The organism is Dokdonella soli, assembly GCF_039523175.1.
In the GTDB taxonomy this organism is placed as follows: domain Bacteria; phylum Pseudomonadota; class Gammaproteobacteria; order Xanthomonadales; family Rhodanobacteraceae; genus Dokdonella_A; species Dokdonella_A soli.
Genome location: NZ_BAAAEU010000020.1, coordinates 1 through 45,010 on the forward strand (window position 1 = coordinate 1; position 45,010 = coordinate 45,010).

Consider the following 45,010-nt stretch of genomic DNA (forward strand, 5'->3'; position numbering starts at 1 on the left):
TGGCATCGTGATCACTCCTGAAGGGTGAGTTCAGGGTGTCCACTAAACCGTAGGAACTATCCCGTCGGCTTGAATGAATTGTTAGGCGCGCAGCTACTCGCCTGCAAACCCAAATTTCTTCTCTTCCGGGTACACGATGACGAACTTGACGTAGCCATGCGGGATTTGGATCTCTGCCTCAAACGTTGAGTCATCATTGGCCTTGCCCTCTACGACCATGCGGAAGTACTGGCCCGATGTGTCGGCAGTGGCGCAGTAAATGTACTTGCCAATTGGCCCCTCGCTCACGAACGGAGCGATTGCTCCGGCGAAGTCTATGTACGCCTGATCGTGCAGCAATACTCCATAGACGCGCTTTCCCATCAGATCTCCCCTTAGCGCCTAACGCCTGAGCTAAGCGGCCGCTGCCGCGAAGAGCATTAGGATACCGCAACCCGTCGCGGCGGTCCGCTGAGCGAATAGTTAGGCCGCGCTTTGACGCTCCCACTGTGCGAGAACGGACAAGAGGCCGGTAAGCTGCGCTTTTGCGCACCGATGATCCTTGAAGCGAATGTCAGCGTCGGACAGAAAGTGCCACACGATCTCAGGCGTGCTGTTTGCCAGCGAAGGTGATGCGCTGATATGCAGCTTTAGCGCTACGCATTCCGTTACTAGCGGATCGAGCTGCTCGACGTCAGCGGGCTCCCGCACTGCCAAGCGGCGTAGATTCGCGATGAGCTCTTGCGGTGATGTTTCGCGATCCATGCAAATGCAGCCTAACTACAAATAGACCCCGCATCCGGGGTGTTGCACGCGATCGTTCATGAACACCACGGTGAGGTCAAGCGAATTTCTGCAGACCCATCGGCACCTTGCGTCATGTGTCCGCGTCCGAGGATTCGCCGGTTAGGGGTGCAACATGGCGAAACCGACACTGTATGAGTTACCGGGGCGGAAGCGAGGGTGTAACAGTGGGCGTCTGCCACCTACGAGACCTGCACGAACGTAGACCGGCTAGGTCGGCACGTCGCGAATCTCGCCAATCCGCCGGAACGTCAGGTTGATGCGCGGCGCTTCGACGCGTGCGCGTTTTGGGAGCGCGTGTTGGTAGAGCCGCTGCGTGCCGCCGGCCATCACCAGCAGGCCGCCGTGCGCGAGTTCGATCGAGAGCACGGTCTTGCGCGTCGCGCGCGAGCGCAGACGGAACGTGCGTTCGGCGCCGAAGCTGAGCGACGCGATCACCGGTCGCGCGCCGAGTTCGGGTTCGTCGTCGCTGTGCCAGCCCATCGAGTCACGGCCGTCGCGGTACAGGTTTGCGAGCACGCTGTTGAAACGCACGCCGAGGCGCGTCGCGAGATCGTCGCGCAATGCCGCGACGGTCGGCGTCCACGGCAGCGGTTCGAAGCGCGTGCCGGAGTAGGTGTAGACCGCGTCGGGATCGCCGATCCAGCACGAGAGGCGCGGCGACTCGACCTCGCGGCCGAACAGATTCAGGCGATGCGTGCTCCACGGAATCTCGGCGCGAAACGCCGCGAACAGCGCATCCGCCTCGGCGCGCGGCCAGGCGTTCGCGACGTAGCGCACGTCGGCACCGGGCAACGCCAGAGCCTCGAATGCGAGGGCGGATCGCTGGCGGCTGGAATCGTCCTTCATGCCGCGCAGCGTAGCTGATCGCCCTTCATGCGCCGCAACGGCTCGACACCGTGCTTCAGCACAGGCACAACGCAATCGGCGTCCGATCGCGCGGTGCGCGCCTGAACGGCGCGCACCGCGTGGGGATCAGCGTCGACGCCGCGCGAGCGGCGCACCGACCAGCATCAGCAACAGACCCATCAGCACGAGCATCCAGCGCGCATCGAGCGGCACCGGCTCGACAGGCGCGCCCGGACCACCGCCGCTGACCGTGGTCGTCGCCGTGCCCGAGTTGTTGTTCGGGGTCGGGTCCGGAACCGTCGCCGAACTCACGCTCGCGTTGTTGACGATGCTGCCGCTGAAGCCTGGATTGATCGCATAGGTGACCGTGAGCGACCTGCTCGCGCCGTTCGCGAGCGCGCCGAGCGTGCACGGGAAGCCGCTTGCGCACGGTGCACTCGCCGAGACGAACGCGAGGCCCGCTGGTGTCGGATCGGTGATCACCGCGTCGGGCACCGCGTTCGGGCCATGATTGGCGACCACGAGCGCGTAGGTCACGCTTGAACCTGCGGTTGCGGTGACCGGCCCGGTCTTCACGATCGATAGATCGGCCGATACGGCCGGCGCGATCACCGGCGTTGTCGCGCTGCCGACATTGTTCGTGCCATTCGGATCCGGCGTGTCGCTGCCGACGGTCGCGGTGTTCACGATCGGGTTCGCGCCGGCATAGCCGGACGGTACCGCATACGTGCTCGTGATCGTTACGCTGGCGCCGTTCGCGAGCGTGCCCAGCGCACACGGATACGCGGTCGCGCAGGCACCCGTGTTGGCGACAAAAGTCAGTCCCGCCGGCGTCGGATCGGACACAACCACGTTCGCCGCTGCGTTCGGACCATGGTTCGCGACCACGATCGTGTATGCGACGGTCCCGCCAGCCGTCACGCTGGAGGGGCCTGTCTTTGTCAACGACAGGTCCGCCGAAGTCGGCGCGGCCACTACCGGGACCGTGACGGTGCTGCTGTTGTTGGCCAGGTTCGGATCAGTCGTTGGCGACGACACGTTCGCGGTATTGGAGATGCTGCCGCTGGCGTTCGCGGCGACCGCGAACGTCACGCTCACGATCGTGCTTGCACCGTTCGGCAGATCGCCGAGTGTGCACGGGAAGCCGCTCTGGCACGGGGTCGATGCGGAGACGAAGCTGAGGCCGGCCGGCGTCGGATCGCCCAGTTGCACCGCGAGCGCCGTGTTGGGACCGTTGTTCGTCACGGTCAGCGTAAAGGTCGCGTTCGCGCCGGCGACCAGCTGTGCAGGGCCGGTCTTGACGACCGCCAGGTCGGCCACCGCATTGACCGGCGTCGTCACTGTGCTTGCGCAATGCGTTGCTGCCGGACACGTCGGATCGCCACCGCCTGATACCGTCGCCGTGTTCGACAGCGTGCTGCCGCTCGCCGCCGCCGTCGGTGTCACCGGGATCACGAAGCTCACTGAAGCGCTCGTCGCCAAGCCCGCCACGATCGTGCAGGTGACGGCCTGACCGCTCGCCACGCAGCTCGCCGGCAAGGTGCCGATCGTCAAGCTGCTCGGTACGTTGTCGGTCACCGTACTCACGGCCGTTGTCGCAGCGGTGCCGGTGTTGGTCACCTGCAAGGTGTAGCTCGCCGGCACGCCGACCACGAAGTTCGCCGCACTCGCCGTCTTGACGATCGTCAATTGCGGCGCATTCACCGGTGTCGTCACCGTGCTTGCGCAGTGCGCAGCCGCCGGACACGTTGGATCGCCACCACCCGACACCGTGGCCGTGTTCGACAGCGTGCTGCCGCTGGCGGCCGCGGTCGGCGTCACCGGAATCACGAAGCTCACCGCGTTCGCTGCGCCCGACGCCAGACCCACCGCGATCGTGCAGGTGACGGCCTGACCGCTCGCCGTGCAGCCCGCCGGCAACGTCCCGATGCTCAACGTACTCGGCACGTTGTCGGTCACCGTGCTCACCGCGGTCGTCGCGGCCGTGCCGGTGTTGGTCACCTGCAAGGTGTAGCTCGCCGGCACGCCAACCACGAAGTTCGCGGTGCTCGCGGTCTTGATGATCGTCAGTTGCGGCGCGTTGACGGGCGTCGTCACCGTGCTCGTACAGTTCGCCGTGGTCGGACAGGTCGGATCCCCGCCGCCCGACACGGTTGCCGTGTTCGTCAGCGTGCTGCCGCTCGCGGCCGCGGTCGGCGTCACCGGGATCACGAAGCTCGCTGGACTGTTGGTCAGCAGGCCGCTCGCGATCATGCAGGTCACCTGTTGTCCGCTCGCTGCACAACCGGCTGGCAGGGTTCCGATCGCCAGATTGCCCGGGATCACGTCGGTCACCGTGCTCGCCGCGGTCGTCGTCGCCGTGCCGGTGTTGGTCACCTGCAAGGTGTAGCTCGCCGGCACGCCGACCACGAAGCTCGATGCACTCGCCGTCTTGACGATCGTCAGTTGCGGCGCGTTCACCGGCGTCGTCACGCTGCCGACGCAACGCGCGGGCAGGCTCGATACCGGCGTGCCGTCGACGCAACCGGGATCCCCACCGCCGGTCGCGCCCGCCGTGTTCACGACCGACTGGCCGTTCACGCCTGCCTGCGGTGTCACCGGGATCACGAAGCTGACCGGGCTGTTCGTCGCCAGCCCCGACGCGATCGTGCAGGTCACCGTCTGGCCGCTCGCCGTGCAACCCGCCGGCATCGTGCCAAGGGTCAGACCGGTCGGGACCGTGTCCGTGATCGTCGTCTGCGCCGTTGTCGCCGCGGTGCCGGTGTTGGTGAGCGTCAACGTGTAGGTCGCCGGCTGCCCCACAACGAACGTGGCCGGGTTTGCCGTCTTGGTCAGCTTCAACTGCGGCGCGGTCACCGTGTTCGTCGTGGTGCCGTCGCAATGGCCTGCGCCCGGACAACTCGGATCGCCGCCGCCGTTCGCGACTGCGGTGTTGCTAACGTTGCTGCCGTTCGTCGCCGCCTGCGGCGTGACCGGGATCGTGTAGGTCACCGAACCGCCCGTGGCGATGCCGGCCGGCAACGTGCACGTCACTGCCTGACCGCTGGCACTGCAGCCGATGGGCAAGGTGCCGATCGTCAGGCCGGTCGGGATCGTATCGGTGAGCGTGCCGGCCAGGGTTGCGGCCTGACCGTTGTTGGTCGCCGTGATCACATAACTTGTCGGCACGCCGACGATCAGGCTGCCCTGCAGGATCTTGGTCACGTTGATCAGCGGCGCATTGATCGGCGTCTGGATCGTGCTCTGGCAATGCGCGGCTCCCGGACACGTCGCGTCGCCCCCGCCGTTCACCGTCGCGGTGTTGGTCGCCGGCGAAGCGGTCCCCACCGCGATCGCGACCGGCGCATTGATCACCGGCGCATTCGAACCGGGCAACAACACCGTCACCGTCGTGCAGCTGATCTGCGTGCTCGTGCTGGCCGAGCAGTCCCATCCCGTGCCACTCGGTGCCGCCGTGGTCGTGATGCCTGCCGGCAACGGATCGCTCACCGTGATCGGCGCGACCGTGGCCGAGCTACCGTTGTTGCCCACGAGCAGCGAGTACGTGCCGCTCTGTCCGACCGCGAACGCATTCGGTGTCGCACTCTTGGCGATCGACAGCTGCGGCGCGCCGGTATTGGTGTTCGTCACCTGTGCCGTGCGCGCGCAGGGGGGCGTGCTGCAGGTCGCACTCGCTGGCGGTGTCGCTGTCACGCTGTTGGTGATCGAACCCGTCGCCGACAGCGCCGCGGTGCCATTCACCGCGATGCTGATGCTCGCGCCGGCCGGCAGGCTGACGTTGTTCAACGTGATCGCATTGGTGGCTCCGGTCGCGCCAGTGCCCGGACTCGTCGTGTCGCAATCCGCGCCGGCACTTGCCGTCGAACACGTCCAACCGCTTACCGTTAACGTGGCCGGCACCGTGTCGGTCACCGACACACCGCTCACGTCGCTCGGCCCGTTGTTGGTCACCGTGATCGTGTAGTTCAGCGACTGGCCCGGCAGGTACGTGCTCGCCGGATTGGCGATCTTCGTCACCGCCAGATCGGCCATCGTGTTGATCGTCGTCGGCGCACTCGCGCAACTCGTGGTCGCCGCGTTGCAGCCCGACCCGGGCGGACTCGGCGGGTTGCCGCTGCCGGCCGGATTCGTCGCCGCGTAATTGGTGATCGCGCCCGCGCTCGATGCGCTCACCGTCAGCGTGAAGCTCGCGGTCCCGCCGTTCGCGGCGATCGGCCCCACGACGCTGCATGTCAACAGCGCGCCGGCCGCGCTCGGCAGCGTTCCGCAATTCGCGCCGGTCACCGATTGGGCGATGACGTTCGCCGGCAACTGATCCTGCACGACGATGCTCGTCGCGGTTGCGACCTGGCCGCTGTTGGTTGCGGTCAGCGTGTAGCTGAAGTTCTGGCCCTGCGCTGCCGTGGCCGGACCCACCTTGGTCAGCGTCACGTTAGGCGCCGCGCTGAATACGGTCGCGCCGGAGCTGGTGTTGTTCGCCGTATTGCTTTCCGGCGTGGTCGTGCCGATCGTCGAGGAGACCGGCACCGTGCCCGAGACGGGGCCGGTGTACTGGAAGCCGATGCTGAGGGTCTGGCCCGGCGTCAGCGAAGCCGGCAGGCCCGAGAACGTGACCTGGCAACTGCTGGTGTTGTAGCTCGCGGTCACACCGGCAGGCAGCGTCGGAAAGGTCATGCCGGCGGGACAGCTCCCCGCTGTGCCAATCGTCGCGGTATAGGTGACGCCATTGGCCGTCGCTGTGGCCGCCGAGGCATTGCCATAGGTGATCGTGCCGTTAACCGTGGAGCCACCCGGCGCCGTTGCCGGAACGCTCACGCTGGTGGTGACGTCGGCAACGATGATGATCGTCGTGCCCGAGGCATTGGCGTTGCCGCCATTCGTGGAGCTGATCGTCGTCGAGACCGGCACGCTGCCGGAGTTCGGTGCCGTGTAGGAGAAATTGAAATTGAGGCTCTGGCCAGCGGTCAGTGTCGTCGGCATCCCGTTCAGAGTCACCGCGCAGGTGCTGCTGTTGTAGGTGAATGTGACCCCGGCCGGCAGCAACGGAAACACCAGATTCGTGGGACAGTTGCCCGGGGTGCCGATGACTGCCGTGTACACGACGCCGGTCGCGCTCGTACCACCGACGTTCTGGAAGTTGAAGGAGCCGTTCACAGTAGCGCCGGGGTAGGCGCTCGGCGGCACGCTGACGCTGGTTGCGACGTTCGCGGCGGGCGGCGTCGGGTTGATGACGATCGGCAGGATCTGCGGAGTCGTCTGCTGGTAGGCCCACAGATCCAGACCCTTGGCGTCGCCGAACGCGCCGGTGCAATCGACGTTCGTGTTGCTGTTACCCGGCCAATAACGGTAGTAACACGCTCCCGTGCCACCGTTGCAGTTGGGACCGGAGAATGCCTTTGCACTGGAATCCAGGCCGAGCAGCGATTGATTCGGCGCGGGTGGAACCGGCGGATTGGCCGGACACAGCAGCCCGTTCAGTGTTCCGACGGCCACGCCGTTGCGAGTCACGTAGCCGCGATCGTCGTAGTAGACCGTGTGATCCCCGGACGCGCCGTTGAGTTTGGTCAGGATCGGGCCGCCGTTGGCGTTGCCCTCGGCATCGATGATCGGGAAATGGATTTCGCCATTGCGGCCGATGATGCGGAAATTGAAGTTGCCTGTCGGAAACGCGGTGCCGCTATTGTTGAGCCCGTTCCACGTCACGCTGTTGACGCCATCGGGCGCAAGGCCCTGGAGCGTCGCGTTGGCCGGGTTGCCGGGATCGTAATCGATGCCGGCGCTGACGACGATCAGGTACGAAGTGAGGTTCTGGGTGGTGAACGTGAAGGTACCGCCGCCGCCCACATAGGTCTGGTTGCCGGTCTGCACACCGTTGAACGCGAGATTGCCCAACTGCGGCGAAGGCGGCGTCAGCGGAATGCCCAGCGCCTGCAGGACCAGCGCAGACTGTGCCGCGTTGGCTCCGCTGGGATCGATCGAATTGAAGAACACCGGCGCCTGCGGCGCCTGCGGGCTGATTTCCGCCGGGAACCCGGTAGCGACCAACTGGTTGGCGCCACGCAGATCCTTGTAGAGCGGCTGGCCGTTGTCGAGGAAACCGGACACGTTGCCCCACAGCGCGTACCCGTTCGGATCCAGACCCTGCATGTCCTGCTGGTAGCGCGAGCCGTCCGGCGTGGCGTAGTACAAGGTGTGGTAGACCGGCCTGCTGTTGCCGCCGGTGAAGGCGATCAAGCCGTAGGTGAACACGCGGCCGTCGATGTCGGTCGTAGAGGTAGCATTGGCGCGCACCGTGACGTCCCATGCGGCCACCGTGTTGTTGCCCACGTGCAAGGTCGCCACGGAACCGGTGGGACCACTGCCGCCGCTGGTAGCGACGCTGAACAGGACTCCGTAGATGCCGGAGTTGGGCGCCTTGTAGGCGCACGGCGCATAGCCATTGGTCAGCGTGACGGAGTTGTCTGCGCTGTTCGGTCCGGCGAGTTCGTTGGCGCGGGCGGCGATCCTTCCGAGCGTGCCGCCTGAAAAGCTGCCGGCGGGCGGAGTGGCCGCACCACAGGTGAAGTTCGCCGTCCCCGGAATCGTCTCGTTGCCCTTGGCGCCGAACGACTGCGGGTTGTACACGACGACGTCGCCGCCATTGGCGCGATTGCTCGAACCGAGCAGGATGTACTCGCCGGCCTGCGCATACACATAAAGGAACTGGCGCCGGGCGGCGACGCCCGCATACAGGCCGGCTCCCCCCGTCAGGTCGAGATCCGCGCGCCAGCCTGCCGCGTTGTAGGTCGACGGATAGAGCGTTCGGCTGCCCTCGGCGAAGCAAGCGGGGGCGATCACCGCAATGACGAGGCCGAGCAACAGCGCCAGGCAGCGCACCATGGAATCGCAGCCTGAGCGCGATGGCCGAGACGAAAAAGACTGCGCCACAACGACGCGGCGACGCGGGCCACCCACAGAACTCGACATGCTTCCCCCTGAAAAAATCGAAAATCCGCACCTCGGGCCCGAAGCGCGGCTCGAGCAGCAAAGCCAGGGAGATCCGAACAAACCTTGCCGTCACGCGCGAAGGCGCTCCTCCCCGCTTTCGCGGGAATGACGACGGCGCTCAGGGGTCTCCCAGCACCGATTTTAGCCGAGAACTGTGCTGTTCCTCACAGTTCCAGAAGCGATCGTCACACAAGTTTTGATTGGCGCACTCGCCGCGCGTGAAATCACGGCGAGAGGGCGCGGAACGGAATACGCGTGATGAGGAGCGACGCAGGCCGTCAGCGTCGGCGCAAGATTCACGCCCTCTGCAACACCGGATAAACCGGCACCGCGTCCAGGGTGGCCGCGCAGATCGCGGCGAGTTCGAGCAGGCGCAGATCCGCGCCGGGGCGACCGACCAGTTGCAGGCCGACCGGCAGGCCATCCGGCAGCGTGCCCATCGGCAGGCTGACCGCGGGGCAGCCGGCGAGATTCGCGAATGCGGTCAGGTCGGCGTCGTTCGCGCGTTCGCCATCGGCGAGCGGATAGGCGCCGTGCGCCACGGTCGGCAGCACCAACACGTCGATGTCCTCGAACATGCGGCGCGCCTTGAGCACGGTCGCGTCGAGCATGCGGTCTGCGGCGGCGTAGTCGACCGCGGATTTCGCCTTCGCGAAATCCAGCATCGAGCGCAGGCGCGGCGACAGCGGATGCGCGCGATCGGCGAGGTCATCGGCGAATTCCACACCGAGCTCGCTCTCCATGACCAGCAGCGCGGCGCGGCGTGTGCGGCCGAGGTCGTGGTCTGAGAAGTCGAGGTCGACGCGGTTGCCGAACACGCTGCCGATGCGCTCGACCGCAGCATCGAACACTGCGCGCACTTCGGGAACGACGCCGAACGCACCGAGATCGCGCGCGAACGCGCTGCGCAGGCGGCCCGGTTCCCAGTCCGGCGTGGCCAGCGGCACGCGGCGGCGGCGCGAACGCGGATCGTCCGGATCGTGCGCGTCGAGCACCTGCACGACGATGGCGAGGTCCTCGATCGAACGCGCGAGGATGCCGACGCAGTCGAGCCGGCGCGCCGCGCGCACCATGCCGCGCGTGGAGATCTCGCCGTGGGTCGGCTTCAGCGCGAACACGCCACAGTGGTTGGCCGGAATGCGCGCCGAGCCGAGCGTGTCGCTGCCGAGCGCGAAGCTGCACAGGCCGGCGGCGACCGCGGCAGCGGAACCGCCGGACGAACCGCCGGCGGTGTAGTCGGCGCGCAGCGGGTTCTGCACGGCGCCGTAATGCGGATTCGCGCTGAACGTGCCGAGCGCGCCCTCGTCGAGGTTGGTCTTGCCGAGGATCACCGCGCCGGCCGCGCGCAGGCGCGCGACCGCGCTGGCATCGGTGTGCGCCGTGCGATGGTGGCGACCGGGCAGACCGGCGGTGGTCGGCAGGCCGGCGACATCGAAGTTGTCCTTGATCGCGACGGTGAGGCCGTCGAGGCGGCCGATCGTGCGGCCTTCGCGGCGGCGCGCGTCGCTGGCCGCGGCCTGTGCGGCAGCGCTGTCGTCGAGCGCCAGATAGGCGTTGAGGCGCGGGTTCTGGCGCGCGATCGCGGCGAGGTACGCGGTGGTCAGGCGCACGCTGTCGATGCGTCCGCTCGCGAGCCAGTGCAGTTGCTGGAACGCAGCCGCGCCGCGCAGATCGTTGCCGTTGGCCGGATCGTTCATTGTTCTTGATTCTTTGGCCCGTGTTCGAGTGCGATTATGCCTGCCGCACGGCGAACGAGCGCGTCGTTTGCCGCATTCGTGCCAAAGCCGGACAATCGCCATTCACACACGCGAGCCGGAGCCAGCAATGAGCGAACGCGACATCATGGAATACGACGTCGTCACCGTCGGCGCCGGACCGGCCGGACTGGCGTTCGCGATCCGCTTGAAGCAGCTCAAGCCCGACATCCGTGTCTGCGTGATCGAGAAAGCGTCGACGGTCGGCGCGCAGATCCTCTCCGGTGCGGTGATCGAGCCGGAGCCGCTGAACGAGCTGCTGCCCGAATGGGGCAAGAATCCGCCACCGATCTGCGTGCCGGTGACGAAGGACGAGTTCTGGTGGCTGCGCGATGCGCAGCGAGCGACGAAGTCGCCGGTCACGCCGCCGCAGATGCACAACCACGGCAACTTCATCGTCTCGCTCGGCGCACTGTGTGCGTGGCTGGCGCCGCAGGCGGAGGCGCTCGGCGTCGAGATCTATCCGGGCTTCGCCGCGTCCGAGCCCCTGTTCGACGACAACGGCGCGGTCTGCGGTGTGCGCATCGGCGACATGGGCGTGGCCAAGGATGGTTCTCACAAGCCCGGCTATACGCAAGGCATCGACATCAAGGCGCCGCTGACCGTGCTCGCCGAGGGCTGCCGTGGATCCTTGAGCAAGCAGCTGATCGCGAAATACGCGCTCGACAAGGACTGCGATCCGCAGACCTACGGCATCGGCATCAAGGAACTCTGGCAGTTGCCCGCGGGCCGTGTCGAAGCCGGCAAGGTCATGCACACGCTCGGCTGGCCGCTGAACACGACGACCTACGGCGGCAGCTTTCTCTACCATCTCGACCAGGATCGCGTCGCGATCGGCTTCGTCGCCGGCCTCGACTACGCCGATCCGCTGTTCAAGCCCTGGGACGCGTTTCAGCAGTTCAAGAACCACGCGCTGATCAAGCCGCTGCTCGAAGGCGGCAGCATCGTCTCGGCTGGCGCGCGCGCACTGATCGAAGGCGGCTATCAATCGTTGCCGAAGGTCGAGATGCCGGGCGCGCTGCTGATCGGCGACTCGGCGGGACTCATGAACGTGCCGAAGATCAAGGGTACGCACCAGGCGATCCGCTCCGGCATGCTCGCCGCCGCGCATGTCGCCGAAGCCGGCAAGGCCGACGGCTACGACGCGAAGCTGCGCGCATCGCCGGTGATGGCGGAACTGAAGAAGGTGCGCAACATCCGCCCCGGCTTCAACAAGGGGCTGTGGTTCGGTCTCGCCAACGCGGGCTGGGAAACGGTAACCGTGGGCCTGTCGCCGTGGACCTTGAAGAACCATGCGGACTGGTCGTCACTGGACAAGCTCGATCCGGCCGAAGCGGCGACCGCTGCCGATGCGAACGCGCCGTCGCCGAAGCAGCCGTCGTATGTCGAACGCAGCCTTGCCCCGCGCGACCGCCTCGCCGGCGTCTATTTCGCGGCGACCGAACACGACGAGGACCAGTCGATCCACCTGCACGTCGCCGACACCAATGTCTGCGTCACGCGCTGCGCCTCGGAATACGGCAACCCGTGCACGCGCTTCTGCCCCGCCGGCGTCTACGAGATCGTCGATGACAGCGCCGGCAAGCGCCTGCAGATCAACGCCGCCAACTGCGTGCACTGCAAGACCTGCGACATCAAGGATCCGTACCAGATCATCACCTGGGTGACGCCGGAAGGCGGCAGCGGACCGAACTACCAGAACCTGTGATTGAACAAGGTGGCATATGGCTTCGAAACGAAAATGGCCACAGCTATGGATTCCAGGGATTTCGATTGTGGGGCTCGTTTTAATAGTCGTTTGCGCGCGAGATCCATCAAAGAGCAGCCTGGTTCAGGCCTTATCCACTATTACAGCTGCCGCCATAGCAGCGATGGCTGTCATGTGGCAAGTCCAGCAAAACAATCAAGCAACCCTGGACTCAAAGCGTGCTGAAGAGCAACGACGGTTTCGCTCAGATCTATATAAGGAAATAGTTCAAGCACGCCAAGCCACGCATGAGCCTGTGGTCGCAATGCTGGGACTTCTTCATGGCGTCCTTCAACAAGTCGACACAACGTGGAAATACCCTCAGGTTGCTCGCAGCAACCCGGAGTCCATGAAATATTCGTCCCAATCACTCCTGAAAATGCTTCAGGATTGCTCGGCTGCCACAGGGACACTGCACCGCATTGCTGAGGACTTTGAAGTAGCCCTCCCTGGGTCCGATATTTTTAAGCTAGCATTCTCTGTGATTGGAGAGGAAATTCGCGCCTCGTGGCCAGCGTTTTATGTAGCCGCCGTTCCATATATCCCAAACGAACTCGTTCCTGATGATCACGTCAAGAAATTACTAAGTCGCTCACCGCCAACAACCGAGGACTTTAAAGCAATTTACGACTCTGGGCTGCCATTGCAAACTGCCTGCATAGAGCTGGCATGCGCCGTCGAGGACTTCATCATCGAGTCGCAAAATTGCTTAATCTCGGAGTTTTTTACGACTACTGCTACACGACGGAAACCGTCTTCATCAGAGCATGTTGTCATTACCCTTGATCAAGGCGATAGAGATCGAATTGAAGGTCATTTCAATTGGCGTCGAAGGAAGGCGCAAGAAGCGACGCGAATCATGGGCGATTAGCGCGAGCAGTTGGACGAGGCGAATCGCCCTTAGCGAATCAGGGTCTTGCAGCGCACGCAGTTCGCGGCATTGATCTGCAGACGTTTGCTGATCCGATCAGGTCCGATGCCCTGCTATCGACGCACGCGGCGGCTTATTCGACGTCGAACGACTGCAGCGTGAGTTTCTTTGTCGACGCAGGTCATGGTCCGGAATCGCCGTCGATCCGGTGACCAATCACGTGCTGGCCACCTCGAACAACGGCGCATCTTTTATCGCTTCCTGGGATCGCAGAACCGTCGACACCCCTAAGCTGGCCTGCTTCAGGTGTTGGCGTCCTTGAGGATCTCCGACAGCCATTCGGCGTAGACGTGCGCAACCTCCAGCGTCTTGCTGCTCAGGCCGCGCTGGGCGACGCCCAGCGCATGCTGCAGGTCCTTCTTCTGCGCGTCCGTCTGCGCTTCGTCGTGCAACGCGCCCTTCTCCGCACCCATGCCGGCGCAGGGATTCTCCGCGCGCTTGTCGAACAGCTTGCTGTCCGGATCGACCAGGCAGTTGATCACGTGATGGAAGTGCGACCTCGCGGTCGGCAGCGTGTTCGCCGCCAGCGCCATGCCGGCATGCACCTGTGCCGTGATCGTCTCGATGCGCTGCTGGCTGGCGGCCAGCGCGATCGGTGATGCCAACATTCCCGACAGCGCAACGCAAAGCACCTTGCGGAACATAGGAGAGCCCCTTTGTGGTTGATGGCGACCGCACCCAATCTGCCTCGGCAAACGTATCACCTCGGCTTGCCTGGCATCGACCGGGTATCGAGCTGATTCCTTTCGCGAGCCTGACGAAATGACGGGCGCAATCATTCTTCGGTCTTCAGGATGAAGACGCACATACGCATTTCGGCGTAGTCGACTCATTCCACGATGGGAATTTGTAAAGAACTGACATTATGCTGATGGCGAAGCTGGGACGCTTCAGGCGCGGGGACGCCTCGAGCAATCGGTAGCGCACAGTTGAGGGACTGTGCACACCGGCTCAATGGCCCGGGAGCGTGGGCTATCCACTTCCACCGAGGAGTCCTCATGCGGAACCCAAAGATCTACGCGATGGCGTTGGCCATCGCGGCAGCCTGCGGCATGTTCACTTCGTTGTTATCGGCCCAGTCGCTGGAGCCTTCGACCGAAAACCTGCAATTCCCGGCCAATGTGATGCCGGACACCGTCGAGCACGAAGCGCTGATGGCCACACCCAGCGCGTCGTCGGGCAGCTGCGGTGTCGAGCGCTGGTCGGTCAAGACCGGCACCGATCCCGATGCCGGCCTGGTCAATCTCAACAGCCCGGTCATCCAGACCATCAGCTATCTGCGCTCACAGCCGGCACCGGCCACACTACCGGCCAACTCGCGCGTGCAGCCGACCGAGTCGACCCTGTTCGTGATCGACGCCACGCTGACCGAATACAAGCTCGAGAACGACTCGGACTATCACCTGGTTGTCCGGGATGCCAGCGGCAACACGATGATCACCGAGATCCCGGATCCGGCCTGCGTCGGCACCGGCAGCCCGTTCGCCTCGTACATCACGACCGCGCGCCAGCAGTTCGATGCGAAATACACCACGACGACGAGCTTCCAGACCGCGAACATCCCGGTGCAGATCACAGGCGTCGGCTTCTTCGACTTCCAGCACGGCCAGACCGGCGTGGCGCCGAACGGGATCGAGCTGCATCCGATCCTCGACATCCGCTTCAATCCGGGTTCGGGCACCCCGGACTTCGCGCTGTCGGCCGCGCCGGCCAGCGTGAGCGTGACCCAGGGCAGCAATGGCACCAGCACGCTGACGGTCACACCGTCGGGTGGCTTCACCGGCAGCGTCAACCTGTCGGCCTCGGGCCTGCCGAGCGGCGTGACCGCCGCGTTCAGCCCGGCCAGCACGACCGGCACCAGCACCTTGACGCTGACCGCCGCCGCGACAGCGACGACCGGTCCGGCGACCGTGACCGTCACTGGCGTCTCGGGTTCGCTCAGCCATACCACCACGATCAACCTGACGGTCGTCGCCTCGGGCGGCGGCGGTGGCGGCCAGACTGCGGTCTACAACGCCGCGTTGAAGGTGCCCGAGTGCGCAACGACCGGCTCGTCCTGTGACTCCGGTCCGACGCTGCTGCTCGGCCGCGGCACGATGTCCGGTGGCGTCGAGCCGAACCAGCCGAACACGATCAACAATTCGTGCGCGGACGGAACATCCGGAACATTCCACTCCGACGAGTCCAATGACCGCATCGCGATCGCCTCGACCGATGGCGGTCCGCTGACCGCCGGCAAGACGGCGAAGGTCACCGCGACCGTGTGGGCCTACGACAGCACGTCGGATGCGCTGGACCTCTACTCCGCCGCTGACGCGAACAACCCGACATGGGTGTTCCTCAACACGATCACGCCCTCGGCGGCCGGCGCGCAGGCGCTTTCGACGACCTTCACCTTGCCGAGCGGTGGCCTGCAGGCAGTGCGTGCGCACTTCCGTTACCAGGGCAGCGCCTCGTCCTGCAGCACGGGCTCGTACGACGAATCGGACGACCTCGTCTTCGCGGTCGCGGCCGGCACGCCGACGCCCGACTTCTCGGTCGCGGCCTCGCCGTCCTCGCTGTCGGTGAACCAGGGTGCGAGCGGCACCAGCACGCTCACGGTCGGAAGCCTGAATGGCTTCAGCGCCGCGACGACCTTCAGCGTTTCCGGTCTGCCGACCGGCGTGACGGCCTCGTTCTCGACGAACCCGGTGACGCCGGCGTCCGGCGGCAATGCGACCTCCACGCTCACTCTCGCCGCATCGTCGACCGCGACGGTGGGCGCCGCGACGGTGACCGTCACGGCGACCTCCGGCAGCATTTCGCACACGGCCACGGTCGGCCTGACCGTCAACGCGGTGACCCGGCCGGACTATTCGCTGTCGGCTTCGCCGGCCAGCGTCAGCGCGACCCAGGGCGGCAGCACCAGCAGCACGATCAGCGTCGCCCCGGTCGGCGGATTCAGCGGCAGCGTCAATCTGTCCGCGTCCGGCCTGCCGAGCGGCGTGACCGCCGCGTTCAACCCGGCCATCACAGCGGGGACGAGCGTGCTTACCCTGACTGCCGGCGCCGCGGCGACGACCGGGCCCGCAACGGTGACGGTGACCGGCACCTCCGGTTCGCTCAGCCACACGACCACGATCAGCCTGACGGTCAACGCGACAACCCCGCCGGACTATTCGCTGTCGGCCTCGCCGGCCAGCGTCAGCGTGACCCAGGGCGCCAGCGGCAACAGCACGATCAGCGTGGCGCCGGTGGGCGGTTTCAGTGGCAGTGTCAGCCTGTCCGCCTCTGGTCTGCCGAGCGGCGTGACCGCAGCGTTCAGCCCGGCCAACACGACCGGCACGAGCACGCTGACGTTGACGGCGAGCAGCACCGCCACGACCGGAACCGCGACGGTGACGGTGACGGGTACTTCCGGCACGCTCAGCCATACGGCGACGATCAGCCTCACGGTGAACGCGGGTGGCGGCACGCCGCAGCAGCTGTTCGGCAACACCGGCTTCGAAAGCGGCGTCGCGACGCCGTGGTCGATCAGCTCGGGTGCGTTGTGCAGCAACAGCAGCTGCAGCGGCGAGACCGCACACACCGGCACGTGGTTCGCGTGGCTCGATGGCTACGGCAGCGCACATACCGACACGCTGTCGCAGCAGGTCGCGCTGCCGGCCGGCAAGACCACGGCGACGCTTGCGTTCTGGTTGCATATCGACACGGCCGAGACCTCGACGACGACTGCGTACGACAAGCTGACGGTGCAGGTGTTGAACAGTTCGGGCACGGTGCTGAAGACACTGGCGACCTACTCGAACCTCAATGCCAACACCGGGTACGCGCAGCGCACGCTCGATGTCAGTACCTACATCGGCCAGACGGTGACGATCAAGTTCACCGGCACCGAGGACAGCCAGCTGCAGACCTCGTTCGTGCTCGATGACCTGACCCTGACCGTGCAATAGAAGTCCGTTCCGCAATGACGCCTGGCGCCGTGAAAACGGCGCCAGGCATTGCGGAGGTCGGCCGCTCTTCCGATACGTCGCCTCCAGCCGACGCCGGGTTTAACATACCGCGGCGACTGTCCAGGAGACATGGCCGTGAATCCATGCATGCCGCGCTGCGCGGCATTCCTGTCGTTGCTCTGCTTCGCCGTCGCGTCGACGGCAGGCGACCACGTGCTGCTGAACGCGACGTTCAACGCGGAGACTGTCGGTTCTCCTCCAGGCACCGGCGGCGCGGCCGTCGGCGAGCCGATCGGCGCCGGCACCGCGATCATCGGCCTTGCGCCGTTTCCTACGCCGAACCTGCAGATTCGCGATACCGCGACGTGTTGTGCGCAGGCGACCGCATTCGAGTTCCTCGGCAGCGAGGAAGTGACAAGTGGCACCGTGCAGATCCGCGCCGATGTCGAGTTCAGCGGAACGTCGCAGCCGGTCATCGGCTTGCGGGAGCAGGGCAGCTACGCGGACACGTTCCTCGACCTCTACAGCGGCAACGACCAGCCCTATCTGGCCGCGTATACCGGTAGCACCTTCCACACCGTGCTTGGCCAGTTCACGCCGAACGCGATCGTGCCGCTGGAGATCGATGCCTCGGCAGACCAGAGGCTCGTCTCGATCCGCCTCAACGGAGTATCCCTGCTCGACCAGGCTGCGATCACGTTCACCCAGCCGACCACGCGCGGCATCGGCACATTGCTTATCGGCGTGGAGAACTCGGCGAGCCTGAGCGGGGATGTGATGCGCATCGACAACCTGCACGCGATCGCCTGCACGTCGAGCGTGTTCGCCGATTGCCTGTTTGTCGACAGTTTCGACCACTGAAGGCAGCGTGGACGCGAACACAACGGACCACCCCGAAAGGCAGGTACCACGTGGAAGGTCAATCAGCGTTGCTGTGGGGCGTGTTGTTCGGCTCGTTCGGGCTCGGTTTCTTCATCTACGGAAAGAAGCAGAGAATGATCGTGCCGCTGGTATGCGGCCTCGCGCTGATGGTGTTTCCGTATTTCGTGTCGAGCACGTTGCCGCTGGTTATCATCGGGCTGGCGCTGATCGTGACTCCGTATTTCGCCAGGTTCTGATTCCGCGGAAGCGTGGGCCGTGACCGGCGCGGGATGCAGGGCGCGGTCGCGCTCGGTTCATCCAACGATTCCTGCATCCGGAGCAGCCGCTGCATGACATCACCTCGTATCGCGCTCGTCACTGCGCACGCCGCACGTGCGCTCGACGACGACCTCGCGCCGCTGGTCGCGGCGCTGAATGAGCTCGGCACGCATGTCCAGATCATCGACTGGGACGATGCGGCGGCGGACTGGTCGCACGTCGACCTCGCCGTGCTGCGCTCGACCTGGGACTACACCGAGCGCCTGCCCGAATTCCTCGCCTGGGCCGAACGGACGGCGGCGCACACGCGGCTGCTGAATCCGCTCGACGTGTTGCGCTGGAACACCGACAAGCACTACCTCGGCGCGCTCGCCGGACGCGGCATCCTGATCGTGCCAAGCCTGTTCGTCGAGCCGGGGGAGGATGCGGCGCGCGCGCTCGAGCGCTTTCTCGACCTGCACGCGGAATTCGACGAATTCGTGATCAAACCGGCCATCGGCGCGGGCTCGCGCGACGCGCAGCGCCACGGGCGCGACGCGCACGATGCCGCACTCGCGCACGTACGACGCCTGCTCGATGCCGACCGCAGCGTGCTGATGCAGCCGTATCTCGATCGCGTCGACGAACACGGTGAGACGGCGCTGATCTTCTTCGACGGGCGCTACAGCCACGCGATCCGCAAGGGTCCGCTGCTGAGGCGCGGTGAGGGCCCCACCTCCGATCTGTTCGCGACCGAACAGATCACGCCGCGGGTACCGACGCCGCAGGAACGCGCGGTCGCCGAACGCACCCTGGCTGCGATCCCGTTTGCGCAGCCGCTGCCCTACGCACGCGTCGACCTGATCCACGACAACGACGGATCGCCACGCCTTCTCGAGCTGGAGCTCGCCGAGCCCTCGCTATTCTTCGCACATGCACCGGGTTCGGCGTTGCGCTTTGCGCAGACCCTCCTCGCGCGTGCGAACCGAGCGGCTCCGCTACAACTGGTCACGCATTGACCACCCCCGATTGACAAGCGCGTCGCACGGTCGTTTGCGCCACTTGATCCCGAGCTTGTCCACAGGGCTATCCACGGCGGCTGTGGAAAACTCTGGAGCACGCCGCCGGACCGCGACACGCACCACGCCGCCGGCGCGTTTCCGCTAAAATCGCGTCTCTTTGCGCCGGCCCCGCGGCCGCGCGGCTTCTGCAGCGAGGTTCAGCACCCGATGAAAATCCTGGTCGGCTACAAGCGCGTTGTCGATTTCAACGTGCGCATCCAGGTCAAGCCGGACGGCTCCGGCGTGGTCACCGATGGCGTGAAACTCTCCGCCAATCCGTTCGACGACATCGCGCTCGAAGAAGCGTTACGGTTGCGCGAGAAAGGCATCGCCAGCGAGGTCATCGTCGCGACGATCGGTCCGGCTGACGCGCAGGCGCACATCCGCAACGGCCTCGCGATGGGCGCGAACCGCGCGATCCACGTCGTCACCAACGACGCGATCCAGCCGCTGACCGCGGCACGCGCGCTGCTGAAGCTGGTCGAGAAGGAACAGCCCGGCATCGTACTGCTGGGCAAGCAGGCGATCGATGATGACTGCAACCAGACCGGCCAGATGCTCGCCGCGTTGTGGGATCGTCCGCAGGCGACGTTCGCGTCGAAGGTCGAAGTGAACGGCGACGCCGCCAAGGTCACGCGTGAGGTCGACGCCGGCCTGGAGACGATCGAGGTCGACCTGCCCGCCGTGATCACGACGGATCTGCGCCTCAACGAACCGCGCTTCATCAAACTGCCGGACATCATGAAGGCGAAGTCCAAACCGATCGAGACGATCGAGTTCGCCAGTCTCGGTGTCGAGTCCGGCGATCATCTCAAGACCACGCACTACGCGCCACCGGCGAAGCGCAGCAAGGGCGTGATGGTCAAGGACGTCGCGGAACTCGTGTCCGCGCTGAAAGCGAAGGGGTTGATCTGATGAGCAAGGTCCTGATCGTCGCCGAACACCTCGACGGCAAGCTCAATTCCAGCACCGCGCGCTGCGTGACCTGTGCGAAGGACATGAAGGCCGAGGCGATCGACGTGCTCGTGCTCGCCTCCAATCCTGCCGCGATCGCGGACGACGGACAAAAGATCCACGGCGTGTCGAAGGTGCTGACCGTCGCACGTCCCGAGAATGCGCATCCGCTCGCTGCGATCTACGCGCCGCAGATCGCTGCCGTCGCGAAGAACGGCTACACGCACGTGCTCGCTCCATCCACTACGTTCGGCAAGGACGTGCTGCCGAGAGTCGCCGCACTGCTCGCTGTCGCCCAGGTCTCGGACATCTCCGCAGTCGACGGTGCGCACACGTTCAAGCGGCCGATCTACGCCGGCAACGCAATCGTCACGGTCGAAGCACCTGCGGGCCAGATGCTGGTCGGTACTGTGCGCACCGCGTCGTACGCGGCCGCGGCGAGCGGCGAGAACGCGGCGCCGGTCGAGGCGCTGACGCTCGACGTCGCGCTGCCCGGCCACACGCGCTTCGTCGAACTCGCGCAAGGCAAGAGCGATCGCCCGGACCTGCAGGCAGCTGCGCGCGTCGTCTCCGGTGGCCGCGCACTTGGCTCGTCGGATGCGTTCAAGATCATCTATGCACTTGCCGACAAGCTCGGCGCCGCGGTCGGCGCCTCGCGCGCCGCCGTCGACGCGGGCTACGTACCGAGCGACCTGCAGGTGGGACAGACCGGCAAGATCATCGCACCGGAGTTGTACATCGCGGTCGGCATCTCCGGCGCGATCCAGCACCTGACCGGCATCAAGGACGCCGGCACGATCGTCGCGATCAACAAGGACGCCGAGGCGCCGATCTTCGAGATCGCCGACTTCGGCCTGGTCGGCGACCTGTTCAAGCTGGTACCGGAGTTCGAGCAGGCGATCGGCTGAACGCCTTTGCGGGAGCGCTGCAAGCGCGACCGGGATACGCACTTGCGAGGTGGTATTCGCGGCTGCGCCACCGCTGCACATGCCATGCAATTGCCGTAGGAGCGGCTTCAGCCGCGATGCTCTCGCTTCGCCCAGAGAAAGCATCGCGGCTGAAGCCGCTCCTACGAAGGCAGCAGCAGCTCCGCCGCGCGCTTGGCGATCACGCTCACCGGCGCTTCGTGTTTCCGACGATCAGTGCCCGCTACCCGCGTGCAGCGGCGGCTGCGCGGCGTCGAATTCATCGGCGCGCTGTTCCGCACACGCGATGCGCGCGACGCTCGGCGGATGCGACGACAAATACGCCAGTTCCGGCGCATCCGGATGCTTCGCTTCGAGCTTGCGCATGATCGTCGCGAACCAGCGCGGCGATATTCCGTGTGCGGCGAGCGTTGCGAACGCGGCCTCGTCGGCTTCGCTTTCGAATCGGCGCGAATAGCGGCCGTTGAGCAGGAAGGTCGGCATCGCGACGACCAGCGTGCTGGCGGAGCTCACATCGCCGGCCATCATCGCCGCGACCACCGCGACGACCGAACCCTGCAGCGCCTGCCGCAACGCGTGGCGATGCCGCTCGTGGCCGAGCTCGTGCGCGGCCACGGCGAGGAATTCGCGATCGTCGCCGAGCAGCGCGACCAGCTGGTCGGTGACGACGATCGTGCCACCCGGCAAGGCGAACGCGTTCGCGCCGACGCCGGGGGCATCGCGGAACACCACGCGCATCGCCTCTTCATTCGGCGCGGCGTCGAGCAATCCGTGGAACGCGCGCACGAGCGTGTCCTGCCGATCCTGCGCCAACGTGCTCGGCTTGAGGAGCCAGCCGTCGAGTTGGTCGAGCACGCCGCGACCGATCGAAGCCTCGACCCCGGCCGGCATGCGCATCGCGATGCGCTCGGCCACCCACGGCACGCCGAACTCGAACGCGAACACGCTGGCGGCGAAGCACAGCAACACCGCGACGGCAGCAAGCTTCCAGCGACGTTCGAGCCGGTCGGCCCACGACTGCACGCGGTCCGTCGAGGCGAAATGCGCGTCGAGGGTGGGGTCGTCGTCGATCACCAATTGGGCGCGGTCGGCGAACGCGATCGCGCGCGGCGTGCGACCGAGCCGCGGCGACAGGCGCAGGTGCACGAGCGGCGCGCGCCGCAGTACGTCCGCGCCGCGCACGACGAGGTCGTCCCTCTCGATCGCCACTTCGACGGCGTGCGCGCGGCTGCTGCGCCCGTCGAAGTACTGGCCGCGCCACATGCTCAGATGCCGACGTCGATGTCGAACAGGCCGTCCATCTCGGAACCGACGGCATCGACCTCACCCTGCGCCGACGCGACGAACTGGTCGAGGTCGCCGCCCTGCAGCAGCGTCAGGCTTTGCGCGCGATAGCGCGCGAGGCGGACCATCGCCCACGGAATCAGCAGGCCGATGCTGCCGAGGATCGCCAGCGTGTTGCTGAAGTAGATCCACAGCAGGCGACCGCCGGCGAGCGTCGAGCGGAAGCGGTTGCCGCCGATGTCGATGTGGTTGTAGACAAGGTTGGCGAGTGCCGCAGCGAGGAACGCGAATACGGCGAAGTAGCCCGCGTAGATCATGAGCATGGGCGCGAACATGGTGAACGAGAACCGCGGACCGGACGGATCGGGTGCCCGCCCCAGGCCGGAGAACAACGCGGCGACCATCGCTCCCGAGATCAGCGCCCAGAGGAATATCGCCGCGAACGCGGCGAGGTAGGTCGGATAGAAATCGCCCGACGTCACACCGAACTTGAACGCGACCCCACCGTAACGGTGATGCTCGACCAGGAACGCCTTCTGCTTCGCCTTGATGTACGGATAGATCAATCCGAGGGTCAGCGGCAGCAGGAGGTAGAGGGCGAGGAAACGCACGTAGGCCTGGCCGTAGTCCGGCACGAAGCGGAAATTGATGCCCCGCCATGCCGAGTAGCGAGCGCGGAATGCGGCGCCGCGCACGATCAGCCACGGCGCGAGCACCGCGATCAACAGCGCAAGCCCGAGCTGCAGTTTCACGTTGAACTGCCCGGCGAGCGCGTAGCCGCCGAACAGTACCAGCGCGACCGCGCGCCCCTTGAGGATCGCGAGCGGTTGCGCCTGATAGTCAAAGGTAGCGCCGACGAGGTGTGTGTTCGCGTAGAAATAGCGCTGTGTGCGCACCTTCGCCCACGCGGAATACACGCCCAGCGTGACGATGCTGAGCACGAGGTTGACGATCCAGATACGGAAGTATTCCTTCGCGTCGCCGCTGAACTCGAAGCGATGCTCGGTCGCCGCGGCGGGCGCGGGCCGGGCGCCAATGGATACCGGCGCCGGCAGCTCGATTGCACTCGTATTCATCCGCCCTCCCGCGGTGAACGCGGGACCCCTCGCCCCGGCGGATCGAGTGTATCAGCGTGCCGCGTGGTCAGGTGCGTGCGAGCAGCAGCTCCGCGGCGCGTTCGGCGATCATGATCACCGGTGCGTTCGTGTTGCCGCCGATCAGCGTCGGCATGATCGAGGCATCGACCACGCGCAGGCCGTCGATGCCGTGCACGCGCAATTCGCTGTCGACGACCGCATCGGCGTCATTGCCCATGCGGCAGCTGCCGACCGGGTGATAGATCGTCTCCGCCTTGCGGCGAATGAACGCAACCAGTTCCGCGTCGGATTCCTCGTCCGCGCCCGGAAAGATCTCCGCGCCGCGATACGGCGCGAACGGCGCCTGCGCAAGGACTTCGCGCGACACGCGTGCGGCTTCGACCAGCGTGCGCAGGTCCTCGCCTTCCACGTCGCTGAGATAGTTCGCATGGATCGCGGCTGGCGCGGCCGGATCGGCCGAATGCAGGCGGATCGCGCCACGGCTCCTCGGCCGCAGGTTGCAGGCATGCACGGTATAACCGAAACCGTCGAGGCGATGGCGGCCATGGTCGTCGAGCAGCGCCGGCACGAAATGGAACTGCAGGTCGCAGCGGTCATCCGGCGCGAAACGTGAACGCAGGAAGCCGCCGGCTTCGGCGATGTTCGATGTGCCGATGCCGTCGCGGCGGAACAGGAAGCGCAGCGCGACCGCGAGATCGTTGGTCTTGTCGTAGGTGACGGCCTGCGTCGAACGTACAAGCGTGCAGATATCGAGGTGGTCCTGCAGGTTCGCACCGACGCCGCGCAGATCCTGCACGGCAGCGATCCCATGCTCGCGCAGGTGATCGGCCGGACCGATGCCGGACAGCATCAGCAGCTGCGGCGAATTGATCGCGCCGCCGGCGAGGACCACGCAATGGGCCTCGACGCGCTCGGTCTTGCCGTGATGGCGGTATTCGACGCCGCTCGCGCGCGTTCCGTCGAGCAGCACGCGCGTGGTCGCTGCGCGCGTGAGCACGGTCAGGTTCGCGCGCGCGCGCGCCGGGTTGAGATAGGCAACCGCCGCCGAACAACGCGCGCCGTTCTTCTGCGTGACCTGGTAGAAGCCGAAGCCTTCCTGGCTCGCCGCATTGAAGTCCTCGTTTCGTGCGAAGCCGGCCATCGCGGCGGCATCGATGAACGCCTGCGACAGCAGGTTGTGATGGCGCAGGTCGGCGACCGCGAGCGGCCCGTCCGCGCCATGGAATTCACTGCTGCCGCGCGTGTTGCCTTCGGCGCGCTTGAACACCGGCAGCACATTCGACCAAGCCCAGTGCGCATCGCCGCTCGCGCGCGCCCAGTCGTCGTAGTCGCCCGGCGCGCCGCGCGTGTAGCACATCGCATTGATCGAACTCGATCCGCCGAGCACCTTGCCACGCGGCCACCACAGGCGACGCCCGCCGAGGTTCAGCTCCGGATCGGTGTGGTAATCCCAGTTGAGGCGCCTGTTGTTGACCAGTTTGGCGAGACCAGCCGGCATGTGGATGAACGGATGCCAGTCGCGGCCGCCGGCTTCGAGCAGGAGCACGCGGTTCGCGGGATTCGCGCTGAGGCGGTTCGCCAGTACGCAGCCGGCGGAGCCGGCGCCGACGATCACGAAGTCGTAGGTCATTGAGCGAGCGTATGCGGGCGCACTAGAGTGCTTGCTCCAGAACCTCCAATTCATCGCCGACGCGTAGCGTGCCACGTCCGCGCGGGATCAGGTTCTGGCCAAAGGTGACGCCCATCGGCGTGCGCCGATACGTGGTCAGCGTGCGCAGCGGCTCGCCGGACGGATCGAATGCGCCGCGCTCGAAGTCGACGGTCGTGAACACGCAACGCGTGCACGGCTTGACCACCTCGAACTCGACCGCGCCGACGCGGATGCGCTTCCAGCCATCCTCGGCGTGCGGTCCCGTGCCGGCAACGACAATGCTCGGCCGGAAGCGCAGCATCGGCACCGGCTGCGCGAGCCTGGCGTTCAGTGCATCGAGGGCGGCCTGCGAGATCAGCAGCAGCGGATAGCCGTCGGCGAAGCTGACTTCGTCGCCGGGTTGGCCATAGTCCGGATTCACGCTGCGCGCGCAGTCGGCATCCATGTAGACAAACCGTGCGGGGGAGCCGAGGTATGCGCTGATCCATGCGTCCGCCGGCGCGGCGGCCGGCAACGCCTGCACCGTATTGCGCCACACCGTGGTTTCGATACGCGCGCCGACGGCTGGGGGTACCAACCGCAGGCCCGGCATGCCGGGCGCCTCCAGCGCCAGGGCGTCGCCCTTCGGTGCCGCGCGGATCAGCGTCAACCGCGGATGCTGGCGCGCGGTCAGGAACTTGCCGTGCGGATCGGTGATCATCCAGCGCCGATCGCCCTCTAGCCCGCGCGGTTCGACGGCCGCCTCGCCGCAGGTGAGCGGCGCGCAGGATTTGATCGGGTAGACATGGATCGCGGAGAGAGTCGGGGTCATTGCGTGATTATGCCCGTCACCGGTTGAGTTGCGCGCGCATGCTAGGCTTTCGGCGCCTTCCGATCGGACCCACTGCTTGCCGAAGCGCTCCGCCATCCAGCGCCACGAATGGTTCGCCGTCGTGGTCGCATTCGCGTATTTCTTCTGCGTGTTGGCCGCGTACTACGTGGTGCGGCCAGTGCGCGACCAGCTCTCGGCTGCGGTCGGCTCGACGCAGTTGCCGATCTTCTATGCAGCGACCTTCGTCGCGACGCTGGTGCTGGCGCCGTTGTTCGGCGCCCTGGTCGCGCGCTTCCAGCGCCGCCGCTTCGTGCCGATCGTGTACCTGTTCTTCATCGCCGGCATGATCGCCTTCATTCCGCTGTTCCGAGCGCAGCACGCGATCGACGCGCGCCTGCTCGGTTCGGCCTTCTTCGTCTACGGCAGCGTATTCAACCTGTTCGTCGTGTCGGTGTTCTGGAGCTTCATGGCCGACCTGTTCGACGCCGAGCAGGCGCGCCGGTTGTTCCCGGTCATCGCGCTCGGCGGCGCGGCCGGTGCGATCGCGGGGCCGGCGCTGACCAAGGCGCTGGTATTCGCGGTCGGCGTTGCCGGACTGCTGGTCGTCTCCTCGCTGCTGCTCGGATCGGCCATCGCCTGTATCTTCGCGTTGTCGCGCTGGTCGCAGCGCCATCCGGTGGCCGGCGACGAACGCCGCAACGAACGCGTGATCGGTGGCGGCTTCTGGACCGGCGCGATGGAAACCTTGAAATCGCCGCTGATGCGCCGCTTCGCATTGTTGATGCTGCTCGGCGATGCGGTCGGCACGGTCATCTACGCGCTGCTCGCCGACTACAGCGGCGCGACGTTTCCGACACCGGAGGCGCGCACGAACTTCGCAGCGAGCATCGACCTCTGCGCGAATATCCTGCAAGCTGTACTGCAAGTCAGCGTGACGCGCGCGCTGATGGTCCGCTTCGGGCCGGCGCCCGCACTCGCGCTCGACGGCGCGGTCAAGGCCTTGATGCTGGCGGCCCTCGCCATCTTCACCGGTCCGTGGATAGCGATCGTTGCCGTGGTCACGCGGGCAAGCGCCTACGGCGTGTTCAAGCCGGCCTTCGATTCGCTGTACACGCGCGTCGACGCGGAAACGCGCTACAAGACCAAGAACTTCATCGACACATCGGTCTGGCGCTTCGGAGATCTGGTCGTGACCAGCGGCTTCAATCTGTTGCGCGGACTCGGCGCGACGCTGCCGGGCTTCGCCGCGCTGGCGATGCTGGCGGCGGGGAGTTCGGGCTGGATCGGTTGGCGCGCTGCTCACTCGAAGGCGCTGGCGCCTGAGCAGAAAGATATCGCCACCGCGGAACAAACGTGAGCCGAGGGCAACCGTTCTTCTCGTAGGAGCGGCTTCAGCCGCGATGCCTTTGTTGGCCGGATTGAAAAGGCATCGCGGCTGAAGCCGCTCCTACAGCGCTCCTACAGCGCTCCCACAGCGCTCCCACAGCGCTCGTACGACGCTCACACGCGCGAATAGCTCCACGACTGCATGCGCCCGTCGCGATACGGCATCACGCCGTGGAATGGACGCGGGTCGGTGTCGAACACCAGCGGCAGGAAGTGACGATCGCCCTCCCACATCGGCAGGTCGTGGAGACGTTCAAGATCAACCCATTCGAGCGCCCCTTCGGGATTGCGCTCCAGTGGCGCGCCTTCGAAGCGCGTGATCAGGAATACGAAACCGAGCCAGTCCTCGCCGTGCTTGCCGAATCCGGGCCAGCTGATCGTGCCGCGCAACGCAAGTTCGGTGCAGTCGATGCCGGCTTCCTCGTGGATCTCGCGACGCATGCCGGCAAGCACGTCCTCGTGCGGATCGAGCTTGCCGCCCAGACCGTTGTACTTGCCCAGGTGATGGTCGTGCGCGCGCGCGTTGCGATGGATCATCAGCACGCGCTTACGGTCAAGTGAGAGGACGTAACCTAAGGTCGCAACGATGGGCGTGTATGGCATGGCTATTCTTGATTGAGAAGTGCGGCCAAGGATGGCCGCGGGTAGAGCATCCAAAGGCGTCGCCATCAAGGGCGAACGACCGAACCCGATTGAGGCGATCCCGGACGGATCGCAAGAGTAAGCGCGAGTGCGGCCATGGATGGCCGCTGGTAGATTAGCCGAAGGTAACGCCATCCAGACACCAACAACCCAGCCAGACCACAGCGATCCCGGACGGATCGCACGAGCGCCCCCATGAACATCGAGACGATATCCGAGCAGCGCTGCTTCGGTGGCGTGCAGGGTTTCTACTGGCACGACTCGAGGGAAACCGGCGGCGCGATGAAGTTCGGCGTGTTCCGGCCTCCACTCGCGCAGAACGCGAAGGCGCCGGTGCTGTACTACCTCGCCGGCCTGACCTGTACCGAGGAGACGTTCGTGATCAAGGCCGGCGCGCAGCGGCTCGCCGCGGAGCTTGGCTTGATCCTGGTGACGCCCGACACCAGCCCGCGTGACACCGGCATCGAGGGCGCAACCGGCGACTGGGAATTCGGCGAGGCGGCCGGTTTCTATCTCGACGCGACCACACCCGTGTTCGCGAAGCGTTTCCGCATGTACAGCTACGTGACGAAGGAACTGCCGGCGGTGATCGGCGCGAACTTCGCGTCGGCAGACATGCATCGCGAGAGCATTTTTGGCCACTCGATGGGAGGCCACGGCGCCCTGACGATCGCGCTGAAGAACCCGCAACGCTACAAGTCGGTTTCTGCATTCGCGCCGATCGTCGCGCCAAGCGAGGTGCCGTGGGGCCGGAAGGCGTTGCTGCGCTATCTCGGCGACGACCGCTCGACCTGGAAGCCCTACGATGCCTGCGCGCTGATCCGCAACGGCGCACGGTTCCCGAGCACGATCCTCGTCGACCAGGGCCTTGCGGACAAATTCCTCGAATCGCAGCTGCAGCCGGAACGTTTCGACCGCGTTTGCCGTGATGCCGGCCAGGCGCTGACCTTGCGCCTGCATGCCGGTTACGACCACAGCTACTATTTCATCGGCACACTCATCGCGGATCACCTGCGCCACCACGCGGACGCGCTGCGCAGCTGAACGGCTTCGGGGCACATTTCATCTACTTGCGCGGTGCGATCCACATCGTGATGTCGGCGTCGAACACGACGTTCTGCGACGCATCGCGCACCTCGATCAGCGCGTGAAGCTCGCGCGCCGGGCCGTCTCCGGCGACGGCCGGCACCGATGCGGTGGCGGTCATCATGCCGCGCGCCTTGGCGAGGTAGCGCACCGCCATGCCTTTCGGGATCCAGCGCATCGAATCCGGAATCGTCGCGTCGGTGGCGAGGCCGCCGGCGAGTTCGGCCAGGTTGCACAGCGCGATCGCATGGACGGTACCGATGTGATTGCGCACCGCGCGGCGGTCATGCATGCGCACGACGCAACGCCCGGCTTCCAGTTGTTCGATCCGCGGCGCGATGGATCTGAAATACGGCGCGCGCCAGCAGACCGCCCGCGAGACCAGCCAGCGGCCCGGCGCTGAACCGCCGAACCGCTGGAACAGCTTCAGTGCAGCGGATGCCACTGCCTCTAAGCCACCGAGCGCAGTGGCGGTTTCGCGCGCTTGCCGGCCGCGAGGTCGGCGGCATCGAAATCATCGACCGAGATGAACTCGAACGTCGCCGCGCGCACGCGCACGAGCAGGTCGCGCTCGGCCGCGCTGATCGCGCCTTTCGCCACCGCATCCGCGAGCTGTGCATCGTAGTCGTAGCCCTTCAATTCGCCCGCCTTCGCGGCCTTAAGGAACTTGCGCTCGACAGGCTCGGCGGCGATCACGTCGGGCAACAACGCATTCATGCGGCCGACCGGGTTGTTCGCGTTCGGGGTCAGGTAGATGTCACCGATCAAACGGCTGCGCGCCTCGTTCGGTGCAGTCAACAGTGCGGCGACGCGATGGCCGAGACGGTCCGATGGCGGCACTTCGCGACGACCGAACGGGAACACCAGCGCACTCAGCAGCCACGCGACCGGACGCAGCGGGAAGTTGCGCAGTACGCCGTCGAGCGCATCCTGCATGCGGTACACGCTGTCGTGGAATGCCCAGGCGAGCAGCGGCTGGTCGGTGACCGGACGGCCCTGGTCCTCGAAGCGCTTCAGCATCGCGCTCGCGATATACAGGTTCGAGAGCACATCGCCGAGCCGCGCGGACAGCTTCTCCTTGAACTTGAGCTTGCCGCCGAGCACCAGCATCGAGGTGTCGGCGACCAGCGCGAGTGCGGCCGCGTAGCGGTTGAGCTTCCGGTAGTAGCGCTTCGTGTACGCGTCGCCCGGCACGCGGCCGATCTTCGCGAAGGTCAGGCCGAGCACGAGGCTGCGCACCGCGTTCGAGATCGCGAAGCCGATGTGGCCGAACAGCGCGGCGTCGAAGGTCTTCAGCTTCTCGCGGTAGTCGGCGATTTTCAGCGCCTGCATTTCCTTGAGCACATACGGATGGCAGCGGATCGCGCCCTGGCCGAAGATCATGAGACTGCGCGTCATGATGTTCGCGCCCTCGACCGTGATCGCGATCGGCGCGCCCTGCCAGCCGCGGCCGATCCAGTTGGAGGGCCCGAGGATCACGCCTTTGCCGCCATGCACGTCCATCGCGTCCTTCGCGATCTCGCGCGCACGTTCGGTCGCGTGGTATTTCGCGATCGCGGACGGCACCGCGGGCTTCTCGCCGCGGTCGACCGCGGCCGCCGTCTCCAGCGACAGCGCGCTGATCGCGTAGGTATAGCCGCCGATCCGCGCGAGCGCTTCCTCGACGCCTTCGAAGCGGCCGATCGCCATGCCGAACTGCTTGCGGATGCGCGCGTACGCGCCGGTTGCCGCGACAGCACTGCGGCCGCCGCCGGTCGTGTTCGACGGCAGCGAGATCGCCCGGCCGACCGAGAGGCATTCGACCAGCATGCGCCAGCCGTTGCCGGCCATGTCCGGTCCGCCGATCAGCTGTGCGAGCGGCACGAACACGTCGTGGCCGCGCACGGGGCCGTTCTGGAACGGGTTGTTGAGCGGCAGGTGGCGGCGGCCGATCTCGAGTCCCTTCGTTTCGCGCGGCAGCAGCGCGAGCGTGATGCCGAGATCTTCCTTGTCGCCGAGCAGGTGCTCGGGATCGTGCATGCGGAACGCGAGGCCGACGATCGTCGCAACCGGCGCCAGGGTGATATAGCGCTTGTCGAAGGTCAGGCGCACGCCGAGCACATTGGCGCCGTTCCATTCACCCTTGCAGACGATGCCGTAGTCCGGGATCGAGGTCGCGTCGGAACCCGCGTACGGGCCGGTCAGCGCGAAGCACGGAATCTCGCGACCGTCGGCGAGACGCGGCAGGTAGTAGTCCTTCTGTTCCTTGGTGCCGTAGTGGACGAGCAGTTCGCCCGGACCGAGCGAGTTCGGCACCGCGACCGTCGAGACCAGCGTCGTCGACATGCCGGCGATCTTCTGCAGCACCGCGGCATGTGCGAGCGCGGAGAAGCCGAGTCCGCCGTACTCCTTCGGGATGATCATGCCGAAGAATTTCTTCTTCTTGAGGAACTCCCATATCTCCGGCGGCAGGTCCGCGAGCTCATGCGTGATCTGCCAGTCATTGACCATCGCGCAGAGTTCCTCGACCGGGCCGTCGAGGAAGGCCCGTTCCTCGACCGACAGTTCCGGCTTGGGCAGCTTCAGCAGCTTCGACCAGTCCGGCTTGCCGCTGAACAATTCACCTTCGAAACCGACGGTGCCGGCCTCGAGCGCGATCTGTTCGGTATCGGACAGCTGCGGCGTGACCTTCTGGAATGCGGCGAGCAGGGGTGCGCTGAGCTTCCGTCGCCGGAAATCGACGAGGTTCAGCGGCGCCGCGAAGACCGCGAGCACAATCAGCGGAAAGGCCACCGCGATCCAGGATGATCCGGCCAGCCAGCCAGCCGCGACGATCGCGATCGCGGTCGCTGCAGTCCAAGGGCGCAGGCCGACTCGCAGGTAGGCGGCAGCGAGTGAAACGATCAGGGCGGCAAGAAACGGAACGAAAGCAGGCACGATCTCGACTCCTTAAAGCCTCAGGAACCGGTGAATCGTCGCAGTCCGACCCATCGATGCGATCGCGCGACGCTTCGGCGCGGTTGCCGGAGGTCGTAGTGGAACCAGTGGCCGCTCGCCGGCCAACCATACGGATCAGTATGGAGAGCGGTCCGAGGCAAGTCAATACATCGGCAGGCCTGATGATAGGCGATTGATATTAATTGATATTTAAGGCGCCATCGATTCACTCGGCTTCAAAACAAGGCAGCGCTCGGGCACACTCCGCCGATGCCTGCGAACACCGTCAAGCTCGAACCGAAGAATCGCCTTTCCGCGGCGGATTGGGAGCAGGCTGCCCTCGATACGCTCGCCGAAAGCGGTCTTGCCGCAGTCGCGGTCGAGGCGCTGGCGCGCCAGCTCGGCGTCACCAAGGGCAGCTTCTACTGGCATTTCGCGACGCGCGAGGCCCTCATCCAGGCCTCACTCGAGCGCTGGGAGCACAGCGACGAGATGGAAGTCCTCGCCCCGATCGAGGCGGTCGCCGACCCGCGCGAGCGCGTGCGCGAACTGATCCGCCAGGTCAGTCACCGGCGTCCCTCGCACGCGGTATTCGCAGCCTTGCTCAAGTCCGTCGACCTGCCGCTGATCCGGCCGTTCATCGAGCGCGTCTCGCAGCGGCGCATCGACTTCGTCACCGAAGCGTTCCACCAGGCCGGTTTCGACGCCACGACCGCGGCCAACCGCGCACGCCTCGCCTACTCCGCCTACGTCGGCTTCATCCAGCTCGCGCAGGTCGGCCAGCCGCGCATGAGCCACGACGAGTTCGAAGCCTACATCCGCGACTTCATCGAGATCCTGATCCCGCATTGACCGCGTGCCGCGGTACGCCTTGCAATGGCCGTGGGGCGCCGCTACCGTCCCAGATCACCCTTTCCAGTACGGTGCGCCACAGCGCACCGCCATGCCATGACCAGCCAACTCGATACCTTGAACCGATGGGTCGACGACGTCGCCCGACTTACCCAGCCCGATTCGATCCACTGGTGTGACGGCTCGGATGCCGAGAACCGCGCGCTGATCGCGCAGATGGAGCGCGACGGCACGCTGATCGCGCTGAATCCCGAAACGCATCCGAACTGCTGGCTGCACCGCTCGCATCCGAGCGACGTCGCTCGCGTCGAGCACCTGACCCTGGTCTGCACGAAGAACAAAGAGGACGCAGGCCCGAACAACCACTGGATGGAGCCGGCCGAGGCGCACGCGAAGATCGACGCGCTGTTCGCCGGCTGCATGCGTGGGCGCACGCTGTATGTGGTCCCCTACTGCATGGGTCCGATCGACTCGCCGATCGCGCGTTGCGGCGTCGAGATCACCGACAGCCCATACGTCGTCGCCAACATGCGCATCATGACGCGCATGGGTGCACCCGCTCTGGCGCGCATCGAGCGCGAAAGTGCCGAAGCGGCTGCTCGGGGCGAGCAGCCGGCGTTCGTCAAGGGTCTGCACTCGATCGGCGAGCTGGATCCGGAAAAGCGCTTCATCATGCATTTCCCGGAAGAGCTCACGATCAAGTCGATCGGCTCCGGCTACGGCGGCAACGCGCTGCTCGGCAAAAAATGCCATGCATTGCGCATCGGCAGCTTCCAGGCGAAGAGCGAAGGCTGGCTGGCCGAGCACATGCTGATCGTCGGCATCGAGAATCCGCAGGGCGAGACGCACTACGTCGCCGCGGCGTTCCCGTCGGCCTGCGGCAAGACCAATCTCTCGATGCTGATTCCGCCGGAAGGCTATCGCGCGAAGGGCTGGAAGGTCTGGACCATTGGCGACGACATCTGCTGGATGACGCCGGGCGAGGATGGACGCCTGTGGGCGATCAATCCCGAAGCCGGCTATTTCGGCGTCGCGCCCGGGACCAGCAAGAGCACGAATCCGAACGCGCTGGCGACGATCCAGCGCGACACGATCTACACGAACGTCGCGGTCACCGCCGACAACCAGCCGTGGTGGGAAGGCCTGCCGGGCACGCCCGTCACCGACTGGCAAGGCCGGCCGTACGACCCGAAGAACGGCCCGGCCGCTCATCCGAACTCGCGCTTCACGGTGTCGGCGCGGCAGTGCCCGAGCTGGTCGGCGCAGGCCGAGGCCGCGCAGGGCGTGCCGATCTCCGCGATCGTGTTCGGTGGCCGCCGTCCGTCGCTGGTGCCGTTGGTGTTCGAGGCGCGCGACTGGGCGCACGGTGTGCTGGTCGGCGCCGCGATGGGCTCGGAGACGACCGCCGCCGCCACCGGCGCGGTCGGCGTGCTGCGCCGCGACTCGATGGCGATGAAGCCGTTCTGCGGCTACAACTATGGCGACTACTTCGCGCACTGGCTGTCGTTCGATCGGCCCGGCGCACAGCTGCCGAAGATCTTCCACGTGAACTGGTTCCGCAAGGGCGCCGACGGCAAGTTCCTCTGGCCCGGCTTCGGCGACAACCTGCGCGTACTCGAGTGGATCATCGACCGCTGCAAGGGCGAAGCCGGCGCGCAGGACACGCCGATCGGTTTCGTACCGGGCAAACGCGACCTTCACCTCGAGGGGCTCGATCTCGACGATCAAGCGCTCGACACGCTGCTCGGCGTCGATGCCGCAGGCTGGAATGCCGAGCTCGCCGACATCGGCCGCTATCTCGATTCGTTCGGCGCGCGTGCGCCGGCGGCGCTTAAAGCCGAGCAGCGGCGGGTCGCCGATGCGCTCGCGCGCGATGAAGCCCCGGTGCGGAAAGCTGTCGCTGGCTGAGCAGGACCTTCTTGTGAAGCGGGCGTCGGACCCGACGCCCGCTTCACGATGCTCCTCGCCAGGGACTCCGCGGGCGCGGCAAAGGCCACGGCGCCGAGCGGCTTTTCGATGACCGCGCTAAACCCTACGCTGCCCGCACGCATCCAAGCTGGCAAGATGAGCGCCTGCCTTGCCATGCCCCTGCCGATGACCGATGCGCCACGGACCGAAGTCGCCGAATCGGCCGATACCGAGCTGGTCCGGCGCGCCGCCGCCGGTGACATGCGCGCGTTCGAAGCGCTGTACCGCCGCCATGCCGGCCGCGTGCACGGCGCGGTCTGGCGGCTCAGTGGGATGAACGAGGCGCGTGCCGAGGAGCTGACCCAGGAAGCGTTCGTGCGCGCCTGGCAGAAACTCGACAGTTTTCGTTTTGAAAGTGCATTCTCGACCTGGCTGCACCGGCTCGCCGTGAACGTCGCGCTGATGGAGCTGCGTTCGCGCGATCCGGAGGAAGCGGTCGAGAACGATGTGCTCGAGGCGGCGATAGAACCGGTCACCCCGTTCTGTGCCGGCGAGCGCGCCGATCTCGAACAGGCAGTCGCGAAGCTGCCGCCGCGCGCGCGCGCTGTGCTTGTGTTGCATGATGTCGAGGGCTGGAAGCATGAGGAGATCGGTCGCGAGCTCGGCATGGCAGTTGGCTCGTCGAAGGCACAATTGCATCGCGCGCGCGGATTGCTGCGTACGATGCTGGGAGATCTGACATGACCGACTTCGAAATCCAGCGCCGCCTGCGTGAATTGAACACGCCGCGAGCGCCGCAGACCGATCTCTGGTCCGGGATCGCGACGCGTATCGCCGGCGAAACCGCACCCGTCGCGCATCGGCGCGGTCGCTGGCTACCGCTCGCGGCTGCAGCGGCCCTGCTGCTCGCGGTCATTGCCGGCACGCTGGTGCTCGGCGTGCGTCAGCAGAACATCCCGCAGGACGTGGCGGCGACGGATGCCGGCGCACTCTCGTCGAAGAAGCTGCGCGTCTCGTCGCGCGATGCGCAGGATTTCGCGCGCGCACCGGGCGGCGATCCACGCCTTGTCGGTGCCGCCGTCGTACTCGATGCCGCGCATGCGGAACTCGAGCAGGCACTCGATCAGCGTCCCGATGCGGTGTTCCTGGTCAGTCTGCTGAACCGCACGAACGCACGGCGCATGAAACTCGACCACTTCGGCGCGAACGCCGGCTGACGCAGGGAACGCCCGATGAAACGCTACTCGCCCTATCCGCTCGCGATTCTTCTCCTGATCAGCGCGACCGCACTCGCGGAGACGCCGATCAAGGAAAACCGGTCAGTGAACGCGGACGCGCGCATCGACGTGTCGAACATCAAGGGCTCGGTCACGGTCAGCGCCTGGGACAAACCCGAAGTCGCGATCAGCGGCTCGCTGGGCGATGGCGCGAAGGGCCTCGCGGTCGAAGGCGGCGGTAGCCATCTCACGATCAAGGTCGAGCCGCCGGACAAGCAAGGCTGGTTCAGCTGGGGCGCTGACACACGCATGGGCGACACCGTGCTCGACATCAAGGTGCCCAAATCATCCGAGATGAAGATCGAGGTGGTCAGCGCGGACGTGAACGTTTCCGGCGTCGCCGGGCGTTCGCTGCGCGTCGACAGCGTCAGCGGCAAACTGCGTCTCGACAGCGGCGCGAAGGAAGTCGAAGTCGACAGCGTCAGCGGCAACATCGACCTGACCGGTGCCGCCGAGCACGCCCACCTGGAAACCGTGTCCGGCAACATCCGCGCACGCGGCCTCGGCGGCCAGATCAAGTTCGATACGGTCTCCGGCGATGTCGACGCGGACAACGGCAGCTATCGGGAGATCAGTGCGGGCACGGTATCCGGCGACGTCAACCTACGCGGCAAGCCGCAAGGCAGCGCGCGCGTGGACGTCCAGACGATGAGCGGCGATGTGCATCTGTACCTGCCGGCGGATGCGTCGACGCGCCTGCGCGCATCGAGCTTCAGCGGCAGCATCCGCACCGACTTCGGCGCGGTAAAGCAGCCGGAACACGGTCCCGGCAGCAGCCTCGACGCGACCGCGGGCGCCGGCGCCGGACAGGTCAAGATCGAGACCTTCAGCGGCGATATCGAGATCCGCCGCCAATAGGGCGATCGCAGGTTGGGGTGAGCTTGCGAACCCCAACGCGTCAGATGCGACGACGTCTTGATTCTTGTTGGGGTTCGCTTCGCTGACCCCAGCCTATCTCGAGCTACGCCGCAACATTCCGTCTCAACGTCAGCAGATCACCCAGCAGCGCCTGCGCAGTGACTTCCGGACCCGCACCCGGCCCCTGGATCACCAGCGGCTGAACCTGATAACGCTGTGTGGTCAGCGCGAACAGGTTGTCGGTACCGGCGAGCCGCGCGGCCGGATGCGTCGGTGCGACCTGGGTGAGGCCGACATGGGCGCGGCCGCGTTCGTCGAGCCGGGCAAGGAAACGCAGTACACCCCCTTCCCTTGCAGCCTGCGCGCGGCGCGCCTCGATCTCGCCATCGAGTTCCTCCATGCGATTGAGGAAGTCGGCCATATCGATGTCACGCAGCTGCGGCGGCACAAGACTTTCGATTTCGACGTCTGCGACATCGAGCGCATGTCCCGCACTGCGTGCAAGGATCAGCAGTTTGCGCGCGACATCGGCGCCACCAAGGTCGATGCGTGGATCGGGCTCGGTGTAGCCGAACGCACGCGCGTCGCGCAGCAGCGCCGAGAACGGCCGGCTGCCGTCGAAGTGGTTGAACAACCAGGACAGCGATCCCGAGAACACACCGTCGAGCGCGAGCAGGCGATCACCGCAGGCGTGCAGCCGGCGCAACGTCGACAGCACCGGCAGGCCGGCGCCGACCGTCGCCGCGTCGCCGTAGGAAACGGCTCCGCGTGCGGCCGCGCGGTGCAAGTCCTGCCAGGCGGACAGCTTCTCGCCGGTCGCAGCCTTGTTCGCGCTGACCACGTGGAAGCCGGCGGCAAGCCAGGCGGCATGCTGTGCCGCTTCCTCGCCGGAAGCCGTCGCATCGACGACGACGCGACACGACGCTCCGCTCGCGTCGAGCGCCGCCAGCAATGCGGCGTCGTCGCGCGGCAAGGTCGACGCACCGAGCGCGGCAAACACCTGCGTCGGCACGACGCCACGCGCATTCGCGATCTGGCGCCTCGAGTTGGCCGCACCGACCAGATACAGGCCGCTCGCCGCCGGCGTGGCCAGCAGGCGCAGCAAGGCGCAGCCGACCACGCCGGTGCCGAGCAGGACGATCGCCGTGTCCTTGGGACACGCGAACAGCTTGGGTGCCGCGCTCACGCACGCACCTTGCGTTTCGACCCGGAAGCCTCGGCGCGCGCCAGCGCCGCCTCGAGATCGGCGCACAGATCCGCGCCATCCTCGATACCGACCGAAACGCGCAGCAGGCAATCGCTGATGCCGGCATGGCGTCGCGCCTCGGGCGCCATCGACGCGTGTGTCATCGTCGCCGGATGCGCGATCAGGCTCTCGACGCCACCCAGCGATTCGGCCAGCGAGAAATATTGCAGTCCATCGAGAAACGCCTCGATCGCGTCGATGCCGCCATCGAGTTCGAAGCTCAGCATCGCGCCGAACCCGTCCTGCTGCTGCGCCGCGAGCGCGTGGCCCGGATGCCCGGGCAAGCCGGGCCAATAGACGCGCGTGACCGCCGGATGCTCGTCCAGCAACGCGGCGATGCGCGCCGCGTTCTCCTCGTGCGCGCGCAGGCGTGGCGCCAAGGTGCGCAGGCCGCGCAGGGTCAGGAAGCTGTCGAACGGTGCACCGGTCAGGCCAAGGCAGTTCGCCCACCAGGCGAGCTGATCCGCGGTTTCCTTGTCTCTCGCGATCACCGCGCCGCCGACCACGTCGCTGTGGCCATTGATGTACTTCGTCGTCGAATGCACGACGATGTCGGCGCCGAGCGTCAGCGGACGTTGCAGGGCCGGCGAGAGGAACGTGTTGTCGACGACACAGCAGGCACCGACCGCACGTGCGGCCTGGGCGACGCGGCGCACGTCGGTGATGCGCAGCAACGGGTTGGATGGAGTTTCGACCCAGACCAGATCGGGCTTGTGTGCGATCGCGTCGGCGAGTTTCGCCGGATCGCTGAGGTCGGCGAACGCGACGCGGAAGCGCCCCTTCTTCGCCCACGCGTCGAGCAGGCGCCAGGTGCCGCCATAACAGTCGTGCGCGGCCAGTACGAGACCGCCTGCCGGCACCTGTTCGAGCACCAGCGCAACGGCGGCCATGCCGCTCGCGGTGACGACCGCACCGGCACCTTCCTCGAGTTCGGCCAGTGCCTGCGCGAGCTGGTCGCGGGTCGGGTTGCCGCTGCGCGAATAGTCGTACTGGCGTTTGCGCGCGAAACCCTCGAATGTGTAGTTGGTGCTCAGGTGCAGCGGCGGCACGACCGCGCCGTGCTGGGTATCGGACTCGATGCCGGCGCGCACCGCGCGCGTACGGGAAGAAACGCTCATGCACAGACTCCGGTTGGGTTCAGGACTTCCTGCAGAAGTGCGCCGATCTGCGCGGCTTCCTTCAGGAACGCATCGTGGCCGTAGCGCGAATCGATCACGTTCAGGGTCGCCGCCGCGCCGCAACGACGCTGCAGCTCGCAAAGATCCGCGAGCGGCACGACACGATCGGAGGCGATGCCGATCAAGGCGGTCGGCACGCCTACGTCTTCGGGCACCACGCAGTGCAGATCGATCGACTCGGACAGCGCCAGGAAGCGCTCGGCGCTGAAGCGCTCGACGAAGCGCGCACCGGCCGCCTTCAGCCACTCCTCCTCGGCGAAACGGAACCGGCCATCGGCAAAATCCGGCGCGGACGCGCAGCGTTCGGCGAACTCGCGTTCGCCACGGTAGGTCGTCATCGCAAGGCGACGCGCGAGATCGAGCCCTGCGTTCGCATCACCAAGCCGCTCACCGAGGCGCACGATCTCGCGCTGCAGGTTGCGCAGCGCGACGCTGAGCGGATGCGCGCGATGCGCACCGGCGATCGCAACGAGTCGCTGCAGGCGTTGTGGATGACGCGCAGCGAACGCGAGCCCGACCATCGCGCCATACGAGGCGCCGATGAACGCGTGCACACGGCGAATGCCGAGCGCGGTGAGCAGCGCGGCGAGCACATCGGCCTGGTCCTCGCTGCCGACTGCGCGCACGTCGCCAAGATCGCTGCGATCAATCCAATCGATCGACAACACGCCGAAGCGGTCGGTATCGATTGCGCGACCGGAGCCGACCAGCGCCTCCCACCAGCCGCTGGCGCCGCTTGCGGAGGCCGCATGGCGGTCAGCGGAAATACCGCCCTGCACGATCACCGCCGGCGCGTCCGCTGCGCCGTAGAGCGCGAACCGGACCCGCACGTCGCTAACGCCATCCCCGTATTTCGGTGTCAGGCGGACGATGCGTTCGCCGGAAATGCGGGTGACGCGTCCCAGATCGGATGCGGAAACGGGCGCTGCCGCCGGGAAATCGGATGCGGCGAGAAGGGCGTCGGCTTGGAAGGTCATCACGGTTCTCCAGTGCGCCCATCGGGCCGCGAAGAACCGGAAACGGATTGCCGCGGTGGACCGACACGCCAGCGCGCCGGTCATCGCTGCAACTCATCTCTCGGCGGACCGCAACAGCGCGTCCCCGCGGGAGTTGGCACCTGGCGGGAATGAATCCCGCTGGTTGCCCCGGCGTCAAAGGGCCTGTCCCTCAGCCGGTCTTGATGAGCAGTGCGCGCACTCTAGCGACGACCCATCTCTGCGTCAATAGCCATCTAGCCTTCTATATGGATATTTCATAAGGAAGCGAACGCCGTCATCATGGCGTCGCATTTGGAGCCGAAACACCGACAAGACCCGCAGCCGCGGCCTCGTTCTTGAGATACGCGGCGCTCAAGGTTCCACTCCTTTTCGCGATTTCGGGCAGGGCCGGGTAGAACTGCACGAACGCGGTGTCCACGGCCGCATGATCGCGATGGCAGGAGTAGCACGAAGCCTCTTTCGGTATCACCGTCGCGGGGCTGGCGTCGTCGAACGCGAAGAAGGCCCTGCCGCCGGGAAAGCGCCTGCTGTCCTTGACGTGCGCTCCCACATCGTCCAAAGGACGCCGATCCGGCACTATCGGACATCTAGGTGGATCACAGCGCGAGCGCGCACAGCCCGCTTTCCGTACAATGCGCGCCCTTCGCGACGCGCCTGCGCCGCCAGTTGATGCCGTCCATGACCGATACCACGAGCGAAGCCCGGCGCCGCCGCACCTTTGCGATCATTTCGCACCCCGACGCCGGCAAGACCACGCTGACCGAGAAGCTGCTGCTGTTCGGCGGCGCGATCCAGATGGCCGGTTCGGTGAAATCGCGCAAGGCCGCGCGTCACGCCACGTCGGACTGGATGGCGCTGGAGAAGGAACGCGGCATCTCGGTGACGAGTTCGGTCATGCAGTTCCCGTATGCCGAGCGCATCGTCAATCTGCTCGACACGCCCGGCCACGCGGACTTCTCCGAGGACACCTACCGCGTGCTGACCGCGGTCGATTCCGCGCTGATGGTGATCGACTGCGCCAAGGGCGTCGAGGAACGCACGATCAAGCTGATGGACGTGTGCCGCCTGCGCGACACGCCGATCATGACCTTCATCAACAAGCTCGACCGCGAGGGTCGCGCGCCGATCGAGCTGCTCGACGAAGTCGAGTCGGTGTTGAAGATCCCGTGCGCTCCGATCACCTGGCCGATCGGCATGGGTTCGCGCCTGAAGGGCGTCTGCCACCTGGCTCTCGACGAGGTGCACATCTACGAACCGGGCCGCAACTTCACGCGCCAGGATTCGACGATCTTCAAGGGTCTCGACGATCCGGCCCTGGCCGATCGCATCGGCTTTGAGGTGCTCGGCGAGCTGCGTGAGGAACTCGAACTCGTGCAGGGCGCCTCGCATCCGTTCGATCTCGACGCCTATCTTGCCGGCCGGCAGACGCCGGTGTTCTTCGGCTCGGCGGTCAATAATTTCGGTGTGCAGCCGCTGCTCGACTTCTTCGTCGAACACGCGCCGTCGCCGCGGCCACGTGCGACCACGACACGCACGGTCAAGCCGGACGAGGAAATGCTCAGCGGCTTTGTGTTCAAGATCCAGGCGAACATGGATCCGATGCACCGCGACCGCGTCGCGTTCCTGCGCGTGTGCTCGGGCCGCTACGACGCGGGCATGAAGATGCAACACGTGCGCACCGGCAAGGAGGTTCGCATCGCGAACGCGCTGACCTTCATGGCATCGGATCGCGAGATCGTCGGCACCGCCTATCCGGGTGACGTGATCGGCCTGCACAATCACGGCACGATCTCGATCGGCGATACCTTCACCGCCGGCGAAGCACTGTCGTTCACCGGCATCCCGAATTTCGCGCCGGAGCTGTTCCGCCGCGCGCGCCTCAAGGACCCGCTGAAGATGAAGGCCCTGCAGAAGGGCCTGGCGCAGTTGTCCGAGGAGGGTGCAACGCAGTTCTTCCGCCCGCTGATGTCGAACGACCTGATCCTCGGCGCGGTCGGCGTGCTGCAGTTCGACGTGGTCGCGTACCGGCTCAAGGACGAGTACAGCGTCGAATCCGCGTTCGAGAACGTCGGTGTCGTCACTGCGCGCTGGGTACGCTGCAATGATGCGAAGAAGCTGGAGGAATTCCGCGAGAAGAACGCGATGAACCTCGCAATCGACGCGGCCGGCGAGCTGGTTTATCTCGCGCCGACGCGGGTGAACCTGCAATTGACGATGGAGCGCTGGCCGACGATCACGTTCGCCGCCACGCGCGAGCATGCGAGCGCCATCGAGTCGGCCGCCTGAAAACGCGAACGCCCGGCTCGGCCGGGCGTTACGCTGATCGCACGATGATCCGCCGCGCGGACGGCGAAATCAGCCGCCGGCAGAGAAGCGCCCGCGGAACACTTCGTCACCCCCACCGTGGCGGGCCGACTCGCCATGCCCGGCCTCGCCGCTGGACGACGCGAAAATCCGGTCGCTCGAGGTGAAGATACGATCCGGCAACGGCGCGGTGCGCGCGGTGCCCGCCGTCATCAGGTGTTGCCCATCCTCGTGATGCCAGGCAAAGACACCGAGCGCGACCGCGAGACAGGCCGCGAGACCAGCCGCCCAGCGCAGGCGATGCACGTGACCGCGCCGCGCACCGGCGGCCAGACGCTGCTGTTCGCGCGCCCGCAGCGGGTGCGCCCCATGGCGATGTTCGTTCATGCTCGTGGCGAGTGCTTCCGATGCGGGCTTCAGCGCGCGCAGCATGCGTGCCAGATCCGCGTGCTGCGGCGAAGCCGCCAGCTTCTCAACGACCGCGTCGCGATGCCGGGCGGAAAGCTCGCCGGAACCCTCGTCAGCGGAAACCACGGCCACCAGATCCGCCGCATCCACATCGGGCTGCGGACGCGCCGAAACGAGGCGCCGATACAGGCTGGAAAGCGACATGTCCTTCATGGCATCAGTCTTCAAAGTCACCGTAACCCAAGTCACGCAGGCGGTCTTTCAGCTCCTCCAGCCCGCGTGACACCAGCTTTCGTGCCGCCTCGGCCGAAGGGATCCCGGCCAGGTCGGCGATTTCCTGCAGGGAAAACCCCTGCAGATGCAGAGCGATCGGCAGGCGCCTACGTTCCGGAATCTCGGCCATGCAGCGCTCCAGGCCCTGCATGCGCTCGACGTCGCCGGCGCGGCGCTCCGGGGAAACCGGCGTTTCGCCGATCTCGACCGCCTCGTCGTCCTCTTCCGGCAACGGCTCCGCGGCCCGGACCTGGGCCCGCCGCATCGCGTCGATGACCGTGCTCGCGACGACCCTCTGCACATAAGACGCATGAAAGGCTCCGGACCGGTCACGCTCGAGTGCATGCCAGAGCCGGATGCGCACTTCCTGCTCCACGTCGGCCGGGTCGATGCCGTGCTTGTCCAGCCCGTACGTGGTCAGCAACCCCTTGACCCGCGCGCCATAGGTGCGAAACAGCTCTTCCAGGCGGGCGTGGACGGGATCGCGGGACGGGGGCATGGCGGAGCCGACAGCACGGGGCGGCTATGCTCCGCGAGCCGCCGACGAGAAGCAACCCACCCCGCGAGCTACACCATCACCGTTTCGATTCAGTAAAAAGGCCGCGCGGTAAACCCGCGCGGCCTCGAGACTACAACGTGGACCGTCGTGGAATTCGACGGTGATGCGATGGGTTCAGTCCGGCATCAGAACTTCACGGTCACGCGTCCGAAGTAGTAGCGGCCCAGCAGGTCGAAGTCGCTGGGATCGGTGTTCGCGTTCAGCGTGTTGTTCGCGTACAGGAACGGCGGCTGCTTGTCGGCCACGTTGTTGATGCCGACGTCGATGCGCGTGTTCAGCGCCTCGAGGTTGTAGCCGAACTGGATGTCGTTGTAGACCGTCGCACCGAAGTCGGTGAACAGGCCGTCCAGCGACGGGTTGCCCGAACCGTACGGATGGGTGTCCTGCGACTTCGCCTGCGAGCCCATGCGGAAGCGGCCGACATAGCGCATCGCCCACGATGCATCGAACGGACCCATCTGCCAGCCAACACTGGTCTGTGCGCGCCAGCGCGGGAACAGGCAGATGCCACCGCCCGCCCCCGGACAGGCCGCCGCCTGCGCCGAACCGAAGTTCATGAAGTGACCGGCGTAGTGATAGACCGAGTTGGCAACGCCGAAACCCGGAGCGGTTTCCACGTCGTACTTCTTCATGTAGGTCGCGTTGATGCCCACCTTGAAGCGGCCGAACGCGGTCTCGGGCAGGCGGTAGTTGCCGGCGAAGTCGACACCGCCCACGTCCACGCGACCAAGGTTGTTCGCCGGCTGGGTGAGGAGCTGGATCTGACCCTGGCTCGGACCACTGGTGAAGCGTTGGATCAGCGGGCAGTACTGGGTCTGGCCGGCATAGCACAGGTCAATCACGCTCTGTGCACCGACGCCGGTGATGTTGTTGTTCAAGTACAGACGCCACACGTCGGCGCTGACCGACAGGCCTTCCAGCCAATGCGGGTCGTACACCACGCCGAAGTCGAACGACTTGCCGAACTCCGGACCGATCGACTGATGCGCAAACTGGGCGCCCGACGCGATCGCGTTGATCTGCAGCGCCTGGCGGACGTCATCGTTGGAAAACGAACCCAGCGCCGGCACGCCAAGGCACGCCGGATTGCTCGCGTTCGGATTCGGGGTCGTCGGCGTCGGTGCGGTGAAGTTGCAGGGATCCCGCGAGATCTTCGGAGCAGAAGATCCGGCGCCGCCGAAGATGTTGGTGACCGTCGGTGCACGGAACACCTTGGACACCGTACCGCGC

At 66.1% G+C, this 45,010-nt stretch carries 35 protein-coding genes, 1 pseudogene and 1 riboswitch; of the genes and pseudogenes, 16 read left to right on the plus strand and 20 right to left on the minus strand.

Features of this window, described 5'->3' with window-relative positions:
• Nucleotides 1-93: 93 nt before the first annotated feature.
• From ABD002_RS12895 to ABD002_RS12915, 5 genes are all read right to left on the minus strand, one after another.
• On the minus strand, nucleotides 94-363 hold the full coding sequence (locus ABD002_RS12895) for a hypothetical protein (RefSeq protein ID WP_343791723.1): 270 nt from the start codon (nucleotides 361-363) through the stop codon (nucleotides 94-96).
• Between the two features lie 99 nt (nucleotides 364-462).
• Nucleotides 463-744 carry a hypothetical protein gene (locus ABD002_RS12900; RefSeq protein ID WP_343791725.1) on the minus strand — a complete coding sequence of 94 codons (282 nt, stop codon included), beginning with the start codon at nucleotides 742-744 and terminating at the stop codon, nucleotides 463-465.
• 249 nt (nucleotides 745-993) lie between these two features.
• A complete protein-coding gene (locus tag ABD002_RS12905) occupies nucleotides 994-1,632 on the minus strand; it encodes an alpha-ketoglutarate-dependent dioxygenase AlkB family protein (protein ID WP_343791727.1) in 639 nt (212 codons plus the stop codon).
• A 126-nt stretch (nucleotides 1,633-1,758) separates the two neighbouring features.
• The gene (locus ABD002_RS12910) at nucleotides 1,759-8,511 is read right to left on the minus strand and encodes a DUF7507 domain-containing protein (RefSeq protein ID WP_343791729.1); all 6,753 of its coding nucleotides are present in this window, start codon (nucleotides 8,509-8,511) and stop codon (nucleotides 1,759-1,761) included.
• Between the two features lie 404 nt (nucleotides 8,512-8,915).
• Nucleotides 8,916-10,316, minus strand: coding sequence for an amidase (locus tag ABD002_RS12915; RefSeq protein WP_343791731.1), 1,401 nt, complete (start codon nucleotides 10,314-10,316; stop codon nucleotides 8,916-8,918).
• A gap of 127 nt (nucleotides 10,317-10,443) precedes the next feature.
• On the opposite strand from ABD002_RS12915, the gene ABD002_RS12920 reads away from it, so the two are divergent.
• Both ABD002_RS12920 and ABD002_RS12925 read left to right on the plus strand, forming a co-directional pair.
• Nucleotides 10,444-12,081, plus strand: a complete 1,638-nt coding sequence (locus tag ABD002_RS12920; RefSeq protein WP_343791733.1) for an electron transfer flavoprotein-ubiquinone oxidoreductase — start codon at nucleotides 10,444-10,446, stop codon at nucleotides 12,079-12,081.
• Nucleotides 12,082-12,097: 16 nt separating this feature from the next.
• The gene (locus ABD002_RS12925; protein ID WP_343791735.1) at nucleotides 12,098-12,991 is read left to right on the plus strand and encodes a hypothetical protein; all 894 of its coding nucleotides are present in this window, start codon (nucleotides 12,098-12,100) and stop codon (nucleotides 12,989-12,991) included.
• 302 nt (nucleotides 12,992-13,293) lie between these two features.
• On the opposite strand, the gene ABD002_RS12930 is transcribed toward ABD002_RS12925, so the two are convergent.
• Entirely contained in the window at nucleotides 13,294-13,695 is a 402-nt protein-coding gene (locus tag ABD002_RS12930; protein ID WP_343791737.1) for a hypothetical protein, read from the minus strand.
• Nucleotides 13,696-14,049: 354 nt separating this feature from the next.
• Here ABD002_RS12930 and ABD002_RS12935 point away from each other — a divergent pair, with 354 nt between their 5' ends.
• The 6 genes from ABD002_RS12935 (at nucleotide 14,050) to ABD002_RS12960 (ending at nucleotide 21,028) form a co-directional block, all read left to right on the plus strand.
• A complete protein-coding gene (locus ABD002_RS12935; RefSeq protein WP_343791739.1) occupies nucleotides 14,050-16,986 on the plus strand; it encodes a beta strand repeat-containing protein in 2,937 nt (978 codons plus the stop codon).
• Nucleotides 16,987-17,121: 135 nt separating this feature from the next.
• Nucleotides 17,122-17,847, plus strand: coding sequence for a hypothetical protein (locus ABD002_RS12940; protein ID WP_343791741.1), 726 nt, complete (start codon nucleotides 17,122-17,124; stop codon nucleotides 17,845-17,847).
• Between the two features lie 50 nt (nucleotides 17,848-17,897).
• Nucleotides 17,898-18,104 carry a hypothetical protein gene (locus ABD002_RS12945; RefSeq protein ID WP_343791743.1) on the plus strand — a complete coding sequence of 69 codons (207 nt, stop codon included), beginning with the start codon at nucleotides 17,898-17,900 and terminating at the stop codon, nucleotides 18,102-18,104.
• Between the two features lie 93 nt (nucleotides 18,105-18,197).
• Entirely contained in the window at nucleotides 18,198-19,124 is a 927-nt protein-coding gene (locus tag ABD002_RS12950) for an ATP-grasp domain-containing protein (protein ID WP_343791745.1), read from the plus strand.
• A gap of 210 nt (nucleotides 19,125-19,334) precedes the next feature.
• Nucleotides 19,335-20,081: an electron transfer flavoprotein subunit beta/FixA family protein gene (locus ABD002_RS12955; RefSeq protein WP_343791747.1), complete on the plus strand. Its 747-nt coding sequence runs from the start codon at nucleotides 19,335-19,337 to the stop codon at nucleotides 20,079-20,081.
• The gene (locus tag ABD002_RS12960; protein ID WP_343791749.1) at nucleotides 20,081-21,028 is read left to right on the plus strand and encodes an electron transfer flavoprotein subunit alpha/FixB family protein; all 948 of its coding nucleotides are present in this window, start codon (nucleotides 20,081-20,083) and stop codon (nucleotides 21,026-21,028) included. The genes ABD002_RS12955 and ABD002_RS12960 overlap by 1 nt, the downstream gene beginning before the upstream one ends.
• 231 nt (nucleotides 21,029-21,259) lie before the next feature.
• Here ABD002_RS12960 and ABD002_RS12965 read toward each other — a convergent pair whose 3' ends face one another.
• From ABD002_RS12965 to ABD002_RS12980, 4 genes are all read right to left on the minus strand, one after another.
• Nucleotides 21,260-22,309 (minus strand): M48 family metallopeptidase, encoded by a 1,050-nt coding sequence (locus ABD002_RS12965; RefSeq protein ID WP_343791751.1) that lies wholly within the window; start codon nucleotides 22,307-22,309, stop codon nucleotides 21,260-21,262.
• Nucleotides 22,310-22,311: 2 nt separating this feature from the next.
• Entirely contained in the window at nucleotides 22,312-23,406 is a 1,095-nt protein-coding gene (locus ABD002_RS12970) for a YjgN family protein (RefSeq protein WP_343791753.1), read from the minus strand.
• Nucleotides 23,407-23,473: 67 nt separating this feature from the next.
• Nucleotides 23,474-25,057, minus strand: a complete 1,584-nt coding sequence (locus ABD002_RS12975; RefSeq protein ID WP_343791755.1) for a GMC family oxidoreductase — start codon at nucleotides 25,055-25,057, stop codon at nucleotides 23,474-23,476.
• 22 nt (nucleotides 25,058-25,079) lie between these two features.
• A complete protein-coding gene (locus ABD002_RS12980; RefSeq protein ID WP_343791757.1) occupies nucleotides 25,080-25,889 on the minus strand; it encodes an MOSC domain-containing protein in 810 nt (269 codons plus the stop codon).
• 76 nt (nucleotides 25,890-25,965) lie between these two features.
• On the opposite strand from ABD002_RS12980, the gene ABD002_RS12985 reads away from it, so the two are divergent.
• Entirely contained in the window at nucleotides 25,966-27,246 is a 1,281-nt protein-coding gene (locus tag ABD002_RS12985; RefSeq protein ID WP_343791759.1) for an NTP/NDP exchange transporter, read from the plus strand.
• A gap of 143 nt (nucleotides 27,247-27,389) precedes the next feature.
• On the opposite strand, the gene ABD002_RS12990 is transcribed toward ABD002_RS12985, so the two are convergent.
• Nucleotides 27,390-27,878: an NUDIX hydrolase gene (locus ABD002_RS12990; protein ID WP_343791761.1), complete on the minus strand. Its 489-nt coding sequence runs from the start codon at nucleotides 27,876-27,878 to the stop codon at nucleotides 27,390-27,392.
• Nucleotides 27,879-28,112: 234 nt separating this feature from the next.
• Here ABD002_RS12990 and fghA point away from each other — a divergent pair, with 234 nt between their 5' ends.
• On the plus strand, nucleotides 28,113-28,961 hold the full coding sequence (gene fghA / locus ABD002_RS12995; RefSeq protein ID WP_343791763.1) for an S-formylglutathione hydrolase: 849 nt from the start codon (nucleotides 28,113-28,115) through the stop codon (nucleotides 28,959-28,961).
• A gap of 22 nt (nucleotides 28,962-28,983) precedes the next feature.
• Here the strand turns inward: fghA and ABD002_RS13000 are convergent, their stop codons facing one another.
• A complete protein-coding gene (locus ABD002_RS13000; RefSeq protein WP_343791765.1) occupies nucleotides 28,984-29,448 on the minus strand; it encodes a hotdog fold domain-containing protein in 465 nt (154 codons plus the stop codon).
• A gap of 5 nt (nucleotides 29,449-29,453) precedes the next feature.
• Nucleotides 29,454-31,919: an acyl-CoA dehydrogenase gene (locus ABD002_RS13005; protein ID WP_343791767.1), complete on the minus strand. Its 2,466-nt coding sequence runs from the start codon at nucleotides 31,917-31,919 to the stop codon at nucleotides 29,454-29,456.
• A 270-nt stretch (nucleotides 31,920-32,189) separates the two neighbouring features.
• On the opposite strand from ABD002_RS13005, the gene ABD002_RS13010 reads away from it, so the two are divergent.
• The 5 genes from ABD002_RS13010 (at nucleotide 32,190) to ABD002_RS13030 (ending at nucleotide 36,814) form a co-directional block, all read left to right on the plus strand.
• Nucleotides 32,190-32,771 (plus strand): TetR/AcrR family transcriptional regulator, encoded by a 582-nt coding sequence (locus tag ABD002_RS13010; RefSeq protein WP_343791769.1) that lies wholly within the window; start codon nucleotides 32,190-32,192, stop codon nucleotides 32,769-32,771.
• Between the two features lie 96 nt (nucleotides 32,772-32,867).
• Entirely contained in the window at nucleotides 32,868-34,679 is a 1,812-nt protein-coding gene (locus ABD002_RS13015) for a phosphoenolpyruvate carboxykinase (GTP) (protein ID WP_343791771.1), read from the plus strand.
• 174 nt (nucleotides 34,680-34,853) lie between these two features.
• A complete protein-coding gene (locus ABD002_RS13020) occupies nucleotides 34,854-35,423 on the plus strand; it encodes an RNA polymerase sigma factor (protein WP_379989395.1) in 570 nt (189 codons plus the stop codon).
• Nucleotides 35,420-35,896: a hypothetical protein gene (locus tag ABD002_RS13025; protein ID WP_343791773.1), complete on the plus strand. Its 477-nt coding sequence runs from the start codon at nucleotides 35,420-35,422 to the stop codon at nucleotides 35,894-35,896. Before ABD002_RS13020 ends, ABD002_RS13025 begins: the two co-directional genes overlap by 4 nt.
• A gap of 15 nt (nucleotides 35,897-35,911) precedes the next feature.
• Nucleotides 35,912-36,814, plus strand: a complete 903-nt coding sequence (locus tag ABD002_RS13030; RefSeq protein WP_343791775.1) for a DUF4097 family beta strand repeat-containing protein — start codon at nucleotides 35,912-35,914, stop codon at nucleotides 36,812-36,814.
• 103 nt (nucleotides 36,815-36,917) lie between these two features.
• Here ABD002_RS13030 and ABD002_RS13035 read toward each other — a convergent pair whose 3' ends face one another.
• The 4 genes from ABD002_RS13035 to ABD002_RS13050 form a co-directional block, all read right to left on the minus strand.
• Complete coding sequence (locus tag ABD002_RS13035; RefSeq protein WP_343791777.1) at nucleotides 36,918-38,000, minus strand: homoserine dehydrogenase family protein; 1,083 nt, start codon at nucleotides 37,998-38,000, stop codon at nucleotides 36,918-36,920.
• The gene (metB, locus tag ABD002_RS13040; protein ID WP_343791779.1) at nucleotides 37,997-39,178 is read right to left on the minus strand and encodes a cystathionine gamma-synthase; all 1,182 of its coding nucleotides are present in this window, start codon (nucleotides 39,176-39,178) and stop codon (nucleotides 37,997-37,999) included. The genes ABD002_RS13035 and metB overlap by 4 nt, the downstream gene beginning before the upstream one ends.
• Nucleotides 39,175-40,215 (minus strand): homoserine O-succinyltransferase MetX, encoded by a 1,041-nt coding sequence (gene metX, locus ABD002_RS13045; RefSeq protein ID WP_343791781.1) that lies wholly within the window; start codon nucleotides 40,213-40,215, stop codon nucleotides 39,175-39,177. Before metX ends, metB begins: the two co-directional genes overlap by 4 nt.
• A gap of 90 nt (nucleotides 40,216-40,305) precedes the next feature.
• Nucleotides 40,306-40,425: riboswitch (SAM riboswitch) on the minus strand.
• An 88-nt stretch (nucleotides 40,426-40,513) separates the two neighbouring features.
• Nucleotides 40,514-40,795 carry a hypothetical protein gene (locus ABD002_RS13050; RefSeq protein ID WP_343791783.1) on the minus strand — a complete coding sequence of 94 codons (282 nt, stop codon included), beginning with the start codon at nucleotides 40,793-40,795 and terminating at the stop codon, nucleotides 40,514-40,516.
• Nucleotides 40,796-40,914: 119 nt separating this feature from the next.
• Between ABD002_RS13050 and ABD002_RS13055 the strand changes: the two genes are divergently transcribed.
• Nucleotides 40,915-42,522 carry a peptide chain release factor 3 gene (locus ABD002_RS13055; RefSeq protein WP_343791785.1) on the plus strand — a complete coding sequence of 536 codons (1,608 nt, stop codon included), beginning with the start codon at nucleotides 40,915-40,917 and terminating at the stop codon, nucleotides 42,520-42,522.
• A gap of 69 nt (nucleotides 42,523-42,591) precedes the next feature.
• Here ABD002_RS13055 and ABD002_RS13060 read toward each other — a convergent pair whose 3' ends face one another.
• The 3 genes and pseudogenes from ABD002_RS13060 to ABD002_RS13070 all read right to left on the minus strand — a co-directional run.
• Entirely contained in the window at nucleotides 42,592-43,161 is a 570-nt protein-coding gene (locus ABD002_RS13060) for a hypothetical protein (RefSeq protein ID WP_343791787.1), read from the minus strand.
• Between the two features lie 4 nt (nucleotides 43,162-43,165).
• The gene (locus ABD002_RS13065) at nucleotides 43,166-43,720 is read right to left on the minus strand and encodes an RNA polymerase sigma factor (RefSeq protein ID WP_343791789.1); all 555 of its coding nucleotides are present in this window, start codon (nucleotides 43,718-43,720) and stop codon (nucleotides 43,166-43,168) included.
• Between the two features lie 185 nt (nucleotides 43,721-43,905).
• A pseudogene (locus ABD002_RS13070) lies at nucleotides 43,906-45,010 on the minus strand (TonB-dependent receptor plug domain-containing protein); the annotation flags it as partial.

Bases quoted from the DNA above. Each gene is read 5' to 3' on its own strand.
- fghA (WP_343791763.1), top strand. From the start codon at position 28,113: ATGAACATCGAGACGATATCCGAGCAGCGCTGCTTCGGTGGCGTGCAG.
- ABD002_RS12935 (WP_343791739.1), top strand. From the start codon at position 14,050: ATGCGGAACCCAAAGATCTACGCGATGGCGTTGGCCATCGCGGCAGCC.
- ABD002_RS13020 (WP_379989395.1), top strand. From the start codon at position 34,854: ATGCCCCTGCCGATGACCGATGCGCCACGGACCGAAGTCGCCGAATCG.
- ABD002_RS12965 (WP_343791751.1), bottom strand. From the start codon at position 22,309: ATGTGGCGCGGCCAGTACTTCGACGGGCGCAGCAGCCGCGCGCACGCC.
- ABD002_RS12925 (WP_343791735.1), top strand. From the start codon at position 12,098: ATGGCTTCGAAACGAAAATGGCCACAGCTATGGATTCCAGGGATTTCG.
- metX (WP_343791781.1), bottom strand. From the start codon at position 40,215: ATGACCTTCCAAGCCGACGCCCTTCTCGCCGCATCCGATTTCCCGGCG.
- ABD002_RS12910 (WP_343791729.1), bottom strand. From the start codon at position 8,511: ATGGTGCGCTGCCTGGCGCTGTTGCTCGGCCTCGTCATTGCGGTGATC.
- ABD002_RS12955 (WP_343791747.1), top strand. From the start codon at position 19,335: ATGAAAATCCTGGTCGGCTACAAGCGCGTTGTCGATTTCAACGTGCGC.
- ABD002_RS13030 (WP_343791775.1), top strand. From the start codon at position 35,912: ATGAAACGCTACTCGCCCTATCCGCTCGCGATTCTTCTCCTGATCAGC.
- ABD002_RS13055 (WP_343791785.1), top strand. From the start codon at position 40,915: ATGACCGATACCACGAGCGAAGCCCGGCGCCGCCGCACCTTTGCGATC.
- ABD002_RS12950 (WP_343791745.1), top strand. From the start codon at position 18,198: ATGACATCACCTCGTATCGCGCTCGTCACTGCGCACGCCGCACGTGCG.
- metB (WP_343791779.1), bottom strand. From the start codon at position 39,178: ATGAGCGTTTCTTCCCGTACGCGCGCGGTGCGCGCCGGCATCGAGTCC.
- ABD002_RS12900 (WP_343791725.1), bottom strand. From the start codon at position 744: ATGGATCGCGAAACATCACCGCAAGAGCTCATCGCGAATCTACGCCGC.
- ABD002_RS13015 (WP_343791771.1), top strand. From the start codon at position 32,868: ATGACCAGCCAACTCGATACCTTGAACCGATGGGTCGACGACGTCGCC.
- ABD002_RS13065 (WP_343791789.1), bottom strand. From the start codon at position 43,720: ATGCCCCCGTCCCGCGATCCCGTCCACGCCCGCCTGGAAGAGCTGTTT.
- ABD002_RS12895 (WP_343791723.1), bottom strand. From the start codon at position 363: ATGGGAAAGCGCGTCTATGGAGTATTGCTGCACGATCAGGCGTACATA.
- ABD002_RS12990 (WP_343791761.1), bottom strand. From the start codon at position 27,878: ATGCCATACACGCCCATCGTTGCGACCTTAGGTTACGTCCTCTCACTT.
- ABD002_RS13010 (WP_343791769.1), top strand. From the start codon at position 32,190: ATGCCTGCGAACACCGTCAAGCTCGAACCGAAGAATCGCCTTTCCGCG.
- ABD002_RS12915 (WP_343791731.1), bottom strand. From the start codon at position 10,316: ATGAACGATCCGGCCAACGGCAACGATCTGCGCGGCGCGGCTGCGTTC.
- ABD002_RS12970 (WP_343791753.1), bottom strand. From the start codon at position 23,406: ATGAATACGAGTGCAATCGAGCTGCCGGCGCCGGTATCCATTGGCGCC.
- ABD002_RS13060 (WP_343791787.1), bottom strand. From the start codon at position 43,161: ATGAAGGACATGTCGCTTTCCAGCCTGTATCGGCGCCTCGTTTCGGCG.
- ABD002_RS12920 (WP_343791733.1), top strand. From the start codon at position 10,444: ATGAGCGAACGCGACATCATGGAATACGACGTCGTCACCGTCGGCGCC.
- ABD002_RS12905 (WP_343791727.1), bottom strand. From the start codon at position 1,632: ATGAAGGACGATTCCAGCCGCCAGCGATCCGCCCTCGCATTCGAGGCT.
- ABD002_RS12960 (WP_343791749.1), top strand. From the start codon at position 20,081: ATGAGCAAGGTCCTGATCGTCGCCGAACACCTCGACGGCAAGCTCAAT.
- ABD002_RS12975 (WP_343791755.1), bottom strand. From the start codon at position 25,057: ATGACCTACGACTTCGTGATCGTCGGCGCCGGCTCCGCCGGCTGCGTA.
- ABD002_RS12930 (WP_343791737.1), bottom strand. From the start codon at position 13,695: ATGTTCCGCAAGGTGCTTTGCGTTGCGCTGTCGGGAATGTTGGCATCA.
- ABD002_RS12980 (WP_343791757.1), bottom strand. From the start codon at position 25,889: ATGACCCCGACTCTCTCCGCGATCCATGTCTACCCGATCAAATCCTGC.
- ABD002_RS13025 (WP_343791773.1), top strand. From the start codon at position 35,420: ATGACCGACTTCGAAATCCAGCGCCGCCTGCGTGAATTGAACACGCCG.